Source organism: Candidatus Symbiopectobacterium sp. NZEC135 (assembly GCF_025962695.1).
In genome coordinates, this window is the sequence record NZ_JAGFPF010000010.1 from 1 (window position 1) to 57,671 (window position 57,671).

General features: G+C 54.7%; 47 protein-coding genes and 4 tRNA genes (1 of these 51 running past the window's edge). 38 read left to right on the forward strand and 13 right to left on the reverse strand.

Annotated features, from left to right (window positions below; genetic code table 11):
- On the reverse strand, positions 1-272 hold a 272-nt coding region (locus J5224_RS07870; RefSeq protein ID WP_319802422.1), incomplete at its 3' end, for a magnesium chelatase domain-containing protein.
- 263 nt (positions 273-535) lie between these two features.
- Here J5224_RS07870 and J5224_RS07875 point away from each other — a divergent pair.
- The 8 genes from J5224_RS07875 to J5224_RS07910 all read left to right on the forward strand — a co-directional run bounded on the left by J5224_RS07875 (position 536) and on the right by J5224_RS07910 (position 9,141).
- Positions 536-1,510, forward strand: coding sequence for a pentapeptide repeat-containing protein (locus tag J5224_RS07875; RefSeq protein ID WP_264624841.1), 975 nt, complete (start codon positions 536-538; stop codon positions 1,508-1,510).
- Between the two features lie 167 nt (positions 1,511-1,677).
- Positions 1,678-1,776: an IlvGEDA operon leader peptide gene (locus J5224_RS07880; RefSeq protein WP_195314403.1), complete on the forward strand. Its 99-nt coding sequence runs from the start codon at positions 1,678-1,680 to the stop codon at positions 1,774-1,776.
- Positions 1,777-1,916: 140 nt separating this feature from the next.
- Positions 1,917-3,566 carry an acetolactate synthase 2 catalytic subunit gene (gene ilvG / locus J5224_RS07885; RefSeq protein WP_264624842.1) on the forward strand — a complete coding sequence of 550 codons (1,650 nt, stop codon included), beginning with the start codon at positions 1,917-1,919 and terminating at the stop codon, positions 3,564-3,566.
- 17 nt (positions 3,567-3,583) lie between these two features.
- On the forward strand, positions 3,584-3,841 hold the full coding sequence (ilvM, locus tag J5224_RS07890; protein WP_264624843.1) for an acetolactate synthase 2 small subunit: 258 nt from the start codon (positions 3,584-3,586) through the stop codon (positions 3,839-3,841).
- Between the two features lie 23 nt (positions 3,842-3,864).
- Positions 3,865-4,791 carry a branched-chain amino acid transaminase gene (locus J5224_RS07895; protein ID WP_195314406.1) on the forward strand — a complete coding sequence of 309 codons (927 nt, stop codon included), beginning with the start codon at positions 3,865-3,867 and terminating at the stop codon, positions 4,789-4,791.
- 113 nt (positions 4,792-4,904) lie between these two features.
- Positions 4,905-6,755, forward strand: coding sequence for a dihydroxy-acid dehydratase (gene ilvD / locus J5224_RS07900; protein ID WP_264624844.1), 1,851 nt, complete (start codon positions 4,905-4,907; stop codon positions 6,753-6,755).
- 5 nt (positions 6,756-6,760) lie between these two features.
- Positions 6,761-8,314, forward strand: coding sequence for a threonine ammonia-lyase, biosynthetic (gene ilvA / locus J5224_RS07905; protein ID WP_264624845.1), 1,554 nt, complete (start codon positions 6,761-6,763; stop codon positions 8,312-8,314).
- 80 nt (positions 8,315-8,394) lie between these two features.
- Positions 8,395-9,141 (forward strand): DUF2461 domain-containing protein, encoded by a 747-nt coding sequence (locus tag J5224_RS07910; RefSeq protein ID WP_264624913.1) that lies wholly within the window; start codon positions 8,395-8,397, stop codon positions 9,139-9,141.
- Here J5224_RS07910 and J5224_RS07915 read toward each other — a convergent pair.
- Positions 9,138-9,908 carry a lysozyme inhibitor LprI family protein gene (locus tag J5224_RS07915; protein WP_264624846.1) on the reverse strand — a complete coding sequence of 257 codons (771 nt, stop codon included), beginning with the start codon at positions 9,906-9,908 and terminating at the stop codon, positions 9,138-9,140. The two genes, J5224_RS07910 and J5224_RS07915, sit on opposite strands and share 4 nt — an antisense overlap.
- 624 nt (positions 9,909-10,532) lie before the next feature.
- On the opposite strand from J5224_RS07915, the gene J5224_RS07920 reads away from it, so the two are divergent.
- On the forward strand, positions 10,533-12,656 hold the full coding sequence (locus J5224_RS07920) for a TonB-dependent siderophore receptor (protein WP_264624914.1): 2,124 nt from the start codon (positions 10,533-10,535) through the stop codon (positions 12,654-12,656).
- A gap of 4 nt (positions 12,657-12,660) precedes the next feature.
- On the opposite strand, the gene ilvY is transcribed toward J5224_RS07920, so the two are convergent.
- Positions 12,661-13,551 (reverse strand): HTH-type transcriptional activator IlvY, encoded by an 891-nt coding sequence (gene ilvY, locus J5224_RS07925; protein ID WP_264624847.1) that lies wholly within the window; start codon positions 13,549-13,551, stop codon positions 12,661-12,663.
- A gap of 162 nt (positions 13,552-13,713) precedes the next feature.
- Here ilvY and ilvC point away from each other — a divergent pair, with 162 nt between their 5' ends.
- Complete coding sequence (ilvC, locus tag J5224_RS07930) at positions 13,714-15,192, forward strand: ketol-acid reductoisomerase (RefSeq protein ID WP_264624848.1); 1,479 nt, start codon at positions 13,714-13,716, stop codon at positions 15,190-15,192.
- Between the two features lie 78 nt (positions 15,193-15,270).
- On the opposite strand, the gene putP is transcribed toward ilvC, so the two are convergent.
- Positions 15,271-16,755, reverse strand: coding sequence for a sodium/proline symporter PutP (putP, locus tag J5224_RS07935; protein WP_264624849.1), 1,485 nt, complete (start codon positions 16,753-16,755; stop codon positions 15,271-15,273).
- A gap of 344 nt (positions 16,756-17,099) precedes the next feature.
- On the opposite strand from putP, the gene putA reads away from it, so the two are divergent.
- A complete protein-coding gene (gene putA / locus J5224_RS07940) occupies positions 17,100-21,065 on the forward strand; it encodes a trifunctional transcriptional regulator/proline dehydrogenase/L-glutamate gamma-semialdehyde dehydrogenase (RefSeq protein ID WP_264624850.1) in 3,966 nt (1,321 codons plus the stop codon).
- 62 nt (positions 21,066-21,127) lie between these two features.
- On the opposite strand, the gene ppiC is transcribed toward putA, so the two are convergent.
- Positions 21,128-21,409, reverse strand: a complete 282-nt coding sequence (gene ppiC, locus J5224_RS07945; RefSeq protein WP_252320717.1) for a peptidylprolyl isomerase PpiC — start codon at positions 21,407-21,409, stop codon at positions 21,128-21,130.
- 178 nt (positions 21,410-21,587) lie between these two features.
- Between ppiC and rep the strand changes: the two genes are divergently transcribed.
- Complete coding sequence (rep, locus tag J5224_RS07950) at positions 21,588-23,612, forward strand: DNA helicase Rep (RefSeq protein WP_264624851.1); 2,025 nt, start codon at positions 21,588-21,590, stop codon at positions 23,610-23,612.
- Between the two features lie 8 nt (positions 23,613-23,620).
- Here rep and gppA read toward each other — a convergent pair whose 3' ends face one another.
- Both gppA and rhlB read right to left on the reverse strand, forming a co-directional pair.
- A complete protein-coding gene (gene gppA, locus J5224_RS07955) occupies positions 23,621-25,117 on the reverse strand; it encodes a guanosine-5'-triphosphate,3'-diphosphate diphosphatase (RefSeq protein ID WP_264624852.1) in 1,497 nt (498 codons plus the stop codon).
- Positions 25,118-25,123: 6 nt separating this feature from the next.
- Positions 25,124-26,410 carry an ATP-dependent RNA helicase RhlB gene (gene rhlB / locus J5224_RS07960; protein WP_264624853.1) on the reverse strand — a complete coding sequence of 429 codons (1,287 nt, stop codon included), beginning with the start codon at positions 26,408-26,410 and terminating at the stop codon, positions 25,124-25,126.
- A gap of 117 nt (positions 26,411-26,527) precedes the next feature.
- On the opposite strand from rhlB, the gene trxA reads away from it, so the two are divergent.
- From trxA to J5224_RS08050, 18 genes are all read left to right on the forward strand, one after another.
- Positions 26,528-26,854 (forward strand): thioredoxin TrxA, encoded by a 327-nt coding sequence (gene trxA / locus J5224_RS07965; RefSeq protein WP_196908155.1) that lies wholly within the window; start codon positions 26,528-26,530, stop codon positions 26,852-26,854.
- A gap of 470 nt (positions 26,855-27,324) precedes the next feature.
- Positions 27,325-28,584 carry a transcription termination factor Rho gene (rho, locus tag J5224_RS07970; RefSeq protein WP_039345274.1) on the forward strand — a complete coding sequence of 420 codons (1,260 nt, stop codon included), beginning with the start codon at positions 27,325-27,327 and terminating at the stop codon, positions 28,582-28,584.
- A gap of 306 nt (positions 28,585-28,890) precedes the next feature.
- A complete protein-coding gene (wecA, locus tag J5224_RS07975; RefSeq protein WP_264624854.1) occupies positions 28,891-29,973 on the forward strand; it encodes a UDP-N-acetylglucosamine--undecaprenyl-phosphate N-acetylglucosaminephosphotransferase in 1,083 nt (360 codons plus the stop codon).
- Between the two features lie 23 nt (positions 29,974-29,996).
- On the forward strand, positions 29,997-31,094 hold the full coding sequence (gene wzzE, locus J5224_RS07980) for an ECA polysaccharide chain length modulation protein (RefSeq protein WP_264624855.1): 1,098 nt from the start codon (positions 29,997-29,999) through the stop codon (positions 31,092-31,094).
- Positions 31,095-31,146: 52 nt separating this feature from the next.
- Complete coding sequence (gene wecB, locus J5224_RS07985) at positions 31,147-32,280, forward strand: non-hydrolyzing UDP-N-acetylglucosamine 2-epimerase (protein ID WP_264624856.1); 1,134 nt, start codon at positions 31,147-31,149, stop codon at positions 32,278-32,280.
- A 23-nt stretch (positions 32,281-32,303) separates the two neighbouring features.
- Positions 32,304-33,566, forward strand: a complete 1,263-nt coding sequence (wecC, locus tag J5224_RS07990; protein WP_264624915.1) for a UDP-N-acetyl-D-mannosamine dehydrogenase — start codon at positions 32,304-32,306, stop codon at positions 33,564-33,566.
- Positions 33,557-34,630, forward strand: a complete 1,074-nt coding sequence (gene rffG, locus J5224_RS07995) for a dTDP-glucose 4,6-dehydratase (protein ID WP_264624857.1) — start codon at positions 33,557-33,559, stop codon at positions 34,628-34,630. Before wecC ends, rffG begins: the two co-directional genes overlap by 10 nt.
- A 63-nt stretch (positions 34,631-34,693) precedes the next feature.
- Positions 34,694-35,413 (forward strand): dTDP-4-amino-4,6-dideoxy-D-galactose acyltransferase, encoded by a 720-nt coding sequence (rffC, locus tag J5224_RS08000; protein ID WP_264624858.1) that lies wholly within the window; start codon positions 34,694-34,696, stop codon positions 35,411-35,413.
- Positions 35,400-36,530 (forward strand): dTDP-4-amino-4,6-dideoxygalactose transaminase, encoded by a 1,131-nt coding sequence (rffA, locus tag J5224_RS08005; RefSeq protein WP_264624859.1) that lies wholly within the window; start codon positions 35,400-35,402, stop codon positions 36,528-36,530. Before rffC ends, rffA begins: the two co-directional genes overlap by 14 nt.
- Before the next feature lies 1 nt (position 36,531).
- The gene (gene wzxE, locus J5224_RS08010; RefSeq protein WP_264624860.1) at positions 36,532-37,782 is read left to right on the forward strand and encodes a lipid III flippase WzxE; all 1,251 of its coding nucleotides are present in this window, start codon (positions 36,532-36,534) and stop codon (positions 37,780-37,782) included.
- Positions 37,779-38,864, forward strand: a complete 1,086-nt coding sequence (locus tag J5224_RS08015) for a TDP-N-acetylfucosamine:lipid II N-acetylfucosaminyltransferase (RefSeq protein WP_264624861.1) — start codon at positions 37,779-37,781, stop codon at positions 38,862-38,864. Before wzxE ends, J5224_RS08015 begins: the two co-directional genes overlap by 4 nt.
- Positions 38,861-40,234 (forward strand): ECA oligosaccharide polymerase, encoded by a 1,374-nt coding sequence (wzyE, locus tag J5224_RS08020; RefSeq protein WP_264624862.1) that lies wholly within the window; start codon positions 38,861-38,863, stop codon positions 40,232-40,234. Before J5224_RS08015 ends, wzyE begins: the two co-directional genes overlap by 4 nt.
- Before the next feature lie 9 nt (positions 40,235-40,243).
- The gene (gene wecG / locus J5224_RS08025; protein ID WP_264624863.1) at positions 40,244-40,984 is read left to right on the forward strand and encodes a lipopolysaccharide N-acetylmannosaminouronosyltransferase; all 741 of its coding nucleotides are present in this window, start codon (positions 40,244-40,246) and stop codon (positions 40,982-40,984) included.
- 222 nt (positions 40,985-41,206) lie between these two features.
- On the forward strand, positions 41,207-42,598 hold the full coding sequence (gene thrP, locus J5224_RS08030; RefSeq protein ID WP_264624864.1) for a bifunctional threonine/serine APC transporter ThrP: 1,392 nt from the start codon (positions 41,207-41,209) through the stop codon (positions 42,596-42,598).
- A gap of 139 nt (positions 42,599-42,737) precedes the next feature.
- Positions 42,738-42,814: transfer RNA gene (locus J5224_RS08035), tRNA-Arg, on the forward strand.
- Positions 42,815-42,910: 96 nt separating this feature from the next.
- A tRNA-His gene (locus tag J5224_RS08040) sits at positions 42,911-42,986 on the forward strand.
- A 23-nt stretch (positions 42,987-43,009) separates the two neighbouring features.
- Positions 43,010-43,095: transfer RNA gene (locus J5224_RS08045), tRNA-Leu, on the forward strand.
- Between the two features lie 53 nt (positions 43,096-43,148).
- Positions 43,149-43,225: transfer RNA gene (locus tag J5224_RS08050), tRNA-Pro, on the forward strand.
- Positions 43,226-43,334: 109 nt separating this feature from the next.
- Here the strand turns inward: J5224_RS08050 and J5224_RS08055 are convergent.
- A complete protein-coding gene (locus J5224_RS08055) occupies positions 43,335-44,144 on the reverse strand; it encodes a transporter substrate-binding domain-containing protein (RefSeq protein ID WP_264624916.1) in 810 nt (269 codons plus the stop codon).
- A 496-nt stretch (positions 44,145-44,640) separates the two neighbouring features.
- Between J5224_RS08055 and J5224_RS08060 the strand changes: the two genes are divergently transcribed.
- The 8 genes from J5224_RS08060 to J5224_RS08095 all read left to right on the forward strand — a co-directional run bounded on the left by J5224_RS08060 (position 44,641) and on the right by J5224_RS08095 (position 52,063).
- Complete coding sequence (locus tag J5224_RS08060) at positions 44,641-45,714, forward strand: iron-containing alcohol dehydrogenase family protein (RefSeq protein WP_264624865.1); 1,074 nt, start codon at positions 44,641-44,643, stop codon at positions 45,712-45,714.
- A gap of 193 nt (positions 45,715-45,907) precedes the next feature.
- Positions 45,908-47,272, forward strand: a complete 1,365-nt coding sequence (gene purB, locus J5224_RS08065; RefSeq protein WP_222158877.1) for an adenylosuccinate lyase — start codon at positions 45,908-45,910, stop codon at positions 47,270-47,272.
- Between the two features lie 13 nt (positions 47,273-47,285).
- Positions 47,286-47,813, forward strand: a complete 528-nt coding sequence (locus J5224_RS08070; protein WP_264624866.1) for a GNAT family N-acetyltransferase — start codon at positions 47,286-47,288, stop codon at positions 47,811-47,813.
- Between the two features lie 11 nt (positions 47,814-47,824).
- Complete coding sequence (locus J5224_RS08075) at positions 47,825-48,634, forward strand: amino acid ABC transporter substrate-binding protein (protein ID WP_264624867.1); 810 nt, start codon at positions 47,825-47,827, stop codon at positions 48,632-48,634.
- A 68-nt stretch (positions 48,635-48,702) separates the two neighbouring features.
- Entirely contained in the window at positions 48,703-49,374 is a 672-nt protein-coding gene (locus J5224_RS08080) for an amino acid ABC transporter permease (RefSeq protein WP_222161225.1), read from the forward strand.
- 12 nt (positions 49,375-49,386) lie between these two features.
- Positions 49,387-50,148, forward strand: coding sequence for an amino acid ABC transporter ATP-binding protein (locus J5224_RS08085; protein WP_264624868.1), 762 nt, complete (start codon positions 49,387-49,389; stop codon positions 50,146-50,148).
- Positions 50,149-50,241: 93 nt separating this feature from the next.
- Entirely contained in the window at positions 50,242-51,399 is a 1,158-nt protein-coding gene (locus J5224_RS08090) for a M20 peptidase aminoacylase family protein (RefSeq protein ID WP_264624869.1), read from the forward strand.
- A 310-nt stretch (positions 51,400-51,709) separates the two neighbouring features.
- On the forward strand, positions 51,710-52,063 hold the full coding sequence (locus tag J5224_RS08095) for a hypothetical protein (RefSeq protein ID WP_264624870.1): 354 nt from the start codon (positions 51,710-51,712) through the stop codon (positions 52,061-52,063).
- Between the two features lie 740 nt (positions 52,064-52,803).
- Here J5224_RS08095 and J5224_RS08100 read toward each other — a convergent pair.
- From J5224_RS08100 to hemC, 5 genes are all read right to left on the reverse strand, one after another.
- Positions 52,804-54,243 carry a glycoside hydrolase family 1 protein gene (locus tag J5224_RS08100; RefSeq protein WP_264624871.1) on the reverse strand — a complete coding sequence of 480 codons (1,440 nt, stop codon included), beginning with the start codon at positions 54,241-54,243 and terminating at the stop codon, positions 52,804-52,806.
- Between the two features lie 257 nt (positions 54,244-54,500).
- Positions 54,501-55,691, reverse strand: coding sequence for a protoheme IX biogenesis protein HemY (hemY, locus tag J5224_RS08105; protein ID WP_264624872.1), 1,191 nt, complete (start codon positions 55,689-55,691; stop codon positions 54,501-54,503).
- Between the two features lie 2 nt (positions 55,692-55,693).
- On the reverse strand, positions 55,694-56,839 hold the full coding sequence (hemX, locus tag J5224_RS08110) for a uroporphyrinogen-III C-methyltransferase (protein WP_264624873.1): 1,146 nt from the start codon (positions 56,837-56,839) through the stop codon (positions 55,694-55,696).
- Between the two features lie 46 nt (positions 56,840-56,885).
- Complete coding sequence (gene hemD, locus J5224_RS08115; protein ID WP_264624874.1) at positions 56,886-57,626, reverse strand: uroporphyrinogen-III synthase; 741 nt, start codon at positions 57,624-57,626, stop codon at positions 56,886-56,888.
- Positions 57,623-57,671 carry the end of a hydroxymethylbilane synthase gene (hemC, locus tag J5224_RS08120; protein ID WP_264624875.1) on the reverse strand. It continues 893 nt past the right edge of the window, so only the last 49 of its 942 coding nucleotides appear in the window; the start codon falls outside the window, past its right edge; its stop codon occupies positions 57,623-57,625. Before hemC ends, hemD begins: the two co-directional genes overlap by 4 nt.

Consider the following 57,671-nt stretch of genomic DNA (forward strand, 5'->3'; position numbering starts at 1 on the left):
GCCAGAATCGATAGTGCGATGGGCAGATCGTAGCGCCCGCCCTCCTTGGGCAGATCCGCCGGGGCGAGATTGACGGTGATCCGCTTGGCGGGAAAGGTAAACCCGGCATTGAGCAGAGCGCTGCGCACCCGGTCCCGTGCTTCCTTAACCGTGGTTTCCGGCAGGCCAACCAGCGTCAGCGCGGGTAAACCATTGCTGATATGGGCTTCAATTGTCACGCAGGGGGCCTGAATACCAATCATTGCGCGCGTATAGGTAATGGCTAACGTCATCGCTTTCTCCTGATTTTCTTGAAAGCGTGCGTTATCGAGCGGAAAAGTGGCAGAGAGGGATTGAATGAATGCGCAGCGCCCAGCAGAGAAATTACCGCCATACAGATGGTTGCATTTGCAATGGAAGACCCTGACGTTTTTTTTGCAGCATCAATATGCGTTGCGTCTCGGTCATTTATAAAGGGCGTTCACCTGACATACATTACCTGTAAAACAGTAATCATTAGACGAACCCTGTGCCACATTGAGATAAGGAGAAGTCAATGCCAAATATTGATCAAGCATCGCGGATGGCGGTGGCGACGATCGGAGTAGGAACCCGTAGTTACATGGAGGATGTCACTTCTCCCCAGAGTCTATTGGAATATATTTTTGATTTATTTAGCTTTGGTTATTTGCATGAGAGAAAGAAAAAAGAATATGACCAGTTTTTACTTGCCATGGCGGATGCTTTAAAGAAAGCAGATGAAAGCACTGAAACATTAGTTGTTGATGTCGAGAGGTATTCGGTCATTTTCAATATGGCCGGCAGGAATAATCCTGCGGGAGATGTGTCTGTGGTGGTAAAAGACAGAAAAAGCTGCGTTTCCGCCAAGATTTCTTCGCTGACATACCATAACGTTTGCAGGGCTATCCGCTTTCGCACTGAACATCAGCTTCCACTCTCCACGTTCTTATTAACCGAAAAGGGGGCCATGAATTTGCGTGGAGAAGAGCTGTCAGGCGCGAGGCTTGCCGGCGTTGATCTCTACAATGCCGATTTGCAGGGGGCAAATCTCTCTGGTGCCGATTTATCGGGTGCCGACCTCCGATTAGCCCAATTGCAGCATGCAATGTTGCCGGGTGCTAATTTGGCGGGAGCCAGGCTTTCAAATACCCATATGGAAAAAGCAAACTTGTCCGGCGCTACGCTTGAAGGAGCAATAATGCCAGGGGTATTCATGCAAGGTGCCATTTTATCTGGCGTAAAATTACAGCATGCAACACTACCGTATGCCGATCTCCGAGATAGCGTTTTGCCGGGGGCAGACCTTCGCAATGCGAGCATCACTGCCGCTGATTTTTCGGGTAGCGATCTCGCGGGTGCTGATTTGTCTGGCGTGAGGATGCATAAAAACCTGTTCAGTGGCAGTAATCTTTCAATGGCACGCTTAAACATGGCAGAAACAAATGTCATTGCTGATATTTCCGAGGAGGTTCAGGAATGGGAGAGCGCGACAATGCGACCGTATCAATAAAAAGCACAATATGAAAAAATAAATATATCAATATGATTAATAAGAATTTATTAATTATATTTCGATGGTTTCCTGCCTTGTTGTAGAAAAAAAACATTGTCATTGTCGCTAAGTCTGTGGTAACTCTGTAGGTATTCGTTCGACAGTGATGACAGAACAAACCATTTATGAAAGCGTTCTCCCTCGTGATTAGCCTAGTCATTATTAGCGTGGTGGTGATTATTAACCCACCGTGCGGGGCGTCGCTGAGACGAAGAATGGCTTAAAAATCAAGCCGTAATTCAAAAAACCCCCGCACCGTAAGGTCGGGGGTTTTTTGTTGGGCGGTAAAAACTACAGAAGGGAGTGGAGTATGTCTTACAGCATAAAATCCTGTTTCTCCCCGGCAGCGTCGGGGAAATAAACTATGAATGGGGCTCAATGGGTGGTGCAAGCGTTGCGGGCGCAAGGTGTCGATACCGTGTTTGGTTATCCGGGTGGCGCGATCATGCCAGTTTACGATGCACTCTACGACGGCGGCGTTGAGCACCTGTTGTGCCGCCATGAACAAGGCGCTGCCATGGCGGCGCTCGGTTATGCCCGCGCGACCGGCAAGGTGGGCGTGTGTATTGCCACCTCTGGCCCCGGTGCCACTAACCTGATCACCGGGTTGGCGGATGCGCTGCTGGATTCAGTACCCGTTGTGGCGATCACCGGTCAGGTAGCTTCACCGCTGATCGGTACTGATGCCTTTCAGGAAATCGATGTGCTGGGTCTGTCGCTGGCCTGTACCAAACACAGCTTCCTGGTCGATTCGCTGGAGTCGCTGCCGGAGATCATGGCGGAAGCCTTCGCTATCGCCAGCAGCGGCCGTCCCGGCCCGGTGCTGGTGGATATCCCAAAAGACATTCAGTTGGCCACCAGTGAGGTAGCCCCGCAGTTTACGCCCGTCGATGACAGCCAGCCGAATTTCCCCGAGCAGGCCATCGAGCAAGCGCGTGCTATGCTGGCGGCGGCGAAAAAACCGATGTTATACGCTGGCGGCGGTGTGGGCATGGCACAGGCGGTGCCTGCTCTGCGTGCGTTCATTGCCGAGACGGGCATTCCCTCCGTTGTGACGCTGAAAGGATTGGGTGCCGTTGATGCCGAGCATCCGCACTACCTTGGCATGCTGGGCATGCATGGCACTAAAGCGGCCAACCTGTCGGTGCAGGCGTGTGATTTGCTGATTGCCGTCGGTGCGCGTTTTGACGATCGCGTGACGGGTAAACTGAATGCGTTTGCACCGCATGCAGCGGTTATCCATCTGGATATCGATCCGGCTGAGCTGAGTAAATTGCGTCAGGCCAACGTGGCGCTGCCGGGGGATTTGAACACGCTGTTGCCTGCATTGGCTCAGCCGCTGGCGATTGACGCCTGGCGTCAAGAGGTGGTTGCGCTGAAAGCCGAATACCCGTGGCGCTACGATCATCCGGGTGAAGCCATCTATGCGCCCGCGCTGTTAAAAACCCTGTCTGAACGCAAACCGGCGGAAACCGTGATCACCACCGATGTCGGTCAGCACCAGATGTGGGCCGCACAGCACATGCGTTTTTCCCGCCCGGAAAATTTCATCACCTCCAGCGGGTTAGGTACCATGGGCTTTGGTTTGCCCGCGGCGGTAGGCGCGCAGGTAGCCCGCCCTGAAGATACCGTGGTGTGTATTTCCGGTGACGGCTCTTTCATGATGAACGTGCAAGAGTTGGGCACCATCAAACGAAAACAGTTGCCGATAAAAATCGTGCTGCTGGATAACCAACGGTTAGGCATGGTGCGACAGTGGCAGCAGTTGTTCTTCAATGAACGTTATAGCGAAACCAACCTCTCCGATAACCCCGATTTTCTGACCCTGGCAAGCGCATTTGGTATTCCAGGGCAACGCATAACCCGAAAAGATCAGATCGATGCCGCGCTGGATGCCCTGTTGAGCAGTGATGGGCCGTATTTGCTGCATGTCTCTATCGATGAACTGGAAAACGTCTGGCCGCTGGTTCCACCGGGCGCCGGGAATGAAACCATGCTGGAACGTACCGAATAATGGCAGGAGAACAGAGAATGACGCACCATCAACTTTCCATACAGGCTCGCTTTCGTCCCGAAATGCTGGAGCGCGTGCTGCGTGTGGTACGCCACCGCGGTTTCCGGGTGTGTGCCATGAACATGATGACGGCCGCCAACCCGGACCACATCAATATCGAATTGACCGTTGCCAGCCAACGGCCGGTGGATTTATTGTCAACACAGTTAAGCAAGCTGCTTGATATCGCTTGTGTTGAAATACAACCCCACGCATCACAACAAATACGTGCCTGAAGGCCCTAGAAAGGATAAAGAGAATGACGAGCAAAGCAGATTATATTTGGTTCAATGGTGAGATGGTGCCGTGGGCGGAAGCCAAAGTACACGTGATGTCCCATGCACTGCATTACGGTACGTCGGTGTTTGAAGGGGTGCGCTGTTACGATTCTCACAAAGGCCCGGTGGTATTCCGTCACCGTGAACATATGCGTCGCCTGCACGACTCCGCTAAAATTTATCGTATGCCGGTGCAGTACAGCGTGGATGATCTCATGGAAGCCTGCCGCGCAACGCTACGTAAAAATGACCTGAAAAGCGCCTATATTCGTCCGCTGGTGTTCGTTGGCGACGTTGGCATGGGCGTGAATCCGCCGGAAGGTTACGTCACGGATGTCATCATTGCGGCATTTCCCTGGGGCGCGTATCTGGGCGAAGACGCACTGGATCAGGGGATTGATGCCATGGTGTCCTCCTGGAATCGTGTGGCAGCCAACACCATTCCGACGGCCGCAAAAGCGGGCGGTAACTACCTTTCCTCTCTGCTGGTGGGCAGCGAAGCGCGCCGCCACGGTTATCAGGAAGGGATTGCACTGGACGTCAACGGCTATGTGTCTGAAGGTGCAGGCGAAAACCTGTTTGAAGTGAAAGATGGCGTGTTGTTCACTCCGCCGTTCACCTCATCAGCGCTGCCGGGTATCACCCGCGACGCCATCATCAAACTGGCGCAGAGCCTGGGGCTGGAAGTGCGTGAGCAGGTGCTGTCGCGTGAATCGCTCTATCTGGCGGATGAAGTCTTTATGTCCGGCACTGCCGCGGAAATCACGCCGGTGCGCAGCGTGGACGGTATTCAGGTCGGCATTGGCCGTTGTGGCCCGGTCACCAAACAACTACAAAAAGCGTTCTTCGGCCTGTTTACCGGCGAAACCGAAGACAAATGGGGCTGGTTAGATCAGGTTAACCCGTAATCGTAACAAGAAAGATTAATACACCCCTTTCCCTTGCTTCACGAACCCAAGACGCCAGTCGCCGCTGAACGGGAGCAGGAAAGGGGATGAAACACACACTGGAGTAACAGAGTATGCCTAAGTACCGTTCAGCCACAACCACGCATGGCCGTAACATGGCAGGTGCGCGCGCCCTGTGGCGTGCCACCGGAATGACCGATGCCGATTTCGGCAAGCCGATCATCGCCGTGGTCAACTCGTTCACACAATTCGTTCCGGGTCACGTGCACTTGCGCGATCTGGGCAAACTGGTGGCGGAGCAAATCGAAGCCGCTGGCGGCGTGGCCAAAGAGTTCAACACCATTGCGGTGGATGATGGCATCGCGATGGGGCACGGTGGCATGCTCTACTCCTTGCCATCACGTGAGCTGATTGCCGATTCGGTCGAATACATGGTCAATGCCCACTGCGCCGATGCGATGGTGTGCATTTCCAACTGCGATAAGATCACCCCCGGAATGCTGATGGCGTCGTTGCGCCTGAATATCCCGGTGATCTTTGTTTCCGGCGGTCCGATGGAAGCCGGGAAAACCAAGCTCTCTAACCAACTGATCAAACTGGACTTGGTGGATGCCATGATCCAGGGCGCTAACCCGAACGTCAGCGATGCCGATAGCGATCAGATCGAACGTTCCGCTTGCCCGACCTGCGGTTCCTGTTCCGGCATGTTTACCGCAAACTCGATGAACTGCCTGACGGAAGCGCTGGGCCTGTCGCAGCCGGGCAATGGCTCGCTGCTGGCTACCCATGCCGATCGTAAGCAATTGTTTTTGAATGCGGGTACGCGTATCGTTGAACTGACCAAACGCTACTACGAGCAGGATGATGCCAGCGCACTGCCGCGTAATATCGCCACCAAGGCGGCATTTGAAAACGCCATGACGCTGGATATCGCCATGGGCGGCTCGACCAACACTGTTCTGCACTTGCTGGCCTCCGCGCAGGAAGCCGAAGTGGATTTCACCATGGACGACATCGATCGTCTGTCACGCCGTGTGCCGCAGTTGTGCAAAGTGGCACCGAGCACACAGAAATACCACATGGAAGACGTACACCGTGCGGGTGGGGTGATCGGTATTCTGGGCGAGTTGGATCGCGCCGGATTGCTGAACCGCGATGTGTGTAACGTGCTGGGCAAGAGCCTGACGGAAACGCTGAATGCCTACGACGTGATGCTGACCAAGGATGACGCGGTGAAAAGCATGTTCTCCGCAGGGCCGGCGGGTATTCGCACCACGCAGGCGTTCTCACAGGATTGCCGTTGGGAATCATTGGACACCGATCGTGAGCACGGCTGTATCCGTGCACGTGAGCACGCCTACAGCCAGGAAGGCGGTTTGGCGGTGCTGTACGGTAACATCGCGGAAAAAGGCTGTATCGTAAAAACGGCGGGTGTGGATGACGGCAGTCTGGTGTTCCGCGGTCCGGCCAAAGTGTACGAATCTCAGGATGATGCGGTAGAAGCCATTCTGGGTAGCAAGGTGGTCGCGGGTGATGTTGTGGTTATCCGTTACGAAGGGCCGAAAGGCGGGCCGGGCATGCAAGAGATGCTCTACCCGACCAGCTTCCTGAAATCTATGGGATTGGGTAAAGCCTGTGCGTTGATCACTGATGGTCGTTTCTCCGGCGGCACCTCCGGGCTTTCCATTGGCCATGCTTCGCCTGAAGCGGCCAGTGGTGGCACCATCGGGCTGGTGGAAGAGGGTGACATCATTGCCATCGATATTCCTAACCGCACCATTGAACTGGTGGTGGCGGAAGATGAACTGGCACGCCGTCACGATGCGCAGCTGGCACGCGGCGATGCGGCCTTTACGCCGAAAAATCGTCAGCGTCAGGTGTCCTTTGCCTTGCGTGCTTACGCCAGTCTGGCAACCAGCGCGGACCAAGGTGCGGTACGCGATAAGAGCAAGCTGGGAGGCTAAGGACAATGGCGGTATCACTCCCTCTCCCTGACGCTCCGTGCGGCGCGGAGTATTTGCGTGCGGTGTTGCGTGCGCCGGTCTATGAAGTAGCGCAGGTAACGCCGCTTCAGCCGATGGATAAACTCTCGGCGCGTCTCGGCAACACCATTGTGGTGAAGCGAGAAGATCGCCAGCCAGTACACAGTTTTAAACTGCGTGGTGCCTATGCCATGCTGGCAACCCTGACCGAGGCGCAGAAAGCGCACGGTGTGATAACGGCTTCCGCCGGTAACCACGCACAGGGTGTGGCGCTTTCGGCCAGCAAGCTCGGCATCAAGGCGTTGATCGTCATGCCGGTCGCCACTGCGGATATCAAAGTGGATGCGGTACGCGGTTTTGGCGGTGAAGTGTTGCTGCACGGTGCCAATTTTGATGAAGCCAAGGCCCGTGCGATTGCGCTGTCGCAAGAGCAGCACATGACCTTCATTCCGCCGTTCGATCACCCGGCTGTGATTGCTGGGCAGGGAACGCTGGCGATGGAGCTGTTGCAGCAGGATGCGCATCTCGATCGCGTGTTTGTGCCGGTTGGTGGCGGTGGTTTGGCAGCCGGCGTGGCGGTGTTGATCAAACAACTGATGCCGCAGATCAAAGTGATCGGCGTTGAGGCGGAAGATTCGGCGTGCCTGCGTGCGGCATTGGATGCTGGACACCCGGTAGATTTGCCGCGCGTTGGACTGTTCGCCGAAGGCGTGGCGGTCAAGCGTATTGGCGATGAAACCTTCCGCCTGTGCCGGGAATATCTGGACGATGTCATCACCGTGGACAGCGATGCGATTTGTGCCGCGCTGAAGGATATCTTTGAAGATGTGCGCGCGATAGCAGAGCCGTCTGGTGCACTGGCACTGGCGGGGATGAAGAAATATATCCAACAGCACGGCATTCGGGGGGAACGGCTGGCGCATATTCTGTCGGGTGCCAACGTCAACTTCCACGGCCTGCGCTACGTTTCCGAACGCTGTGAACTGGGTGAACAGCGTGAGGCATTGCTGGCGGTAACCATCCCTGAACGCAAGGGCAGCTTTTTGACCTTTTGCCAACTGCTGGGTGGTCGCTCGGTGACCGAGTTCAACTATCGCTACGCTGATGACAAGGACGCCTGCATTTTCGTAGGGGTGCGTTTGACGCGTGGTCATGCGGAGCGGGATGAGATTATTGCAGAGCTCTCCGCAGGCGGTTACCAGGTGGTCGATCTCTCCGATGATGAAATGGCGAAGCTCCATGTGCGTTACATGGTCGGCGGACGTCCTTCCAAGCCATTGCGGGAACAGCTTTACAGCTTCGAGTTTCCGGAATCTCCCGGCGCGCTGCTGAAGTTCCTGCACACGCTCGGCACGCACTGGAACATCTCGCTGTTCCACTATCGTAGCCACGGCACCGATTTTGGTCGCGTGCTGGCGGCGTTCGAAGTGACCGAGCGCGATCCGGAGTTTGAGCAACGCTTGCAGGCGCTGGGCTACGAGTGCCACGACGAAACCCAAAATCCGGCGTTTCGTTTCTTCCTGGCCGGTAACGCGGCGTAATGTCAGTGTGCCCGACGGTGGAATTTCACCGCCGGGCGCGCTATCGTGGTTGCCATTCAAGGGATTAGCAATGGCAGACCATCATGACAACGTTCACCGGTTTCTCGCAGCAGAGCCTGACTTTTCTTCAACAGGTTCGGCAGGAAAATAGCAAAGAGTGGTTTGACGACAACCGCGCAATATACGATGAGACGCTGGTTGCCCCGTTTCGCGCGTTGGTCGATGATTTGAGCCTGACGATGCTACCGATCGACGATCAGTTTGAAATTCGTCCCGCTATTGGTAAAACCCTGTCGCGTATTCATCGCGATACCCGCTTTTCTCACGATAAATCCCGCTACCGCAGCCAGATGTGGCTGACGTTTAAACGCCCGCGTAAAGACTGGACGGACGCGCCGGTGTACTTTTTTGAAATTGGCCCGGATTTCTGGCGCTATGGCTTGGGGTATTACAGCGCCACGCGCGATACCATGGAGCTGTTTCGCCAGACGCTGCGCGACAGCCCGCAGGCCTTTTTGGCAATGGCGACGTGTCTGGCGCCTACGTTTACCTTGGAAGGCGAAAGTTATAAACGCCCGCTTCTCAAGGATCAGCCAGCCGAATTGGCGACCTGGTACAACCGTAAATCTTTCGCTGCCATGACCACGCGGCAAGATATGGACGCGTTGTTTTCTGCTGATTTGGTCACTACGCTGGCACAGGGTTTTCGCCAACTGGAGCCGCTGTATCGCTATCTGATGGGCATTGAGAGCATGAAGCGGCTGACGCCTGAACAAGAGGAGGGAAGCTGGTCGAGCTTCCCGGCGTCAGCGCGTTTTGAACGTTAGGGTTTTTGCCGCGTCATCACCATGTTGAACAGGTAGCTTTCGCCCTGCGTATCGAACGTCGAGATGCGAATTTCGTCATCGCTCACGCAGGTAAACAGGATCTTGGTGGTGCCGCCAAAGCTGCTTTCCCGGCGGCCAATAGCCTGCGTATCGCTCATCTGGCGGGCGGTAAACTCGCCGTCATCCAACCGGTTAGCGTAGCGAAACGCAACGGAAATGTTGCCGCTGATTTTCCCTTTTTCCTGCGTCATGTCCAAACCGACCGCATTGTAGGGGGCTTTCTGGTCGTACATTTCCTGAAAATAGCTGCCGAGGTTGTCGTACTCTTCCTTAGTGAGATCCTGCAAGTAATCCTCGTAGCTGAACGCCCCATGGAAGCACCCGATGGTTTTGATTGGGGTAATAGGCGTCGGTAACGCGTGCTGGGCCACCTGATTGAGGTAGCGCAGTCGGTTAAGCTGCTGCTGATAGCGCTGGCGCAGGCAATCCTCATCCTGGCATTGGTTACGCGTGGTGAGCCAACTGCGCTGAAACAGGTTTAATGCCTGTTCAAAGGGCTGACTCTGCGTATAGGTGGTCAGCGCCGATCGTGCGGTCTTCCACTCCTGCGCCATTTCATCATCCAACTGACCGAGCAGAGGGCTTTGGCAAATCTGCTTTTCCTGCGCGCTGGTGGCATTGGCACAATCGAACGAGACCGCCTGTGCATGAGGCACAAACGCGCAAGCCGCCAATGCCGCCACGGCAGAGAACACAGAGAGCTTCATAGGGGATCCTGTTTCATTCCTTGAGCAATTAGTGTTTGTTATACAGCCATCTGCGCTGCTCCGCCAGTCCAGAGCACCAACGTAGCGTGCCGTGACCGTTCAACGCAATCTCTTCCTGTTGGCCTATGTGTTAACAACCTAGCGGCCTGTCCAGAATTGAAAACTGATATTCGCAGCGCGGGAGTAACGTTAAGCTACCCACTCATTATATCGGGTGTTGGCCCGAGTGATTCTGTCTCATCAAGTGCGTCCCGTGGCATTTTTCGCGAATGTGACATGTCTCGCGGTTCACGTTCACCGGGAATCGGGAGCAGATTCGTGACGGCAAGGCTGTAACGATGGAACATCTCCACGGTGAATCCCTTTCTTTTTTACAACGCAATGTTAAATGCAAAGTGAGAAAAATTAATGCAATTGCATAAATGCGATTGAGACGAGTTTGCATTTGAAATAGTCTTTTTTTTTTGCATTATCAGCCACGGAGACCTTGGCTGATGGGTAATGCATAAAAAGAGTGTTGCTGTGAAGGATGGTTTTGTGTCTGAAAATAAAAGGAAATCTTACCTTATTGGGTGGTTGTTTTTCGGTTATGTCACGGCACTGAGTGTTGCATTATCACTCTTGATGGCGGCGCCAGGGCTGGCCGCTGAAACGGTAACCCGCAGCGCCGACGTGATGGTGGTCATTGCGCAGGATGAGCAAAATACCGCGCTCCCTGCCGGTAGAATACTAGCGAAACAGAGTACCGCCGGTACGAAAACACAAACGCCGCTGGTAAAGACGCCACAGTCGATTTCGGTGGTTACACGTGCACAAATGGACACGCAGCGGGTGAGTTCCGTCGCCGATGCGTTTAATTACTCTGCCGGCGTGCTTCCAAATTACCGAGGCTCCTCTAACCGCAATGATGAAACCATCGTGCGTGGTTTTCGCTATGCGCCCAAATTTCTGGATGGGTTGAGTTTTGGTCTAATTGGGCAAGGTGCAGGTATTGGAAAGATCGATCCCTGGTTATTGGAACGCGTAGAATTGATTCGTGGCCCGGCGTCTGTCATGTATGGTCAGGTCGAACCTGGCGGTACGGTCATTATGACCAGCAAACGCCCCACGGCAGAAAAGATTCGACACGTGCAGCTTAGCGCGGGTAACCAACGCTTTGGTGAGGCCGCGTTTGATGTTGGCGGCGTGCTGAGCGATGACAGCGCACTGTTATACCGCTTGAACGGAATAGCCAATATCCGTCAGCAAGTTGTTAAAGATGCCAGACAACAACGCATGGCGATTGCCCCGGCGTTGACGTGGTTGCCCAATGCCGATACCAGTCTGACCTTACTGACCCGTTACCAATACGATCCTGAGGCGGGTTTTCGTAACTTCCTGCCCGCTCACGGCACGGTGTTTGCCACCGACGCTGGGTATATTCCTTACTCGCTGAATGTCAGCGATCCGAATTACCATCACTCAACGCGTGAGCAGATAGCGTTTGGTTATATTTTTGAGCACGCCTTTAACCGGGATATTTCTGTTCAACAGAATCTGCGCTACTCACAACTGCTGGATAACTATAAATCTCTGGTTTATAGCACCGGTGGCGGCGCCACGGATACGACGCTAACGCGTAACCAGCAGCGCGAAAAAATAGATGCTGATGAATTGGGGATCGACACCCAATTGAAAGCACGTTTCATCACTAGCGCGGTGAACCATACCTTGCTGACCGGGTTGGATTACATCTGGCAAAAGCGTGACGCGCATTTGTGGCTCAATAGCGGAAGTCAGTACGATTTTGATTGGGCTCACCCTCACTATGGTGGGACTTATCTGGAAAACGACAGCGACTTGCCCTTGGTACGCGGCGCGTTGAAAACGCTCGATCAGGTAGGGCTCTATGTGCAGGATCAGGCGGTATGGCAGCAGTGGAACCTGCTGCTCTCTGGGCGTCACGATTGGACAGAAATTCGCACCTACGAGAGTACGCTCAACAATGCCAAAAGGCAGTCGAACGATGATGATTTTACCGGTCGTGCGGCGCTGCTGTATGCGTTTGAGAATGGTTTTTCACCCTATATCAGCTACAGCACCTCGTTTGAACCCAACCTGGACAGCGGTATTCCGGGCTCGGCCCCCTTCAAACCCACAACCGGTGAGCAAACAGAAGTGGGGATAAAGTTTCAGCCAGTGGGGCGTGACACCTTGTTAACACTAGCGTTGTTTGACATTACGCAGAAAAACATCACGTCGTGGAACAGCAAACTCAAGTTCAACGAGCAAATTGGCAAAGTCGAATCACGGGGGGCTGAAGCGGAACTCCATACCCAACTCACACCCGCACTGAGCCTGATGTCGGCGTACAGTTATACGGAGGCGGAGACCAAAGAGAGCATCAATGCGAGCTCGCCAGCAGGGAACAGGCCAGCGGCGACACCACGCCATATGGCCTCCGCCTGGGGCAATTACGTCGTTCACCACGGCCCGCTGGCCGGGCTGACGGTGGGAACCGGTGTGCGTTACATCGGCAGCAGCTATGGCGATAACAAGGGGAGTTTCAGCGTGCCGCACTACATCCTGTATGACGCGATGGTGAGTTATGATTTGGGCGCAGCCTCGTCGCAGTGGAAAGGTGCGGTGTTGCAGGTCAATGTTAACAACCTGACCGATAAGCACTATGTGGCCTCGTGCAGTAATCACGAAGCCTGCTTCTATGGCGTTGGACGCTCGATTATCGCGACGGTTAACTACCGCTGGTAACCCCTCAAACATTGTCCTGCAAGATATGCCAAAACGCGGCAATCAGTGGCTCACTGAGCCGCTTTTTCTGTACGCATACGCCGAGTTCAAACGGTTCCATCGCTTGTTCCAACAATACCGAAACGCGGTTGCGCACTGGCTCCGGGCTGTTTTCCAGCACTACGTCCGGGATCAGCGAGATACCGCAGCCGAGTGCCACCATCGACACCATCGCTTCATGTCCGGACACGGTGGCGTAAATCAGCGGATTGGCGATGTGGTGACGACGGAACCAGACATCAATACGTTTTCGCACCGGGCCGTGCTCGGGCAAAATAAACGGAATCTGTGCCCAGTCTGGATTGGGTTGCCGCACCATCGACTGCACCGGTGATGCCAGCGCCGGGGCAATCAGTACCAGAGGGATCTTCCCGATGGGCATAAAATCGATGGTGGTGGGCAAGGTTTCAGGATGGCCCGCAATGCCGAGATCGGCTTCATTGGACTGCACTTTTTCCACCGCATCGGCGGCATCGCCGGTTGTCAGCTTGATTTCCACCAGCGGATGCTGGGCGCGAAAACGATCGAGGATCGGCGGTAGATGGCTATAGGCGGCGGTCACGGAACAGAAAATGCGTAGCTCACCGCTCAATGACGGCCCGCGTTGCCCAATGGCGTGGCGCAATTGTTCATAGTGCAGCAGCGTTTGCTGAGCAAACTGTTTCAATTGCTCACCGGCATCGGTCAGTTGCACCGTGCGGTTATCACGCAAAAACAGGGTTTGCCCGACATCCTCTTCCAGTCGTTGGATTTGGCGTGACAAGGTTGACGGACTCAGGTGCATGGCTTTGGCGGTGCGCCCGAAATGGCGGCTGTCACACAGATGCAGAAACAGTTTTAAATCTCGTAAATCCATGTGCGCACGGCCTCATTTTCGTCTTGCAGTTATTGCAATGTCATCTTGTTAATATATCAATTTAAGCAATACTTTTCCTGTCATATCATGAGGGCATTCAGGCTTCCCTGACAGGAAACCTCTTCTGAACACTCGCAATTAACAGATTAAACGGAGTTGTGCATGGCTAACTATTTCAACACTTTGAACCTGCGTCAGCAGTTGGCGCAATTGGGTGTATGTCGTTTCATGGGACGTGAAGAATTCGCAGACGAAGCGAACTACCTGAAAGGCAAAAAAGTGGTGATCGTCGGTTGCGGCGCGCAAGGGCTGAACCAGGGTTTGAATATGCGTGATTCCGGGCTGGATATCGCCTATGCGCTGCGTGCAGAAGCTATCGCGGAAAAACGTGCGTCATGGCGTAAAGCGACAGAAAACGGCTTTAAGGTCGGCACCTATGAAGACCTGATCCCGCAGGCGGATCTGGTGGTGAACCTGACGCCAGACAAACAGCACTCTGCTGTGGTTCAGGCTGTTCAACCGCTGATGAAGCAGGGCGCATCGCTGGGTTACTCTCACGGCTTCAACATCGTTGAAGTGGGTGAGCAGATCCGTAAAGACATCACCGTGGTGATGGTGGCGCCGAAATGTCCGGGCACCGAAGTGCGTGAAGAGTACAAACGCGGCTTTGGCGTTCCGACGCTGATCGCGGTTCACCCGGAAAACGATCCGAAAGGTGAAGGTATGGCGATCGCCAAAGCCTGGGCAGCCGCCACCGGTGGTCACCGTGCGGGCGTGTTGCAATCTTCTTTCGTTGCCGAAGTGAAATCAGACCTGATGGGCGAGCAGACTATCCTGTGCGGTATGTTGCAGGCCGGTTCTTTGCTGAGCTTTGACAAACTGGTTGCTGAAGGCACCGATCCTGCCTATGCGGAAAAACTGATTCAGTTCGGCTGGGAAACCATTACCGAAGCGCTGAAGCAAGGCGGCATTACGCTGATGATGGATCGTCTGTCTAACCCAGCAAAACTGCGTGCTTACGCGCTGTCTGAGCAGTTGAAAACCATCATGGCTCCGCTGTTCCAGAAACACATGGACGATATCATCTCCGGTGCGTTCTCCGGCGGCATGATGGAAGACTGGGCCAATGACGACATTAAACTGCTGACCTGGCGTGAAGAAACCGGTAAATCCGCGTTTGAAAATGCCCCGCAGTTCGACGGTAAAATCGCAGAGCAAGAATATTTTGACCACGGCGTGCTGATGATTGCTATGGTTAAAGCCGGTGTAGAACTGGCGTTTGAAACCATGGTAAGCGCGGGCATCATCGAAGAATCCGCGTACTACGAATCGCTGCACGAACTGCCGCTGATTGCGAACACCATTGCACGTAAGCGTCTGTATGAAATGAACGTGGTTATCTCTGATACCGCTGAATACGGTAACTACCTGTTCGCGAATGCCGCTGTGCCGTTGCTGAAACAGGCATTTATGGCATCCCTGCAAGCGGGCGATATCGGTAAGCCAGTGGCAGCCACCAGCGTGGACAATGCGCAACTGCGCGACGTCAATGACGCGATCCGCAATCACCCGATCGAAGCGGTGGGTCAGAAACTGCGTGGCTACATGAAAGACATGAAACGCATTGCGGTTGCAGGCTAAGAATAAACGCATTACACCGTTAATGAAAAAAGGCGCAACCTAGGTTGCGCCTTTTTTATGCGTGAAACACCTCGTTCCTTAACGGCTCTGGAACTGGGCTTCTGCGGCGTGGAAGCGTTTAATCACCGCATCGGACGGTACGCGTCCTTTTAGGCTGACAATAAAGATCGCTAAACTCGCAAAGATGAAGCCGGGGATGATTTCATACAGATTAAACCAGGCATACTGTTTCCAAATAATGACTGTCGCTGCCCCCACCAGCATGCCTACCAACGCGCCATTGCGCGTCATGCGCGGCCACAGCAGGGAAATCAAGATCACCGGACCAAACGCGGCCCCAAAACCAGCCCACGCGTAGCTGACCAGCCCCAACACGCGGTTTGCCGGGTTGGCGGCCAACACGATTGCAATGATGGCAATCAGTAGTACCATCACGCGGCCGACCCAAACCAGCTCGCGCTGCGTAGCGCCAGGGCGGAAGAAGGGGCGGTACAAGTCTTCGGTAATGGCGCTGGAGCAGACCAGCAACTGGCAACTCAGGGTGCTCATTACCGCTGCCAGAATAGCGGAAAGCAACACGCCGGCGATCCACGGGTTAAACAGCAGCATGGAAAGCTCAATAAATACCCGCTCGGCATTGTTGGTGACATTGCCCGCTTGCTCTGGATGATTACTGAAGTAAGCGATACCGAAGAAGCCCACGCTCACCGCACCCGCGAGACACAGGATCATCCAAGTCATGCTGATGCGACGTGCGCTGCGAATGGTGTGGTGAGAATCCGCCGCCATAAAGCGCGCCAGAATGTGCGGCTGTCCAAAATATCCCAGGCCCCAGCCCATCAGAGAGATGATGGCGACGACATCCAATCCCCGAAACATATCCAGATTAGCCGGGTTTTTCGCTGCGATAACCAACAGAGAGGTATCGATGCCATCCAGTGCCAGAATCACCATCACCGGTGTCAGGATCAGCGCGAAAATCATCAGCGTAGCCTGTATCGTATCCGTCCAACTGACCGCCAGATAACCACCGATAAAGGTATAGGCGATGGTGGCGGCCGCTCCGGCCCACAATGAGGTGGCGTAGCTCATGCCAAAGGTGCTTTCGAATAAGCGGGCACCGGCAACGATGCCAGAAGCGCAGTAAATGGTAAAAAACACCAGAATAATCAAGGCAGAAATGACTCTCAGGATTTTTCTGGTGTCTTCGAAACGGTGTGTGAAATAGTCTGGCAAGGTCAGCGCGTTGTGGTTCACTTCGGTGTGAACGCGCAGACGACCGGCAACCCAGCGCCAGTTGAGGTAAGCGCCAATAGTCAGCCCGATAGCGATCCAGCTTTCAGAAATGCCGGAAATAAATATCGCGCCCGGCAGCCCCATTAGCAGCCAGCCGCTCATGTCAGAAGCCCCCGCTGAAAGTGCAGTGACCACGCTGCCCATCCGGCGTCCACCGAGGATATAGTCGCCAAGGGTGGTGGTTGAGCGATAGGCGACTAAGCCGATCAAGACCATTCCGAAGATATACACCAGAAAGGTCACCAGCATGGGTGTACTCATTGTCATTAGAATCTCCAAGTTAAAGCGCCATCATGCTAAGGCATAAAGGCAAATCATATTGTAGGTATAACCTGACGGGAACGACGTCAGGTAAAGCGCAGTCTGCCCGATTGCACATCCCTCGTGCAGCCTGTTTTTTCTTATAATGCAAAGTGTTAACGATTTGTTGTATTTCCCTGTCGCGTCAATGTTATACACTTGTTAACCGCATTGCATCTTATGGCAACTCGCGAAAACCAGGTTGCATAATCCGATAACGACGACCAAGATTCGAAGGTATACCTTCTACAAATCAACGTTATCCGATCCCTCACTATCGATGATTATCTTGGCTTCACTGGAGTGAAACGATGGGATTCTCCACTATAGCGGTAAAGCTTGACGATGCGACCCGCAATCGTATCGAACGTACAGCGCAGCGCCTTGATCGCACATCGCATTGGTTGATTGAGCACGCCATTTTTTGTTATCTCGACGCCGTCGAGCGTGATGGTAAGGCTCCTGATATCACACCAGAGCAGGGCAAGGCATTTCAACGCGCGCCGGAGATTATGCCGCAATCTCGTCAGGAAGGAAGCTATCAACCGTTTTTAGCGTTCACGCAAACGCTGTTACCCCGTTCACCTCTGCGTGATGCTATCACGGCGGCATACCGCCGTTCCGAGGGTGAGATGGTGCCGTTACTGCTCGAACGGGTAGAACCGATGGCATCAATGGCCCCGGCAGTGCAGGCGCTGGCCTATCGACTGGCGCAGACGCTGCGGCGCGAACAGCAGACTCACGGGCGAGCGGGACGGGTGCAAAGTTTGCTACAGGCTTTCTCCTTATCGTCCTCAGAGGGGATTGCGCTGATGTGTCTGGCCGAAGCGTTACTGCGCATTCCCGATGCCTCAACGCGCAATGCGCTGATCCGTGACAAGATCAGCAGCGGAGACTGGCATTCCCACTTGGGGAAAGGGCAATCGCTGTTCGTCAATGCGGCAACCTGGGGACTGCTGCTGACCGGAAAGCTGGTTGCGACGCACAGTGAAACGCGTCTGGCGCACACCCTGAAGCAACTGATTAATAAGGGGGGAGAGCCGGTCATTCGATTGGGGATGGATCGTGTGATGCGTCTGATGGGGGAGCAGTTTGTTACTGGCGAAACCATCGATGAGGCGCTGTCTAACGCAGAACATCTGGAACAACAGGGATTTCGCTATTCCTATGACATGTTGGGCGAAGCGGCCCTCACCGAGCAGGATGCGGAGGCTTACCTCAACGCTTATCAGCAAGCGATTCATGCTATTGGCAGGGCGTCGCAGGGGCGCGGGGTGTATGAGGGGCCGGGTATTTCCATCAAGCTGTCGGCGCTGCATCCACGTTATAGTCGCGCGCAGTACGATCGCGTCATGGAGGTGCTCTATCCCCGTTTACTGGCGTTGACGTTGCTGGCGATGCAGTATGACATCGGCATTAATATTGATGCGGAAGAAGCGGAGCGGCTGGAAATTTCCCTCGATCTGCTGGAGCGGTTGTGCCATGAGCCTGCGTTGGCGGGGTGGAAAGGGATCGGTTTTGTGGTGCAGGCCTACCAGAAACGCTGCCCGTTTGTGATTGATTTCCTGATCGATCTGGCACAGCGTACTCAACGACGTCTGATGGTGCGACTGGTGAAAGGCGCTTACTGGGACAGTGAAATCAAACGCACGCAAATAGACGGTCTGGAGGATTACCCCGTCTATACTCGCAAAGTGTATACCGATGTTGCCTACCTGGCCTGCGCCCGCCAACTGCTGGCAGCACCGGATGCCATTTACCCGCAGTTCGCCACCCACAATGCCCATACCCTGAGCGCGGTGTATACGCTGGCCGGTGACAGTTATTACCCTGGACAATATGAATTTCAGTGCCTGCACGGCATGGGGGAGGCGCTGTATTCGCAGGTCGTTGGTCCGGAAGAACAGGGCAAACTGGCGCGCCCCTGTCGGATTTATGCCCCCGTCGGCACCCATGAAACCCTGCTGGCTTATCTGGTACGGCGTTTATTGGAAAACGGTGCCAACACCTCGTTTGTTAACCGCATTGCCGATGCAGAGGTCCCGCTGGAGCAACTGATTGCCAGCCCGATAACGGAAGTGCAGGCGCTGGCATACAAAGAGGGGGCTCCCGGCTGCCCGCATCCGAGAATTCCTCTGCCCGCGCAACTCTACGGCGCAGAGCGCTGCAATGCGCAAGGTGTAGATCTGACCGATGAATACCGTCTGCAAATGCTCGCTGCGGCCTTAAGCGCCGACGCCGCTCAGGTGCGGCATGCGGCACCGATTATGGTCGATGTCTCCTCACCGCTGGCGGCTCGGCCAGTGATTAATCCGGCTCAACAGCACGATATCGTGGGGTACGTGCGTGATGCCAGTGAGGAGGATGTGCGCCTTGCGATGGGCCGTGCGGTGCAAGCCGCAGAGCGGTTCTCGACAGCATCGCTCCCGCAGCGGGTTGCCAGCCTGCAACGTGCAGCCAGCCTGCTGGAAGCGGCGTATCCGCAGTTCATCGGGTTATTGGTGCGGGAGGCGGGAAAAACCGTGCCAAATGCCATTGCTGAAATACGCGAAGCGGTGGACTTTTTGCGCTATTACGCACAACAGTCTGCGGCGGCGTCATTGGAACAGATTTACCCGCTGGGTGTGGTGGTTTGCATTAGTCCGTGGAACTTCCCGTTGGCCATTTTTACCGGCCAGATTGCTGCCGCACTGGCGGCGGGGAATGCGGTACTGGCAAAACCAGCGGAGCAAACGCCGCTGGTAGCCGCGTTGGCGGTGCAACTGTTACATCAGGCGGGCATTGCGCCAGATGTGTTGCAACTGCTGCCCGGCGCTGGGGAAAGTGTCGGTGCGGCGCTGGTGCGCGATGCGCGCGTCAATGGCGTGTTGTTTACCGGATCTACCGCGGTTGCCAAAAGCTTACAGCGCACGTTGGCAGACCGGCTGGATGCGCACGGGCAGCCTGCGGTGCTGATCGCTGAAACCGGCGGGATGAATGCCATGATTGTCGATTCATCAGCGCTGACGGAGCAGGTGGTCAGCGATGTCATGGCCTCCGCCTTTGACAGCGCAGGGCAGCGTTGTTCAGCGCTGCGTCTGCTCTGTCTTCAGGATGACATTGCGGAGGTGACCCTGAGCATGCTGCGTGGTGCCATGGCACAGTTCCGCGTAGGTAATCCCGATAGGCTGGCAACGGACTGTGGCCCAGTGATTGACGATGAAGCCCGCGAACGGATCGAGCAACATATTCACCTGATGCAAGCGCAAGGGCATTCAGTGTATCAGGCGGCTTTCGGCGCACAGGCGTGCGTGGCCTCGCGGCGACAGGGCACCTTTGTCTTACCGACATTGATTGAGCTGGACCAGATAGCCAGCTTACAACAAGAGATCTTTGGCCCGGTGCTGCACGTGGTGCGCTATGCCCGCGAGGGGCTGGATACGTTGATTGAGGAGATCAACGCCCTGGGGTATGGGCTCACGCTGGGCATCCATTCACGGATTGATGAAACCATTTCGCGTATCACGCAGCGGGCGCATGTGGGTAACCAATACGTCAACCGCAATATGGTGGGCGCTGTGGTCGGGGTTCAGCCATTCGGGGGCGAAGGGCTGTCCGGTACGGGGCCGAAAGCGGGCGGGCCGCTCTATCTACCACGCTTGCAGAGAACACCGCCTGGTCTACCCAGTACCGCGAGCAACGCATTGGGCGTGAATGCCACACTGGCGACAACACCGGAACGTACGGGGTTTGCGCTACTGGTTGACTGGGCGCAACAACAGGGACGGCAGGCGGTGTTTGAGGCGGCACAGTGCTACCGCGCCTGGGGGGCCGTCAGCGGTGTGATACATCCGTTGCCGGGACCCACTGGCGAACGCAATACCTATATGCTGACACCGCGCGATAACGTGCTGTGTCTGGCGCAGGAGAGTGACGATATTCTGCGTCAGTTGGCGGCGTTACTGGCCGTGGGCAGTAACGCGTTATGGCCTGACAGCGCTGCGTTACGCGAACTGGCGCACAGCTTGCCGCAGGAAGTGCAGCGCCGCATCCGTTTCACGCCGGAATGGCAACAAGAAGGTGAGCATATTGGCGCGGTTATCTGTCACGGTGATAGTGACATGCTGCGTGAGGTTAACCAGCAGCTTACGCAACGGGCGGGGGCGATTATTCCTTTGCTCGGCTGTGAACCCGGCAGTGACACGATCCCGCTGGAACGGTTATGGCATGAACGTGTGCTCAGCGTGAATACGGCGGCAGCAGGAGGAAATGCCAGCTTGCTGATGATGACGGAGTAATCACACCCTACGCGCCGCGCGGTGTGCGCGGCGCAACAACACAGAATGCCCTGCCAGAACGCTTAGTTGCGGTACAAAACCTTGATGATGTGGTAGCCGAACTGGGTTTTTACCGGTCCAAAGGGTTTGAGCAACTCGCAGGAAAATACCGCTTTGTCGAAAGCGGGCACCATATCGCCCTGACGGAACTCACCCAGATTGCCCCCATCCCGTTTGGAGGGACAGGTAGAGTGCTTTTTGGCTAACTGCTGAAAGTCTGCCCCTTGCGCCAATTGGTCCAGTAGATCATTCGCCTGTTGTTCCGTATCAACCAGAATATGCAGTGCAGATGCCGTTTTCGCCATGGGAATACCTTTCATGTGATTAAGAAGCGTGAATTGAACAGGCCTCACGCCGACGCCGATGGCTGGCAATGTAGCACGATGCATGCCTGATGTGGATCGGTAAAGGCGAATCCGGCCATCAAGATCTGTGTGGCTTTCTGCTACAATCGGCTTCCGTTTTTATTGCGAGTTGAACGTCATGCGCCTGAATCCCAGCCAACAACATGCTGTCGAATTTGTCACCGGCCCTTGTCTGGTGCTGGCTGGTGCGGGATCAGGTAAAACGCGCGTTATCACCAACAAGATTGCGCATCTGATCCGTCAGTGTGGCTATCAGGCGCGTCATATCGCCGCAGTGACCTTTACCAACAAGGCCGCGCGGGAAATGAAAGCGCGCGTGGCGCAAACCTTAGGGCGCAAGGAGACGCGTGGCTTGCTGATCGCCACCTTCCACACACTGGGGCTGGAGGTCATCAAACGGGAATATGCCGCGTTGGGCATGAAGGCAAACTTCTCGCTGTTTGACGATCAGGATCAGGCCGCACTGCTCAATGAACTGACGGAAACCTGGTTGGAAGGGGATAAAACCCAGCTACAGCAGTTAACCTCCACCATTTCCAACTGGAAAAACGACCTGATGGACCCGGCACAGGCGGCGGCATCGGCGCAGTCGGAGCGCGATAAGCTGTTTGCACACTGCTATGGTTTGTATCACGACCACTTGCGCGCCTGTAACGTGCTGGATTTTGACGATCTGATCCTGTTGCCGACGTTGCTGTTCAAGCGCAATGAAGAGGTGCGTGAGCGCTGGCAAAACCGCTTGCGCTACCTGCTGGTGGATGAGTATCAGGATACTAACACCAGTCAGTACGAACTGATCAAACTGCTGGTGGGCGCGCGCGCGCGCTTTACCGTGGTCGGTGATGACGATCAATCCATCTACTCCTGGCGTGGGGCTCGTCCGCAAAACCTGGTGCTGCTTGCACAGGATTTCCCCCAGCTTGAAGTGATTAAGCTGGAGCAAAACTACCGCTCCTCGGGCCGTATTCTCAAAGCAGCCAATATTCTGATCGCCAATAACCCACACGTATTTGAAAAGAAGCTCTTTTCGGAATTGGGTTACGGCAATGAACTGAAGGTCATCACCGCCAACAACGAAGATCACGAGGCGGAACGGGTGGTGGGCGAACTGATTGCCCATCACTTTATCAACAAGACGCAGTACAGCGACTATGCCATCCTCTATCGTGGCAACCATCAGTCGCGGCTGTTTGAAAAGATGCTGATGCAAAACCGCATTCCCTATCGCATCTCCGGCGGGACCTCCTTCTTTTCTCGTCCGGAAATCAAGGATCTGTTGGCCTATCTGCGCGTTTTGACCAACGCAGACGACGACAGCGCCTTTCTGCGCATCGTCAACACCCCTAAGCGAGAAATCGGCCCTGCGACGCTACAGAAACTGGGGGAGTGGGCCAATGTGCGCAACAAAAGCCTGTTTACCGCCAGTTTTGATTTAGGGCTGGAGGCGCATCTCTCGGGCCGTGGGTTGACCTCACTGCAACGCTTCACCCACTGGATGCGGGACATTGCCCAGCAGGCAGAGCGGGAACCGGTGGCGGCGGTGCGTGACCTCATTCACGGGCTAGATTATGAAAGCTGGCTGTATGAAACCTCAACCAGCCCGAAAGCGGCGGAAATGCGTATGAAAAACGTCAATCAGCTGTTTAGCTGGATGACGGAAATGCTGGCAGGTTCGGATCTCGATGAACCGATGACGCTGACGCAGGTGGTGACGCGGTTCACCCTGCGCGACATGATGGAGCGCGGCGAAAGCGAAGAAGAGGTGGATCAGGTGCAACTGATGACCTTGCACGCCTCCAAAGGGCTGGAATTCCCCTATGTGTATTTGGTGGGGATGGAAGAGGGGCTACTGCCGCACCAGAGCAGCATTGACGAAGACAATGTCGATGAAGAGCGTCGCCTGGCGTATGTCGGCATCACGCGGGCGCAACGTGAGCTGATTTTTACTCTGTGCAAAGAGCGTCGCCAGTATGGTGAACTGATGCGGCCAGAACCCAGCCGTTTCTTGCTGGAACTGCCGCAGGACGATCTGCAATGGGAAACGGCGCGCAAAGTGGTCAGCGCGCAAGAGCGGATGCAAAAGGGGCAAAGCCATCTGGCGAACCTGCGCGCGCAGCTGGCGCAGGCGCGCGACAAGGAGTAGGGCCGCTGTTACTGTGCGGCTTCCTCAATCACCAGCGGCCAGTGGGCATAGCCTTGCCAACGGCTTTCCTGCTCCAGCGCTTCCGCGCGCAGGGGATGGGCCGCCAGCCAGCCAGCAGGTAGCTGGATATGCAGGGTATCGCCGTCCGCCCGCAAGATGCTGTCAGGCAAGGTGTCATCGCGGCGACGGCTGGCGAAAATAATCGCCAGTCGCAACAAACGGCAGAGGCGCTGTGCTGGCAGCACGGGCACGGCGTTTTGCTGATTCAATGACTGAAGATCGAGCGCACCACTCTGATTTAACACCAGAATAGCCAGCAGTTTTTTCTGTGCCGGTGTAAAACCGGGAAGATCGCTGTTGCGAATGAGATAGGCGGCGTGTTGCGGAGCATTGCGAAAATCGATGGCCAGGCCAATTTCATGCAGGAAACTGGCGCTGTGCAGCAGCTCGCGACATCGGTGATCCAACGGCCAATCTTGCGCCAACTGATGCAGGAAATTATCGGCTAATGCGCTGACGCGATGGCCCTGTTCACCGTCTAACAGGTAGCGACGTTGCAGATTGAGCAGCGTGCGCTGGCGAATATCCTGCTCTACGGGCAGGTGTAGCATCCCGTATACCAGGCCTTCACGCAGTGCGCCACCGGCCAATGTCATACTCTGAATACCCAGTTCCTGGAAAATCGCCAACAGAATGGAGAGTCCGCTGGGAAACACCAGCGCCCGTTCCAGCGTTAGGCCGTCAATTTCCAGCTCTTCCAGCTTATGGCACGCGATGGCATGCTCTTTCAGGGCGCGCAGCTTGTCGAGCGTGATGTGCTCATCCATGCCTGCGGCCACCATAATCTCTTGCAACGCTTGTACGGTGCCGGATGCGCCCACGCACACTTGCCATCCCTGCGCACGCAGTTGCGCTGCCACAGGGCGTATCATGTCACTGGCTGCCTGCTCCGCGCGGGCAAAATTGTCTGCCGTCAGGGTACGATCGCTGAAATAGCGCTCCAGCCAGGTCACGCATCCCATGGGTAAACTGAGTAACTGCGTGGCCTGTGCGGCGGTTCCGGTCGCCAGTTCGGTACTGCCACCGCCGATATCCACCACCAGACGCTGTTCCGGGCCACCCGTGGTGTGGGCCACGCCCTGATAAATCAGGCGCGCTTCCTCTTCACCGCTGATGACTTGAATCGGCAAGCCCAGAATCTGCTGCGCCTGTGCCAGAAATTCATCGGCGTTGGTGGCAAGCCGCAGGGTCGCCGTGGCGACAACGCGGGTTTGCGTCTGCGGGATATCCTGCAAGCGTTCGGAAAACAGGCGTAAGCACTGCCAGCCGCGCTGCATGGCTTCCTGTGACAAGCGATTATCACGATCCAGTCCTGCGGCCAAACGCACTTTACGTTTAATGCGCGCCAGCGTCTGAATGCTGCCCGCGCTTTCGCGCACCACCAGCATATGGAAGCTGTTTGAGCCCAGATCGATCGCCGCATACAGCGAGGAAGCATTTAGCATGGATGCTTAACTCGGTCTTTTACGGTTGCCGCGCGGTGCGCCGCTACGACGTGGCGGACCGCTGCGACGCGGACCACTGCTGGTACGTGTGCGGGGTAAGCGCTTCGGTGCAGGCAGATCGGTCATCAGCGCATCGCTATCGTATTTGCTCACCGGGATGGAATGGCCCGTGTATTGCTCAATGGCGGGCAAGTTCAGCGCGTACTCTTCACAAGCCAGGCTGATGGAGAAACCGCTGGCACCGGCACGACCGGTACGGCCGATGCGATGCACATAGTCTTCGCAATCGTCCGGCAAGTCATAGTTGAATACGTGAGTGACAGACGGAATATGCAGACCGCGCGCCGCAACATCGGTGGCGACCAGAATATCCAGGTTGCCCTGTGTGAAGTCATCCAGAATACGCAGGCGTTTTTTCTGCGCCACGTCGCCGGTCAGCAGACCAACGCGATGGCCGTCAGCAGCCAGATGGCCCCAGATGTCTTCGCAGCGGTGTTTGGTGTTAGCGAAGATGATGCAGCGGTCCGGCCACTCTTCTTCCAGCAACGTTTGCAGCAGACGCATCTTCTCTTCGTTTGACGGATAGAACAGCTCTTCCTTGATGCGGTGCCCAGTTTTCTGCTCCGGCTCCACTTCAACGTACTCGGCGTTGTTCATTTGTTCAAACGCCAACTCACGCACGCGGTAAGATAGCGTGGCGGAGAACAGCATGTTCAGGCGCTGTGTTACCGGCGGCATGCGGCGGAACAGCCAGCGAATATCTTTGATAAAGCCCAGATCGTACATTCTGTCGGCTTCATCGAGCACCACAACCTGAATGGCACCAAGGTTAATATGATTCTGCTTGGCGTAGTCGATCAAACGGCCCGTGGTACCGATCAGGATATCAACACCCTGCTCCAGTACTTTAAGCTGCTTATCGTAGCCGTCTCCGCCGTAAGCCAGACCCAGTTTCAAGCCTGTCGATTCTGCCAGTGCCTGTGCATCCGCGTGGATTTGCACGGCCAACTCGCGAGTCGGAGCCATGATCAGCGCGCGCGGCTGGTTGGTTTGACGCTCTGCCGAAGCAGGATGCGACAAGAGATAGTGGAAAGTAGACGCCAGAAATGCCAGCGTCTTGCCAGTTCCAGTTTGCGCCTGACCCGCGACGTCCCGACCATCAAGGGCGAGAGGTAGTGCGAGTGCCTGAATGGGCGTGCAGTTATAAAACCCTTTGCTTTCAAGGGCTTTGATTACCTGCGGGTGCAGCGCGAAGTCGGAAAACTTCTGTTCGGTCAAGTGTGTTTTGCTCATAGTGTGGTAGAATATCAGCTAACTATTGCTTTACGAAAGCGTATACAGTGAAATAAAGTCAAGCTTTGTTGGTTAATGCTACACCAACTCGCTAAAGATAATCCTGCGGAGTAAAAAATGAGCGATAAAATTATTCACCTGACAGACGACAGCTTCGAAACGGACGTGTTGCAGGCCGAAGGGGCAACACTGGTTGATTTTTGGGCCGAATGGTGTGGTCCCTGCAAAATGATCGCTCCCATTCTCGATGAAATCGCTGATGAATTCGAAGGCCGTATCACCGTTGCCAAGCTTAACATTGATGAAAATCCGGCGACTGCACCGAAATACGGCATTCGCGGTATCCCGACCCTGCTGCTGTTCAAGAACGGTGAAGTGGCGGCAACGAAAGTCGGTGCGCTGTCTAAAGGCCAACTGAAAGAGTTTTTGAACACCAATCTGTAACGCCTGATAGATTTATCAACGCTATTTCATCGCACAAAGCGGTCAGTGTGGATTTCTCGTATTGACCGCTTGCCGCACGTCATGAAGCGTGCTAGATTCATCAGTACTGCATATCGTACTTGCCTATGTTTAAGCCTCACAGGCTTAAGCCTGAAAGTTTGAATCTATAGTATTACTCGCTGTCTATACCTTAACGCTGCCCGTTCGTGACAACAAATTGCACAAACACGGCATAAGAATCCGTAGCGTGGTCAGGCAATCAAAAGCATTGCATTAATTGGTTTCAGGTGTCTTCGATCTCTTGCCGTCGTTTTGTATCGGGCTTGCGTGGTCAACGTGTAACACGTTCACGTATCAAGCCAAACGGAATGGTGTGATTGAGGGCGGTATATGATAGTGGCACGGTGACCCTTGCCATCCCATTCACGTTAATTGTTCGAGATTTACCCCGAGTTTAAGAACCCACCACTATGAATCTTACCGAATTAAAGAATACGCCAGTTTCTGAGTTAATTACTCTTGGCGAAAACATGGGGCTGGAAAACCAGGCTCGTATGCGCAAGCAGGATATTATTTTCGCCATTTTGAAGCAGCACGCAAAAAGTGGCGAAGATATTTTCGGCGATGGCGTGCTGGAAATCTTGCAGGATGGTTTCGGTTTCCTCCGCTCCGCAGACAGTTCCTATCTCGCCGGCCCTGATGATATCTACGTTTCTCCCAGCCAAATCCGCCGTTTTAACCTTCGTACTGGTGACACCATTTCAGGCAAGATTCGTCCTCCCAAAGAAGGGGAACGCTATTTTGCCTTGTTGAAAGTCAACGAAGTCAATTACGACAAACCAGAAAACTCCCGCAACAAGATCCTGTTTGAAAACCTCACCCCGCTGCATGCTAACTCACGTTTGCGTATGGAACGCGGTAATGGTTCAACAGAAGACCTGACAGCACGCGTATTGGATTTGGCATCGCCGATTGGCCGCGGTCAACGTGGTTTGATCGTGGCACCGCCGAAAGCCGGTAAAACCATGCTGCTGCAAAATATTGCGCAGAGCATCGCGTATAATCACCCTGATTGCGTGCTGATGGTGCTGCTTATCGACGAACGTCCGGAAGAAGTGACCGAGATGCAACGTCTGGTGAAAGGGGAAGTGGTGGCGTCTACCTTTGACGAGCCGGCCTCTCGCCACGTTCAGGTTGCGGAAATGGTGATTGAAAAGGCCAAGCGCCTGGTCGAACACAAAAAAGACGTTATTATCCTGCTGGACTCCATCACCCGTCTGGCGCGTGCCTACAACACCGTGGTACCGGCGTCTGGTAAAGTGCTGACCGGTGGTGTGGATGCCAACGCCCTGCACCGCCCGAAACGCTTCTTTGGTGCTGCGCGTAACGTGGAAGAGGGCGGTAGCCTGACCATTATCGCCACCGCGCTGGTAGATACCGGCTCGAAGATGGACGAAGTGATTTACGAAGAGTTTAAAGGTACAGGTAACATGGAACTGCATCTGGCGCGTAAAATCGCTGAGAAGCGTGTGTTCCCGGCTATCGACTACAACCGTTCCGGTACGCGTAAAGAAGAGCTGCTTACCACCTCTGAAGAACTGCAAAAAATGTGGATCCTGCGCAAAATCATCCACCCGATGGGTGAGATTGATGCGATGGAGTTCCTGATCAACAAGTTGGCGATGACCAAAACCAACGATGAATTCTTCGACATGATGAAGCGTTCATAAGCACGCTGTGTTCTCGGGGAAAACGCCACGCGGGTCGTGGCGTTTTTTTTTAGGAACTTACCGACCTTTACACTACAGGGTGTTTTCCAGAGTATTCTAGGATATCCCGGCGTCATGCTTTCCGTTATGGTACGCACTGATTTGATGGCGTCATCATAACCCTGTCGCGATCGCTTGCCCTGTGCATGCTCGCGCGATACCGTCGGCCGCATAATGATGTTGTGTGAACGGTCCTGTTATGGCGAAACCTGCTTCGCCGTGGCAGCCTGCGGCGGTTTGTAGCCATAAACGGTAAACTTACTCGCTATGCGTCTAGAGTTATTATTGATTTTCTTGTTTTCTCTGGCTTTTCTATTCCTGGCCCGTCGCGTGGCGGGGCCGTTGGGCCTTGTCGATCGTCCCAATCAGCGTAAACGTCACCACGGTCTGATCCCGTTGGTGGGGGGCATTTCCGTTTATGCTGGCCTGTGCTTTACCTTCCTGGTTACCGACTACTATATTCCCCATTTCCGCTTTTACCTGCTGTGCGCCGGTATTTTGGTGTTTGTCGGGGCATTGGACGATCGCTTTGATATCAGTGTCAAAATCCGTGCGCTGGTTCAGGCGCTGGTGGCCATTGCCATGATGGTGTTCGCGCATCTCTCATTGCGCAATCTGGGAGAGCTGTTTGGCCCGTGGGATATGGTGCTGGGGCCATTGGGTTATCTGGTGACACTGTTTGCCGTGTGGGCGGCCATTAACGCGTTTAACATGGTTGATGGCATCGACGGTCTGCTCGGTGGCCTTTCGGTGGTGTCGTTCGGCGCGATGGGTATCCTGCTCTACGGTTACGGACACCACAATTTGGCGCTGTGGTGCTTTGCTATGATTGCGGCCACGCTGCCGTACATCTTGCTCAATCTCGGTTTTTTTGGCCGCCGCTATAAAGTGTTTATGGGCGATGCAGGCAGCACCATGATAGGGTTCACCGCCATCTGGATCCTGATGCAATCGACGCAGGGCAAATACCATCCGATTAACCCGGTAACGGCACTGTGGCTGATTGCCATCCCGCTGATGGACATGGTTGCCATCATGTACCGTCGCTTGCGCCGAGGGATGAGCCCCTTCGCGCCGGATCGTCAGCATATCCATCACTTACTGATGCGCGCTGGGTTTACCCCGCATCAGGCTTTCGTGTTGATCACCCTGGCTGCGGTGCTGTTGGCGGGTATTGGCATGGCCGGAGAGTATTTCTCTTTCATTCCCGAATGGGCCATGTTGGTGCTGTTTTTACTGGCTTTTGGGCTTTACGACTATTGCTTGAAACGGGCATGGCGTGTGGCGCGCTTTCTGAAACGCATCAAGCGTCGAACGCCGCGTAACGACAATCATCGACACTCAACTTGAAACCACATCACTTTGGGGAAGTAATGAAACACGAAAACCCTGCTAACGGGACCTCTGGCGAAGCCCACTACCGCGTGACGACTGCGGACGTCGGTATCGAGAATGAACTGGACATTCGTGGCCTGTGCGGTGCGTTATGGCGAGGAAAATTCTGGATTGCCGGTGTAGCGCTGGCTTTCGCGCTGGTGGCGCTAGGGTATTCCTATCTTGCCCGCCAGGAGTGGAGCGCCACGGCAATAACGGACCGGCCTGGTGTTACGGGGCTGGGCGGTTATTATCCGCAACAGCAGTTCTTACGCAATCTGGATGCTAAAGCCTTTGCATCGCTGCCGCCCGAGGCGCTGTCGGTGTCAGCCAAGGTTTACGACGAGTTTGTCATGCAGGTTGCCGCGTATGATACCCGGCGCGATTTCTGGCTACAGAGCGACTACTATAAATCCCATCAGGAAGGTGATGTCAAAGCGGATGCGGCCTTGCTGGACGAACTGATCGCCGACATCCAGTTTACCCCGCGCGACGACGGCAAAAAGACCTTCGACAGCGTGCGCCTGACGGCGGACAACGCGCCAGCCGCCAATCGCCTGTTGCGCGAGTATATCGAGTTTGCCAGCCAGCGCGCCGCACAGCACCTTAACGGTGAACTGAAAGGTGCCTGGGCGGCACGCAAGGTCTTTTTGCAGTCGCAGATTCAGCGTCAGGAAGCGGTCGCGCGGTCCATTTTCGATCGCGATCTGAATAGCGTGAAGATGGCGCTGAAAATTGCGCAACAGCAGGGAATCAGCCGCAGCCAGACCGACACCCCCGCAGAAGAGTTGCCGCCATCAGAACTTTTCCTGTTGGGGCGTCCGATGTTGCAGGCGCAATTGGAGTCCTTGCAGGCCAGTGGGCCGCGCTACGACATCGATTATGACCAAAACCGCGCCATGTTGGCGACGTTAAACGTTGAGCCAACGCTCGACGCGGCATTGCAGACCTACCGCTATCTGCGCACGCCAGAGGAGCCGGTAAAGCGAGACAGTCCGCGTCGCCTGTTCTTGATGGTGATGTGGGGCGCTATCGGTGCATTAACCGGGGCGGGCATTGCATTGGTTCGCTGTAAACCGCAGCGGCGGGTGGATTGACCGTTTATGCCGCCTGAAAGGGCAGCCCCTAACCTGATGAAAGAGATTCATAGTGAAAGTGTTGACTATTTTCGGCACCCGTCCAGAAGCCATCAAGATGGCCCCTCTGGTTTATGCCCTGGCTCAAGATGAAGCCTTTGAATCGAAAATATGCGTAACAGCCCAGCACCGGGAGATGCTGGATCAGGTGCTGCGTTTATTTGCTATTACGCCGGATTATGATTTGAACATTATGCAGCCGGGCCAAGGGTTGAGTGAGGTCACGTGCCGCATTTTGGAAGGATTGGAACCGGTATTGACAGCGTTCAAACCCGATCTGGTGCTGGTGCACGGTGATACCACCACCACGTTGGCCGCCAGCCTGGCGGCGCTGTATCAGCGTATTCCTGTCGCTCATGTGGAAGCCGGGTTGCGCACGGGCAATCTCTATTCGCCCTGGCCTGAAGAGGCCAACCGTAAGCTGACCGGCCATTTGGCGACGTACCACTTTGCGCCAACCGAGCGGGCGCGTGATAACCTGCTGCGGGAAAACCTCGGCGACCGGCAGATCCTGGTGACAGGAAATACGGTTATCGATGCGCTGTTCTGGGTGCGCGATCGTATTCTTGGCGATGAAACATTGCGCCACTCTCTGGATACCCACTACGGTTTTCTGGATGCGAATAAAAAACTGATTCTGGTCACCGGGCATCGCCGTGAAAACTTTGGCGGCGGTTTTGAGCGTATTTGTACTGCACTGGCGGGCATTGCCCGTCGCCACCCGGAAGCGCAGATTCTGTATCCCGTGCACCTGAACCCGAATGTGCGTGAGCCGGTAAATCGTATTTTAAGCGGCATTGATAACGTGTTTCTGATCGCACCGCAGGAGTACTTGCTGTTTGTTTACCTGATGAACCGGTCGTACCTGATTTTGACCGATTCAGGCGGCATTCAGGAAGAAGCGCCCTCGTTGGGGGTGCCCGTACTGGTGATGCGCGAAACGACAGAGCGGCCAGAAGCCGTGGAAGCCGGAACGGTACGGCTGGTTGGCACAGAAGTGGCGACGATTCTGGACGCGGTATCGCAACTGCTGACCGATAATGTGGCGTATCAGGCCATGAGCCGGGCGCATAATCCGTTCGGTGACGGTACCGCTTGTCAGCGTATTATTGCCGCACTGAAGACCCCTTTGGTTACACGACAATGAGCAACACCATGACAACTAACGCAATGACAATCAATAAAATAGTGGTGATTGGATTGGGCTATATCGGTCTGCCGACCGCTGCCGCGTTTGCCTCACGGAAAAAACAGGTGATTGGCGTAGACGTTAATCGCCACGCGGTGGAAACCATCAATCGCGGTGAGATTCATATTGTCGAACCCGATCTGGGATCCATGGTCAAGTCTGCAGTAGAAAACGGCTATTTGACGGCAACGCACAAACCCGAGGCGGCTGATGCCTTCCTGATCGCAGTGCCGACGCCGTTTAAAGAAGGGCACGAACCGGATTTGAGCTATGTACAGGCAGCGGCAGCGTCGATTGCACCGGTGCTGCAACCCGGCGCGCTGGTGGTGCTTGAATCCACCTGTCCCGTTGGCGCGACGGAACAGATGGCGGCGTGGCTGGCGGAAGCCCGGCCCGATCTGACCTTCCCGCAGCATGCCGGGGACGATGCCGATATTCACATCGCGTACTGCCCAGAGCGGGTATTGCCTGGGCAGGTTGTGGTGGAGCTTGTGAAAAATGACCGGGTGATTGGTGGCATGACGCCAGCCTGTGCCGCGCACGCCAGCGTGTTGTACAAGATTTTTCTGGAAGGTGAGTGCGTTGAAACCGACGCGCGCACGGCCGAGATGTGTAAACTGACGGAAAACAGCTTCCGTGACGTGAATATCGCCTTTGCCAACGAGCTGTCGCTGATTTGTGCCGAGCAGGGTATTAACGTATGGGAGTTGATTCGTCTGGCGAATCGTCACCCGCGTGTGAATATCCTTCAACCCGGCCCCGGCGTTGGCGGTCATTGCATCGCGGTAGATCCGTGGTTTATCGTGGCGCAAAATCCGCAGCAGGCACGTTTGATACACACGGCGCGGTTGGTGAACGACGGTAAGCCGCTGTGGGTGGTTGATCGCGTCAAAATGGCGGTAGCGGATTGTCTGGTGCAAAGCGGCAAACGCGCCAGCGACGTGACCATCGCCTGTTTTGGGCTGGCGTTTAAGCCGGATATTGACGATTTGCGCGAAAGCCCGGCGGTCGGGATTACCGAAATGATTGCGCAGTGGCACAGCGGCACGACGCTTGCCGTCGAGCCCAATGTGGCTGCTTTGCCGCCACGTTTAACCGGGTTGGTTACGTTGACGGCATTGCCAACGGCGTTACGTGAGGCGGATGTGGTGGTGATGCTGGTCGATCACCGTGCATTCCGCGCGATAGAACCTGAAAAGATAAAACAACAGTGGATTGTAGACATGAAAGGAGTATGGCGTTGAAACGTATTTTGGTGACAGGTGGAGCAGGGTTTATTGGGTCAGCGTTAGTGCGCTATCTGGTAACGGACACGCAAGACAGCGTTGTAGTGGTCGATAAGCTGACCTATGCCGGTAATCTGGCGTCATTGGCCCCGGTGGCGGCCAGCGATCGTTTCGCGTTCGAGCAGGTTGATATCTGCGATCGTCCTGCGTTGGATCGGGTTTTTGCTGCTTATCAGCCGGATATGGTGATGCATCTGGCGGCAGAAAGTCACGTTGACCGCTCGATTGATGGTCCGGCGGCGTTTATTGAAACCAACATCGTCGGCACCTATCAGATGCTGGAAGCGGCGCGCCACTACTGGAACGCGCTGGATGATGAGAAAAAAGCCGCCTTCCGTTTCCACCATATTTCTACCGACGAAGTGTTTGGCGATCTGCACGGTACGGACGATCTGTTCACCGAAACCACGCCGTATGCGCCCAGCAGCCCGTATTCCGCATCCAAAGCCTCCAGCGACCATCTGGTGCGTGCCTGGATGCGCACCTATGGGTTGCCGACCATCATCACCAACTGCTCCAATAACTACGGTCCTTACCACTTCCCGGAAAAATTGATTCCGCTGATGATCCTCAACGCCTTATCCGGTAAGCCGCTGCCCGTGTATGGCAACGGTGCGCAGATCCGTGACTGGCTGTTTGTTGAAGATCATGCGCGTGCGCTTTACCGCGTGGTGACGGCGGGTGAAATCGGGGAAACCTACAATATCGGCGGTCATAACGAGCGTAAAAACCTCGACGTGGTGCACACCCTGTGCGATCTGCTGGAAGAACTGGCACCGCAAAAACCGGTGGGTGTAACCCATTATCGCGATCTGATTACCTACGTGACTGACCGACCCGGCCATGACATGCGTTATGCCATCGATGCCAGCAAAATGGCCCGTGAATTGGGCTGGAAACCGCAGGAGACGTTTGAAACCGGTATGCGTAAAACGGTGCTGTGGTATCTGAATAATGAAACCTGGTGGCGCAGTGTGCAGGATGGCTCCTATACCGGAGAACGGTTGGGGCTGGACGCGTAATCGACGCGTTTTCTGCGCCCGTGTGTCAGTAACCGCCGTGTGCGAGCGATGACAGGAGAGGCGATGACAGCCACGATCCGTGCGCATCTGATGCTGTTAGCGTGGGAAAGCGATTTTTTCGCCCTCCCCAGCGCGCGCCTGTCGTTCAGTGATGATGCACCAGCGCTAACGCGCGCGGCGCTGAACGCGTATGCGGTGGTGCAGGCCAAGATCGCTGCCAGCGATCTGACGACGATTGATGCACTCTCTGCCGGAGGTTTCCAACTGGCAGAGAGCGAAGTGGATTTTTGCCTGCCAATTAGCGCTGATGAGGCGCCGCTTCCGGCCTGGCGCGTGGCGGACACCGCGGATATTGCCCTGCTGCGTGACGCTGCCGCGCGGGTTTTTTCGCTCAGTCGGTTTCGCGCACCCTGGTATCGCGCTACGGACAGCGGGCGTTTTTATGCGCAATGGGTGGAAAACGCGGTGCGTGGCACCTTTGACGATGTTTGCCTGATAGCACACGACGCGCAGGGCGTACCGCTCGGTTGGGTGACACTGCGCCAAACGCAGGCGGACCAGGCGCGCATCGGCCTCCTGGCTGCATGGCCGGGTGCCTCCGGCGGTGTGGGCACGCAACTGATGGCGTTGGCAAGGCACTGGTGCCAACAGCGGCACGTGGCGCACCTGTGGGTGGCTACGCAGTTGGGTAATACGCGCGCGCTGCGCCTTTATCAACGCGCTGGCGCGCAGATTCATGACACGGCGCATTGGTTTTACAGGAGACCGCATGATTCCCTTTAACGCTCCCCCGGTTGTGGGTACCGAACTGGACTATATGCAGGCCGCCATGAGCAGCGGTAAGCTGTGTGGTGACGGCGGTTTCACTCGCCGTTGCCAGCAATGGCTGGAGCACTATTCTGGCAGCAAGAAGGTGTTGTTGACCCCCTCCTGTACTGCATCGCTGGAAATGGCGGCCATCCTGCTGGATATTCAGCCGGGGGATGAGGTTATCATGCCCAGCTACACCTTCGTTTCCACCGCCAATGCCTTTGTGCTGCGTGGGGCAACCATCGTTTATGTCGATGTGCGCCCGGATACGCTGAACATCGATGAAAGCAAGATTGAAGCGGCGATTACCGACAAGACCCGAGCCATCGTGCCGGTACATTATGCCGGTGTCGCGTGCGAAATGGACGCCATCATGGCGCTGGCGGAACAGTACGGTCTCTGGGTGGTGGAGGATGCCGCGCAAGGGGTGATGGCACGCTATAAAAGCCGTCCGTTGGGCGCGATTGGTCATATTGGCTGTTTCAGCTTTCATGAAACCAAAAACTACACGTCCGGCGGTGAAGGCGGTGCCACGCTGATTAACGATCCTGCGTTGGTTGAGCGGGCAGAAATCATCCGTGAAAAAGGTACCAACCGTAGCCAGTTCTTTCGCGGTCAGGCTGATAAATATACCTGGCGCGATATCGGCTCCAGCTACCTGATGGCAGATATTCAAGCCGCCTATCTGTGGGGGCAGTTGGAAGCCGCCGGGCGCATCAACGAACGACGTTTACGCCTGTGGCATAACTATTATGATGCCTTCCGCCCGCTGGCGGAGGCCGGGCGCGTCACGCTGCCCACCCTGCCTGCACACTGCCAGCACAATGCACACCTGTTTTACCTCAAGCTGCGCGACATTGACGATCGCGCCGCGTTTATTCACGACATGAAGGATGCGGAAATCCTGACGGTGTTTCACTATATCCCGCTGCATACTTCACCGGCGGGGCTGCGCTTCGGGCGTTTTTCCGGGGAAGATCGTTATACCACGCGGGAAAGCGAGCGACTGGTTCGGTTGCCGCTGTTTTTTAATCTGTCTGATGTGAATCAGCGCACGGTGATCAACACCATCCTGAGCTTCTTTTCCTGATATGTCATTGGCAAAAGCGTCTTTATGGACGGCGGGTTCGACGCTGGTCAAAATCGCCATTGGCCTGGTGGTTATCAAATTGCTGGCAGTGGCCTTCGGCCCGAGCGGCGTGGGGCAGGCGGGGAATTACCGGCAACTGATCACGGTATTGGGCGTGCTGTCAGGCGCAGGAATATTTAATGGCGTGATCATGCTGGTGGCGCGCCATCAGCAGCAGCCGGAGTCGCTGCAACAGGTTTTGGGGACGTCAGCGACGCTGATTGCACTCTTTTCATCGGCGCTGGCACTCCTGTTTATGCTGGCGGCCGGGCCGATAGCCACGGCGCTGTTTGGCGACGATCGCTATCGTGACGTGATCCGCCTGTTGGCGTTACTGCAAATGGGCATTGCCTGCGCTAACTTCTTTTTGGCTATCCTGAAAGGGTATCGGGACGCACAGGGCAATGCGCTGGCGATTGTCGCGGGCAGCCTGATTGGGTTGGTGGCGTTTGTTGCCTGCTTTTTGCTGGGGGGCTATTCAGGGGCGTTGGTTGGGTTAGCGCTGGTACCGGCGTTGATTGCTCTACCCGCCGGTGTGTTGCTGTGGCGGCACACCCCTTTGCGCTGGCAGCACTTGCGTCCGGTATGGGACCGCGCGTTCGCCACGCAGTTAGGTAAGTTTACGTTGATGGCGGTGATGACGGCGGTAACGGTGCCCGTTGCCTATATCATGATGCGTAACGTGCTTGCGGCGCATGCCGGGTGGGACGCCGTCGGCTTGTGGCAGGGTGTGAGCGCGATATCCGATGCCTATCTGCAATTTATCACGGCGGCGTTTTCGGTTTATTTATTGCCGACGCTAGCGCGGTTGCAGGAAAAACCGGCGATTGCGCGCGAGATTGGCCGCGCGTTGCGGTTTGTTATACCAGCGGTAGCTGCTGTCAGCCTTGCTATTTGGTTACTGCGCGATGTGGCTATCTGGCTGCTGTTTTCCCCGCAGTTTGTGCCGATGCGCGATCTCTTTGCCTGGCAACTGGTGGGCGATGTGATGAAAGTGGGAGCCTATGTCTTTGGTTATCTGGTGATTGCCAAAGCGGCGCTGCGCTTTTATCTGCTGGCGGAACTGAGCCAGTTTCTGTTGCTGAGTGGCTTCTCCCAGTGGCTGATTCCGCGCCACGGCGCGTTGGGGGCCACGCAAGCCTATATGTTGACCTATGTGGTTTACTTTTTCCTGTGCTGTTGTGTTTTTCTTATTTACCGTAGGCGACCATGACGACACTGATTCACGTGCTGGGATCGGATATCCCGCATCATAACCAGACAGTGCTGCGCTTCTTCCATGACGTGCTGGCAACGCAACTCCCTGCGCCGGTGGTCACGCATTTTATGGTGGTATCCCGTGATGAGGGCTTGCAGCAGGCCTTTCCTGGGTTGACGTTAACCTGCTATGCCGATAAGCGCGCGTTAGCGCAGGCAGTGGTGACGCAAGCACGGGACTGTCGACAGACGCGGTTCTTTTTCCACGGGCAGTTCAACCCGTGGATTTGGCTGGCGCTGCTGGGAAGGCGAATCAAACCGGCCCAGGCCTATTGGCATGTGTGGGGCGCGGATCTGTATGAAGAGGCCACGCAGTGGAAGCATCGCCTGTTTTACCTGCTACGTCGCATGGCGCAGGGGCGTATCGGTCATGTCTTTGCCACGCGTGGCGATCTGGATTTCTATCGGCAGCGGTATACTGACGTGCCGGCCTCGCTGCTTTATTTCCCCACCAAAATGAACCCGGCGCTGACGGCAGAGACCGTGACCAAACCGTTGGCCGGGCCGATGACCGTGCTGGTGGGGAATTCCGGCGATAAGAGCAATCGGCATATCGAAGCGCTGTGGGCCATTCATCAGCAATTGGGGTCGCGGGTGCGGGTGATTGTCCCTATGGGATATCCCGCGAACAATGAAGACTACATCAATCAGGTGGCACAGGAAGGTGAAACGCTGTTTGGCACGAAACAGTTTCAGTTGCTGCGTGAACAGTTGGCGTTTGACGATTATCTGAATATGTTGCGCAGTTGCGATCTCGGGGTATTTATCTTCCCGCGTCAGCAAGGCATAGGTACGCTTTGCCTGCTGATTCAGTGCGGGGTGCCCTTTGTCATCAGCCGGAAGAATCCCTTCTGGCAGGATCTGGCCGAGCAGCATTTACCGGTGCTGTTTTACGGCGATACGTTGACGGAAGCGGTAGTGCGTGAAGCGCAACGTCAGATAGCGAGCGTGGATCAGCGCCGCATTGCGTTCTTCCAGCCTAACTATCAGCGAGGATGGCTCGATGCCTTGACGTTGGCGGCGGGGACCAAACCATGACACAGGGCGAATTCGGCGGCTTGGTTGTGGTGTATCTGTTTGCGCTCAGCTTTATTCTCTTTTTGACCTGGCAGGAGTTTCGTCGTGTACGTTTTAACTTTAACGTACTGTTCTCGATACTGTTTCTGCTGACGTTCTATTTCGGTTTTCCCTTTACCTGCCTGCTGGCATTCAAATTCAATGTGGCGGTGGTGCCTGCGACCTATTTGCTTCAGGCAATGCTGTCGGCAACCGCGTTTTACGCCATCTATTACGTGACGTATAAAACCCGTCTGCGGGCGCAGCGTCGACCGCCCGGCGAATCCTGGCTCGTGATGAATCGCGTTGAAACGCACCTGACGTGGCTATTGCTGGCGCTGGTGGCCGTGGTAACAGTGGCTATCTTCTTTATCAACAACGGTTTTTTACTGTTCAAACTGCGTTCTTACAGCCAGATCTTTTCCAGCGAGGTCTCGGGCGTTGCCCTGAAGCGCTTCTTCTATTTTTTTATTCCCGCCATGCTGGTGGTCTATTTCCTGCACCAGACACGCCGTGCCTGGCTGCTGTTTCTGGTGGGCACCGTCGGATTCGGGATACTGACCTACCTGATTGTCGGCGGTACGCGGGCGAATATCATTATTGCTTTTGCCTTGTTCTTGTTCATCGGCATCCAGCGCGGTTGGATCACGCTGTGGATGCTGGCCGCGGCGGGGGCGGTGGGCGTGACCGCCATGTTCTGGTTGGCATTAAAGCGCTACAGTCTGGATGTAAGTGGAGCAGAAGCGTTTTACACCTTTCTTTATCTGACGCGCGATACCTTCTCGCCTTGGGAAAATTTGGCGCTGCTGTGGCAACACTACGGTGACATCGAATTTCAGGGGCTCGCCCCCATCGTGCGTGATTTTTACGTGTTTATTCCGTCCTGGCTGTGGCCCGCACGCCCTAATCTGGTGCTCAACAGCGCTAATTACTTCACCTGGGAAGTGCTCAATAACCACTCTGGGTTGGCGATTTCGCCGACCTTGCTGGGATCGCTGGTGGTGATGGGCGGCGTGTGGTTTATTCCGCTCGGTGCCATCGTGGTGGGCCTTATCGTCAAGTGGTTTGATGCCCTGTATGAATCGGGCCGTCGCAGCCAGAATCGCTACAGCGCAGCGGTACTGCAAAGTTTCTGCTTTGGTGCCATCTTTAACCTGATGGTGCTGGTGCGAGAAGGCGGCGATGCTTTTGTGTCGCGCGTGGTGTTTTTTATCTTGGTGTTTGGGCTGTGCGTGCTGGTGGCGAAGTTGCTTTACTGGCTGTTTGAACGTGCGGGCCTGATTCGTCAGCGTTGGGCGCGTTCGCCTGCGGCACCTTCCGCCTTGCCCCCTCACACTCCGGATACACCCTAAGGAGCCTTCATGGAACATCCCGCTTCTGTCCCGCTTTATCGCATTCGCAATATCCCGCTGCACGGGTTTGCGGACCAGTCAGCCTGTCTGGCGTACCTTTTCGCTGATGGTGAAGTCAAAACCGGTACGTTAGTGGCAATCAACGCCGAGAAGGTGCTGGCGGCCGAGCAGGATAAGCCGCTGTGGGATTTGATTGCCGAGGCTGAATACAAGTATGCCGACGGCATCAGTATTGTGCGCGCCATTAGGCGTAAATATCCGCAGGCGGAGGTGACGCGTGTCGCCGGGGCTGATTTGTGGGAAGCGCTGATGCAAAAAGCGGGTGCTGAAGGCACTCCGGTTTTTTTGCTGGGTGGAAAACCGGCGATACTGCGCCAGACCGAAGAGAAACTGCGGACGCAGTGGCAGGTGAATATCGTTGGCAGCCAGGATGGCTATTTCCCACCGGAACAGCGCGATGCACTGTTTGAACGCGTGCGTGCCAGCGGGGCGCGTATCGTTACGGTGGCGATGGGCTCTCCGTGTCAGGAGATACTGATGCGTGATTGCCGTCGTTACCACCCGCAGGCGCTGTATATGGGCGTGGGTGGCACTTACGACGTTTTCACCGGGCATGTGAAACGCGCGCCTTTGGCGTGGCAGCGTATGGGATTGGAGTGGCTTTACCGGCTGCTGAGCCAACCCAGCCGCATTACACGTCAGATTAAGCTATTAAAATTCCTCGCCTACTACTTCAGCGGACGCCTGTAACGGCGTTCCCCCCTCTTCTAAGCCATCGCGATTGGTTATGACCATTGGCACTTAAAACCGAATCTTTATGCTCATTTGATTTTAAATGACTATTTGCTGATCAGCGAAAAATGCAGAAGGATATGCTGCCTAAAATGCACTAACCCGTTCAAAAGCGGGATAGACAGCATAAAACCCGGTATGAAACTGGGAGGGAAACACAACATTTAAGACTGAGGAACTATGGCAAACGAGGAAACGCAAGGCAAGCTCCACCGTGGGCTTGAGGCGCGACATATTGAGCTGATCGCGCTGGGTGGAACGATTGGCGTTGGGTTGTTTATGGGCGCGGCGAGCGCATTGAAGTGGGCTGGCCCCTCTGTGCTGCTGGCCTATATCGTCGCCGGGATATTCGTTTTCTTTATCATGCGCTCAATGGGCGAAATGCTCTATATGGAACCGGTCACCGGCTCCTTTGCGGTGTATGCACATAAATACATGAGCCCGTTCTTTGGCTATCTCACCGCGTGGGGCTACTGGTTTATGTGGATGGCGGTCGGGATTTCCGAAATCACCGCCATTGGCGTTTACGTGCAGTACTGGTTCCCGGAGCTGCCGCAGTGGATCCCCGCTATCGTGTGCGTGGCGCTGGTCGCGCTGGCCAACCTGGCCGCTGTGCGTCTGTACGGTGAGATCGAGTTCTGGTTTGCCATGATTAAAATCACCACCATCATTGTGATGATTGTCGTCGGCGTCGGTATTATCTTTTTTGGCATTGGTAACCACGGTCAGGCGACGGGCTTTGCCAATTTGACTGAGCACGGTGGTTTCCTGGCGGGTGGCTGGAAAGGGCTGCTGTTTGCGCTGTGTCTGGTGGTGGCCTCTTATCAGGGCGTGGAGCTGGTTGGGATCACCGCTGGTGAAGCCAAGAACCCTAAAATTACCCTGCGGCGCGCGATTAACAATATTCTGTGGCGTATTCTGATTTTCTACGTGGGTGCCATCTTTATCATCATCACCATTTTCCCGTGGAATGAAATTGGCACCGCTGGCAGTCCGTTTGTACTGACCTTTGCCAAAATCGGGATTACCGCCGCAGCCGGTATTATCAACTTTGTGGTGCTGACCGCCGCGCTGTCGGGCTGTAACAGTGGGATGTACAGCTGTGGTCGTATGCTTTATTCACTGGCAAACAACCGTCAGCTACCGGCCTGGGTAGGCAAAGTCACGGCCAGCGGTGTGCCTGCGGCGGGTGTGACCGTCTCTATTTTTTGTCTGCTGCTGGGTTCGGCGCTAAACTACGTTATTCCCAACCCAGAAAAAGTGTTCGTCTATGTCTACAGCGCCAGCGTGCTGCCGGGCATGGTGCCGTGGTTTGTGGTGCTGATAAGCCAAATTCGTTTTCGTCAGCAGCATCAAGCGCAATTGGCGGGCCATCCGTTTAAGTCCGTGCTGTTTCCGTGGGTTAACTACCTGACCATGGCCTTTTTGCTGTGTGTACTGGTGGGAATGTATATCAATGAAGACACGCGGATGTCCTTGTTGGTAGGGATGGGGTTTCTTGCCGTGGTTAGCCTGATTTACGCCGTGCTGGAAGGGCGTAAAAAACAGGCGTTAACGGCACCCGAAGCCTGATTCATGGGTGGGGATTGTCGCTGGCTGTGTGTTTTCGGTACGAAATGCGCAAAGCATAAGCAAACGCATCATTTCGATAAAAAAAGCACTAGACAGGCAGAGATTAAATCCGTACTATCCCCACCCGCAACGGCGCTATGCGCCCGTAGCTCAGCTGGATAGAGCGCTGCCCTCCGGAGGCAGAGGTCTCAGGTTCGAATCCTGTCGGGCGCACCAATAACTTCTTTATAAGAGTTGTGTGCAAGCGCTGCGGTGGTACGATTCACCGTAAAGGAAGTACCGGTTCTATCGTTAGTTGTAAGCAGTACATTGGTGGCTATAGCTCAGTTGGTAGAGCCCTGGATTGTGATTCCAGTTGTCGTGGGTTCGAGTCCCATTAGCCACCCCAGATTCAGATGTTCGTGAATGTATGCGAAGGTGGCGGAATTGGTAGACGCGCTAGCTTCAGGTGTTAGTGTCCTTCGGACGTGAGGGTTCAAGTCCCTCTCTTCGCACCAACGAACGTCATCAACAGTCAGTGTGATACACTGATAGCGTTGAAAAAGCATTTCGGCGAGTAGCGCAGCTTGGTAGCGCAACTGGTTTGGGACCAGTGGGTCGGAGGTTCGAATCCTCTCTCGCCGACCACTTTCTGTGAAAAGCGGCTATTCCTCAGGAATAGCCGCTTTTTGCTTTCTGCATCCGTATAGCCTGCTCTATAAAAAAACGCCCCCGCTGTGCGAGGGCGAAAATCGTTTTATTCCGCTTTACCGCCTTCCAGCACTTTATCACTGCCGAAATACTTCTCTGCCAACGTTTTTAACTGGCCGTTCTGACGCAGTTGTTGCAGCTGTTGATTGAATGCGGCCAGCAGCTTATCGCCTTCCGCCGTTTTGGCAAACGGGAACGAGACCTGCTCATTGGAGATGGGTTCACCTACCAGTTTCAGCGGCAGGTGACGTTTATTGATCTCTGCCAGCAGGATAGGGCGGGAGTTGACATAGCCTTGAACGCGATTGTTGATCACATCATTCATCGCCCCGTCGCGGGTTTCATAGGTGCGGATGGTGACGTCATTGTTGGGAAAGGCGTTGCGCAGGTTGGTCACGTGGGTTGAGCCTAAAACGCCGGATACGGTTTTACCCTTAAGATCGTCCAGTGACTGAATGTCTTTGTTCTCAACGCTGGTGACAATTTGCGTGGCATAAGTAAGGTAAGTATCGGTGAAGTTGTATTTTTTCTGACGCTCAGCGGTTTTCACAAAATTATTGGCCACGGTATCCAGCTTTCCGGCCTCCAACTGGCCCATCAGGCCGCTGAAATCAGCCGTGGTCCAAGTAACCTGATAACCCAGTTCGCGAGCGATGGTTTCCACAACCTCGACATCGTAGCCGACCAGCGTGCCGTTCTCTTTATAAGAACCCGGGAAGCTTTGGCCGGTCGTGCCCACGCGTAGCACTTTACTCTGCGATTCCGCACTCTTGTTATTATCGCAGCCAGCCAGTGTTACGGCGGCAAGCAGGGTCAGCAGTGCGGCACTGACGTGGCGGGTCAATTGGATTTTCATCATGGGGTTCCTGTTTCAACATTCCTGGTTAATACCCGTCATACTTCAAGTTGCAGGTGCGTTGGCTGCATTCACTCACCCGAATCACTTACCTGAGTAAGCTCATCGGGATATATGAATCTCATCCCTGAGATTCGCCCCGCGGGCCAGCGCAGGCGCTGTTCAAATCTGTTCCAGACAGATTTGTCCCTCACTTGCCGCCTTCCTGCAACCCGAATTATTTAGGGTTTAAAACGAAATCGGGTTAACGCTTTGCAACGCGCTCATCAGTTCTGAGAGTAATGGCAGGCTAACAACAATGGGATGCACATTGGGGGGACGTGACAGAGCGTTGTTTGTTTGAAAACTATATCATTCAAAACAAAGGGGAATTTATACCTTCACGTTATATCTTATGACCATTTGATCGGTTACAACCTGCTGCCAGGCTTTTACTATTGCGCTTTATAGCCTGTGCGTATGGGTTGGCACAGCGTAGAGAAATCAAGGAATTGCCGTGTTTGCTATCAAATCTCCCGGTGTCTATCACCACCAATCTGGCCTGCTTTCACGTGTGGGTGAACTGATTGCGCCATTTTCTCGTCACATTGCCGTGTTGACCAGCCCACGCGCTTGGGCTGCGGTAGAAAATGCACTTTCTACCAGTTTGATGCAGTCCGACGTGCAGTTTGATGTGTACCTGTTGGAAGAGGAATGCACGCGCGAGGCGATTGCACACCATCAGCGTGAAATAGCTCAACGCGGCGTGCAGGTTGTCCTCGGTGTTGGCGGTGGACGCGTGATGGACTGTGCCAAAGCGGTTGCTGACGGGCTGGAGAATGGTCAGGCAATCACCTTGCCGACCATTGCTGCTACCTGCGCAGCCTGGTCTCCGATCAGTATTCTGTATGATGAGCAGGGCGGGCATCAGGGAACGCAGGTATTGCAACACATGCCGGTGATGGTGCTGGTTGACAGTGACGTGATTGCCCACAGTGATGTGCGCTATCTGAAAGCCGGGATCGTCGATGCGCTGGCTAAATGGTATGAATTTCAGCCTTATCTGGCGAAAAACGGCGATAATCTGGCGCTGAACCTTAAAGTGCAGGTGGCGACACTCGCCCGCGATACCTTTGTACAGTGGGGTGAACAGGCACTGAAAGATAATGCCGAACAGCGCGTGACGGTGGCATTGCAAAAGGTGATCGATGCCAATATCGCACTGGCCGGATTGGCAAACAGCATGCGTGATGACTCCCCTTCACCCGGCGTGGCCCATGCGATTCATAATCGAATGACGCACGTTCCTGAACTGCATGACTGGTTGCACGGAGAGAAAGTGGGCTACGGCTTGCGGGTGCAGTCGCTCGTGGCGCGCGATGACGGTTCGGTTGATCCCGATTTGTTGGCACAGTTGCAGCGCTATGATGCTCCGGAGCGCTTGCCGGTGGCGGAAGCACGCTATGCCGAATTGGCTGACACGCTGTCTCACACCTTTAAATTTCCCGCTGCCAGCGCCGCACTGCTGCCGTTTTCACTGGCACCCGAGGCGATTCAACGGGCTATATTAACAACGCAATACGGCAAGTGATGCGGTTTTACGGGATGTGATGGATATCAATATAGCGTTACGTCTGGATGTGTGGTAAACGATCTATCTTCCAATCTTCTGAATATAAGATAGATCCAGAAGATATATAGGGGCCGATTTGTCGCATGCTATATTCCCAAGATTAGAACGACGACAAAAATCCCGCCTGACACATCCAACGAACGAGTAAGCTATGGCATCACATCTCATTGATTTTCTCCTCATCGGGAACAACTTTGGCACGCCCGAAATGCGTGCTGTCTGGTCAGAACATAACCGTCTGACGAAGCAGGTTGACGTTGAAGTTGCGCTGGCGCTGGCCGAAGGAGAACTGGGCGTTATCCCGGCCGACGCCGCACAGACCATTGCCGCTAAAGCGGATGCAAGCGCACTGAATGTGGAAGAGATCGCGCAGGACGCGGTCCGTATGAAACACTCCCTGATGCCCACCATCACCGCGATTCAAAAGCAGTGTGGCGACGCAGGTGAATACATTCACTATGGTGTGACTACGCAAGATATCGTGGATACCGCCACGGTGCTGCAATTGCAGCAAGCCTTTGCCATTGTTGAACGCGACACGCAATTGATGGCGGTTGAGTTGAAACGGTTGGCGAAAAAGTATCAGCATACGCCGATGACGGGGCGCACCCACGGCATGCAGGCGTTACCGACCACCTTTGGCTTTAAACTGGCGGTATGGCTGGATGAGTTTGTTCGCCATCTGGAGCGTCTGAAAGAGATTAAAGCCCGCGTACTGGTGGGTAATGTGAACGGCGCAATTGGTACCTATGCCTCGTTCGGCGAACTGGGGCCGCAAATTGAGCGCCTGACGCTGGATAAATTGGGGCTGGGTACGCCAAACATCGGCTGGCAGTCCGCGCGCGATCGTTTCTCCGAATATGCTTCTGTAGTGGTACTGATCAGCGGCACGCTCGGCAAGATTGGCAACGAACTGTATAACCTGATGCGCACGGAAATCAACGAAGTTGAAGAGCCGTTCTCAGCAGGCAAAATTGGCTCCACCACCATGCCGCACAAGCGTAACCCGGCGGCATTGGAAGGGCTGGCTAGCCTGACCGCACCCATTTTCAAAAGCGCATCACTGATTCATGAATCCATGAAAGTGGAGCACGAGCGTGACGCCATGAGCTGGCGCGCAGAGTGGATTGCACTGCCGGAAGTGAACATTTACCTCTCTGCGCAATTGCAGAATGCGCTGGGTATCCTGCGCGGTATGTCGGTGAATGAAAAGCAGATGCTGGCGAACCTGGAACTGCAAAACGGCCTGTTGCTCTCTGAGAAAGTGATGTTTGAAATTGGCAAACGTATGGGCAAACAAACCGCACACCATTTGGTGTACGAGTGCTCCATGAAGGCGTTTGAACAGAATCGTCACTTCAAAGAGGTGCTGCTGGAAGATCCGGTGTTGTCGGCGCAGGTTACCGCGCAGGAACTTGACGCCTGGCTGAACCCGGTCAACTATTTGGGCTGTGCACCGCAGAAAGTGGATGAAGTGATTCGTTATGCCGACAACTCTGGTCTGCTGCCAGCGTAAGTGAGCGTTAAACATGAGTACGGTGTTTCGCCAGCTCACGCTGGAAGATGATGAAGCCTTTCTGGCGTTGGCGTTAGCGGCCTATGAACCGATTCGCCAACTGGGCATTCACTTTGCCGCGGCTGAGGCGGATATCGATAGTGTGCGTCGCCATATTACGCGCCACGGTGTTTATGCGCTGGAGAAAGACGGCGTGATGGTGTCGTCGTTTAGCATCCGTTACCCCTGGGGGCCGGAGCCTGGCCCGTATGGTTTGCCGCATTTGGGGTGGTTCGCCACCCACCCGGACTACAAAGGGCAAGGGTTTGGCCGCCAGATGATGCAGTGGCTGGAAGAAACGGTGCTGATAGGGCAACTCAAGGCACCTGCGGTTTCTTTGGGCACGGCACAGAGCCATCCCTGGCTTATCGAGATGTATAAGCATTACGGTTTTAACGAAGTCGGGCAGGCGAATCTGGGTAAAGGCCACCTGACGATTTATATGGAAAAAGTGTTAGACCAGGATGGTTATCACCAGTGGAAGAAGAAAAATTCCCAATGAGAGGCATGAACATGATAATGAAAAAACTGACTTTGTCTGCGTTAGCGCTTACCACTGCCTTTCTGATGGCGGGTTGTGACTCTCAGGACAAAAAAGCAGCAGCGGGCGGAGAAGCCAGCACGGTGTTGCGCGTAGGTTCTACCGGACAAAGCTACCCGAGCGGCTTTAAGCAAGATAACAAGCTGGTGGGGTTTGACGTTGAAGTCACGGAAACCATCGCGAAAGATCTGAATTACAAAATCGAGTGGGTTACCGCCGATTTCAGCGGCCTGATGGGGCAATTGGAAGCGAACAAACTCGATACCGTGGCTAACGTCGTGGCGATCACTCCGGCGCGCAAAGAAAAGTATAACTTTGCCGATGTTTACAGCTACTACGGCAGCCAGATTGTTACGCATAAAGACAACGCCAACATCAACACGCTGGACGACCTGAAAGGCAAAACCGTGGCAGGCGTATTGGGCTCTAACCACGTTAATAACCTGAAGAAAGCGTTTGCTGACGGCAGCGTAACCATCCGCACCTATGAAACCCGCGATGGTGCAATGAACGATGCCTTGTCTAAGCGCGTGGAAGGCTATGTCAATTCCCGCCCGATCCTGTTGGCTGAAATCAACAAGCGTAACCTGCCGTTCAAACTGGTCGGCGATCCGCTGGTGATCGAGGAAGTCAGCTTCCCGTTCCACAAAGATGCAAAAGGCGACAAACTGCGTGAGCAGTTCAATGCCGAACTGGCGAAAATGCGCGCTGATGGCCGTCTGAAAGAGATTTCTGTGAAATATTTCGGTGAGGACATTACCGCCGCACCGCAAGCTCACTAACCGACGCGCTTTTTGTCATCTCTTTTCCACCGGTGCTTGCGCCGGTGGAAGCATTAATGGTACTACTCATGAATATCGATTTTGCTTACCTGCTGAAGGTGTTTCCTCAGGTTTTGCTCTATTTACCGACCACGCTGCTGTTAGCCGTGGTATCCATGATTTTCGCCATGATACTGGGTCTGGTGCTAGCGCTGCTGCGGGAAAGCAAGATCACGGTATTGGTGAAGGTGATTGAGTTTTATATCTCGCTGTTTCGCGGCATTCCGTCGCTGGTTCAGTTGTTTATCATCTATTTCGGTTTGCCGCAGCTGTTCCCGGCGCTGAGCGATCTGACCGCGATGTCGGCGGCAATTATCGGCTTTAGCCTGAAAACCTCGGCCTACATGGCGGAGATTTTCCGCGCCGCGCTGGCCTCGGTCGATTGGGGACAAACGGAAGCCGGGCTGTCGATCGGCATGAACCGTTCGCAGATTTACCGCCGTATTGTACTGCCACAGGCGATGCTCAATGCGCTGCCTGCTACAGGTAACACCTTTATTTCGCTGATCAAAGATACTTCGGTAGCCTTTGCGCTTGGCGTATCTGAACTGTTTGCCGAAGGTAAAATGATCGCCGCTGAATCGCTGCGTTTCTTTGAAACCTTCCTGGTGGTAGGGCTGATTTATTGGCTGGTCATCATCGTTTATTCCAGACTGCAAAACTGGCTGGAAAAGAAACTGAACCACTCATTACAGCGCTAAGGAGACGCCGCCATGATCAGTGTAAAAAACCTCTCAAAACGCTTTGGCGACAAAGTGGTGCTGGACAATATCAGTCTGGATATCGCACAGGGCGAAGTGGTGGCGATTATCGGCCCTTCAGGGTCGGGTAAATCCACCCTGTTGCGCTGCCTCAACCTGTTGGAAAAACCGGAGTCCGGCACGATTGAAATTGGCGATCGCGTACTGGATACGCGCCGTTATAGTACCAAGGAAGCCTACGCGCTGCGTCAGCAGACCGCGATGGTGTTCCAGAACTACAACCTGTTCAAAAATAAAACCGCGCTGGAAAACATCACGGAAGCGTTGATTGTGGTGAAAAAAATGCCGAAGAAGCAGGCGCAGGAGATTGGGCTGCGGCTTATCGAGCAGGTTGGCCTGCTGCCGGAAGCTCACCAGTATCCGGTGACCTTGTCCGGCGGGCAGCAGCAGCGTGTGGGCATCGCGCGCGCGCTGGCCGTGGATCCGAAAGCCATTCTGTTTGATGAACCGACCTCGGCGCTGGATCCGGAACGCGTGCACGAAGTGCTGCAAGTGATTCAAAATCTGGCGAAAAACAGCACCACCATGGTTATCGTGACCCATGAGATGCAGTTTGCCAAAGAAGTTGCTGATCGGGTGATTTTCATGGCCGACGGGCATATCGTCGAGCAGGGACCAGCCGAGCAGGTGATCAGTTTCTCTGACAACCCGCAGACGCAGCGTTTCTTACGCCAGATGACCAAGATGCCGGAACATACCGAATACGACATCTGACGATGCGGTGATAACAAGCTATTTAGATAAAATACCCTGCGTGCCGCGGGCTTATCCTGCGGCGTTAAGCACGGACAGTGTGGAGAAAACATCGTGAAAACAGCAGCTCAACATGCGCCGTTAGCGCAATTTATTCAGGCGTTCCGGCACGATCTGCACCAGAACCCTGAATTATCCAACCAGGAATTTGAAACCACCAAGAAAATCCGCGCCGCGCTGGAGAAAGAAGGCATCCGCATTCTGGATCTGCCGTTGAAAACCGGTCTGGTCGCAGAAGTCGGCGGCGTGCAGGATGGCCCGTTGGTTATCGTTCGTTCAGATATCGACGCACTGCCGATTGAAGAAGAATCCGGCGTGGACTTCACCTCTCAGCGTCAGGGCGTGATGCACGCTTGCGGGCACGATTTTCACTCCTCCGCCGCGCTGGGTGCCGCCATTTTGCTTAAAGGCATCGAGTCTGAGCTAAAGGGCACCGTGCGCATTCTGTTCCAGGCGGCGGAAGAAACCGGGCTGGGCGCGCCAGAAGTGATCGCGACCGGTGCGCTGGATAATGCGGCAGCCATCTTTGGCATTCACAACGACCCAACGCTGCCGGTTGGTGTGGTGGGTGGCAAAGACGGTGCGTTGACGGCGGGTGTCGACCGTTTTGAAATCAAGATCGCAGCCAAAGGTTGCCATGCGGCCAAACCCCATGAAGGCAACGACCCCATTATCATTCTCGGCCAGTTGATTAGCGCAGTGCAGACCATTATCAGTCGCACGGTGCCCGCGGATGATACCGCCGTGGTGTCAATCACGCAGGTACACAGTGGCAGCACTTGGAATGTGATCCCGGATACTGCCTACGTGGAAGGTACGGTACGCACCTTTAGCCAGGCAGCGCGCGATCTGATCGAACAGCGCTTCCGCCAGATTGTGGCAGGTATTGCCAGCACTTTTGGCGCTGAGCTTGAGTTTATCTGGCACGCCGGGCCGCCGTCCGTGGTCAATACGCCGGAATGGGTGGATTTTGCCCTGCGCATTGCCGATGAAGAAGGTTTTGAAGCGCGTCGCGTGGATGCCAGCCCGATTGGCGAGGATTTTGCCTTCTATCAGCAAAAACTGCCAGGCACATTCATGATGGTCGGTTCGGGCGGGCCTTATGCGTTGCACCATCCGAAATTCCGGGTTGATGACAGCGCGCTGTTCCCTACCGCGCACTACCTCCATCAGTTGGCGAAACAGAGCCTGGAACAGCTGGCTTCTCGCTGATGCTTTGCTCCGCGCCGTGTTCACGGCGCGGATAATTCATGTCAATATCCGCTATATCTCAAGCTGCAAGTGCACTGGCTGCATGCGTTAACCCGAATCACTTCCGTGCTGTAAATTATTAAGGTGATATCCCTATTTTTATTTAAATAAAACAGTTAAATACCTTCAGTTTCTTGCTCACTACATCCTTTTTTAATATTCAATACTCGTTAAACGATATGTCATTGATCGTATCAATTGCTATTCAGAGAATGAACCAATAATACAATTTTATGCCGAAGGTAAGAAATCTGTATTAAAGGGAATCGAAATGAATAGTAAATTTACATTATTGTTCGCCACGCTTTTACTCTCTGGTTGTACGACGCAATGGGTGAAAAACAGCGCTAATGCTGAGGATTTCACTATCTCGAAAGGTGCCTGTGAAACGCTGAGTGAAGAAAAATTCCCGGTAAAAAATGAAGTGGCGCAGCGAACGAAATATACGTCCTACTATTTGCCGTGTGGAAAAAAGGACGACTGTAAAAATGAAAAATATATCAGCGGGCAACGACCAGAAATACAAAGTTATGTGATGGATGTTAATAGTGATAGCCGTCAGGCCCTTTTCAATCAGTGCATGAATTTGAGGGGATGGACATCGGAAACGAAATGGTTCCCATAAGGACGATAATTAAAATGAATCTGCGGATGAAAGTGATGGTGCTCGGGGGGATCTACGATCTGGCGACGCCATCACCTCAATCACCTCTCTTTGCCTGAAAAACTGCGCGCTAATCTGCAATTTCATCGGTATGCGTCGGGGCATTTTCCCTATCTTGACGAAAGATCGCTGCAACAGTTACATCAGGATCTGCGTGACTTTATTGCGGGATAGTTCAGCAGACTGTTGGAAAATGGCGACAGAATCCCTGTTTATATGTCTCCATTAGGAGACATATAAACATCTGAAATAAAACATAAAAAAATAATATTCACTATTGTGTCTCTATATGGAGACAGTCAGGGACATTTCTACCTGGTTCTTGCTATCCGTCAGGGGGAGGCATGCCAAATAGATAGATTTAAAAAAATTCATATTTTTCAATTTGTTGTTTGTTTTTCTTTTTTTATTTTTCATTGAACCAATAATTTGGCACGTTTCATGCAAATATAACCCTCGTAGATGCTCATTCCGCTTTCTATGTTTGCTTCGGCTTCATAACCCTGGGAATGACGCAGAGCCGTTTACAGGTGCCTATCGTCCACCTCCAGATGACGTTGTGGTTGGCAGTTTTGCTGCGTTTCACAACACCATCGGACTTTTCGGACATTACGTTGAGTGAGGCACTCTACTGTAGTCTTTTATGACCTGATCTTATTCAACGCTTGCCGTTTATTGGCAAGCGTTTTTTTTCGCCATTTTTAGGGCGTGAGGTCTTCGCCGTGGGTGGCGATGACCTTTTGATACCATGAAAATGATTTTTTCTTGTGGCGATCGCCGCTGCCAGAGAGGGTGTCATCGAGATCGACATAAATAAACCCGTAGCGCTTGGACATTTCGCCGGTCGACATACTGACCAGATCAATACAGCCCCAAGGGGTATAGCCCATCAGCGTCACACCGTCAGCAATGGCCTCTGCCATTGCCTCAATATGTTGGCGCAGATAATTGATGCGGTAATCGTCTGCCACGTAGAGGTTGCTGTCGGGTTTATCGATGGCCCCTAATCCGTTTTCGACCACAAACAGAGGTTTACCGTATCGGTCATAAAGCTGATTCAGCGCGATGCGCAGACCGGTCGGATCGATCTCCCATCCCCATTCGCTGGCCTCAAGAAACGGGTTGCGCGTTCCGCCCAGTAAATTGCCTTCGGTATCTTCGCCCTCTGCGTGGGTTTCATTCACGGTGGTCGACATGTAGTAGCTGAAACCGATGTAATCGACGGTATTATTCGCCAGCAGTTCAAGATCGCCGGGTTCGATCGCCAACGTAACGCCCAGTGAGTCCCACAACCGTTGCGCATAGTAGGGGTATTTGCCGTTGGCTTGCACATCGGCGCAATAAAAATTGAAGGACTGCGTGCGTTGCATGGCCGCCAACTGATTCACCGGGTTGCTGTCGTAGGCGTAGGTGGTGGCATAAATAATCATGCAGCCCATCTGGATATTTGGATTGACCTCGCGGGCAATTTTGGTTGCCAGACTGCTGGCGACAAACTGGTGATGCCATGCCTGAAATTTCGCCTGTGCGTCCCGGGCCCCCGTTTTGACAACGAGTCCTTGGCTCATGATCGGAAAATGCGCCGCACTGTTGATTTCATTGAAGGTCATCCAATAGTTGACCTTGTGTCCGAAACGCTCAAGCACCGTGCGAGAAAAACGCTCGAAAAATCCAACTAGCGCGCGGTTTTTCCAACCGCCATAGACGGTGGCCAGATGCAGCGGCAGTTCGTAGTGCGAAATCGTGATAACCGGTTCAATGCCATGGGCGAGGCAGGTATCAATTACCGCATCGTAGTGTGCCAGACCGGCTTCATTGGGCGTTTGCTCCACGCCATTAGGGTAGATACGGGTCCAGGCAATGGAAAAACGGTAACACTTGAAGCCCATTTCGGCGAACAGCGCGATATCTTCTTTGAAGCGGTGATAATGGTCGATGCCTTTGTGGTTTGGATAAGTATAACGCGCGGTATCCAGCGAAAAATCGAAGGATTCAGACGCGACGATGGCTAAGCGTGCTTTACCGCCTGGGAGGGTGTCCACAATCGACAGTCCCTTGCCTGCTTCATCGTATGCACCTTCCACCTGATTGGCGGCGGTCGCTCCGCCCCACAGAAATTCGGGAGGAAATCGTGTAGTCATGGAATTCTCCTTTTAGTATTTAAAATGAAACCGGTTTCATTTTATACCCGTCATACTTCAAGTTGCATGTGCGTTGGCTGCACTCGCTCACCCGAATCACTTACCTGAGTAAGCTCATCGGGGTTCACTCATTTGCCGCCTTCCTGCAACCCGAATTATTTAGGGTATATTGCGTAACGGTATAAAAGCGTGTCTGTTTCGCTGATTGTACTGATGGGATAGCGCCGCCCCTGACTGCGGGGCAGCGGAGAACGCGATTAAGACGGGGTTTGTAGTGTGAGTAACAGCCCTTCGCGACGCATCTGAGCTGCTTCTTCCGGCAGCCGCAGATGATCAAAAGCATCGGCGCGCCAGGCGTAATCAAAGGCATCCGGGCGCAGCGCCAGTGCGGCGGCAAACGCATCGCTGGCTTGCTGCCATTCCCCTTGTTTCAGCATCAACTGTCCCAGAGTACTGTGCAGCAACGCACTGTTGTCGTGCTGTTTTAGCAACTGGTGCAGGAGTTTTTCCAAAGAGGCCGGTTCGCCTGCGGCCAGACGTGGCATCAGCAGTACCAGACGTTCATCGTAATGACGTTTCAAACCGTCGATCACAATCTGCTGGGCGGTGTGGTGATCGTCACAGGCGATGAGGTGCTCCGCCATGGCCACTTGCAATGGCAAATCTTGCCGCACCTTGCGACTTTGTTCCTTCCACCACAGCTTCAGGCCTTCGCTGCCACCTTCTGCCATCGCTTGTTCCATCAGACCGAGTAGGGCGGATTGGCGCAATGCCTCCAACTCCTCCTCGGTACGGATCTGGGTTTTGCGCATGGCGGGCAGAATATCTAACAGTGCGCCGTAAGCGTGTGTGCGTTGGAACGCCAGTTCCGCTAACCGTAATACTTCGGGATGGCGCGGCGCGTATGCCAGCAAACGATCGACGCCATGGCGTGCGGCGTGATCCTCATTGCGAGCCAGTTGGATGCGCACGCGGGTGATGTCTACCGGCAACTGATCGGTGTCGGCCATTTCGGCCGCTCGCTCCAGATACTGCCGGGTGCGAAATTCATCACCGCGCTGCTGCGCGGCTTCGGCGGCTAGCAGATAGTTCACCACCGGTTGTTCGGCGTGATCCGCGTTACGCGTCAGCAGTTTTTCTACCTGAAGATAATCGCCTTCGGCCAGTTTAAGCAGGGCCGCTTTGGTCTGTTTTCTGGCGCGAGTGCGTTTACGGCCCAGAAACCAGCCGCGGGTGCGCGCGCCGGTGAGAAACATGCGACGCAACAGCCACTCCAACGCAAACAGGACGACCAACAGCAGCACCAGCATGATAACCAACCCGGTAACGCTGGTTTCGATGTTGTAGGTGTCCGTTTGCACCAGTACATAGCCCTGACGCCCTGCGAGCATCGGGCCAAGCACTACGCCAGCAATAAGGATCAGGAACAAGAACAGCACTTTCAGCATGATCAGCCCTCCTGTTGCTGCGCAGGCGATTGCGCCAGCAAATTACGCACTCGCGTTTGCATCAGTTTTTCCAGCAGCGGCTGGCTTTGCAGCGTAGTAGGTACATCCAGAGAGACGGGCTGCTGGCTTAAGCTGTCAACCTGTTCCAGAAAGGCTTTGGTGCCGGGATCGCTGGTATCAAAATAGGCGCGTACCCAGGTGGATACCGCTTCCAGCGACTGTTTGAACGTCTCGTTCTGATGACGCGGCACGGCCTGTGCGGCGGTCAGCAGACGCGCTCGGATATTTTCACGCAGGTAGAAATCCTGATTCGGTGCCAGCAGCGGTTCCGCATTGCTGTCACGCCGGCGAATGGTAATAAAATCGGACATGAAGTTGTGCCAGCTTTTACTCAGATTCTGTCGCCATTCGCTGAGTGTGGCTGAAAGCTCGCCGTCGGTTTCATCCATTGGCGCATCATCGTCCTGGGTGTTATCGGCCAGACGCAGGTTATCGACCTGATCGGTTAACTGATTCACCCGCAAAATAATGCCGTCGAAATCTACCTGACCGACTGACGCCAATGCGCTGATATCATTGGCAATGGCGCGACGCAGTTCAAGCAGGCTCGGATCGTTCATGTCAGCCAGACTGCCATCGGCGCTTTTCAGCAGTGCGCCCGCGGTCAGCACATCCTTATCACTCCACAGCTTGCGCCCGGCCAGTTTGACCAGAAAGTCCGCCTGTGCCAGCAGCCAGGTGCTGGTGTCGTGGTTGGAAAGGGCGGCCAGTTTCTGGCTGAGTTCGGTGGATTCCCGTGTCACCACGTTCAACTGGTTCGCCGTGCTGTCCTGCCACTGTTTTTGCTGCGCCAGCGCGGCCTGCCACGCCGTTTTATCCTGCTGATACTGTTGCTGTAGCGCCGCCAACTCGCCCTTCATTTGTGCCATGGACGCAGCGTTTTGTTTCTCCTGCTGCTGTCCGAGGTAGTACACGCCTGTGCTTAACAGCAGGGCGATAGCAATGGCAACGCCACCCAGCACGCGGCCCTGCCCCGCGCGGTCCCGGCGCGGTTCATCCGCAGGCGCGGCGTCGGGGGACGAAAACGTAGCATCAGGGCGTTCTGTCACCGTTTCCGATGGGGTTGAAGGGGTATGGTGTTCCGTCATAATGGGTCATCCCATGGTCTGGTTTGTTGTACGATTGGCCGCGCAGTCACGATAGCAGACGCACAAGCGCGTCGTTATCGGCATTGTCCGCGATAAGCACGTCACGCCAGCCAAGCTGGCGCGCTTCAAGCGCCAACCGTTCGCTAACAACGATAACCTGGCAGTGCAGCAGCCAGGATTCGCGATAATATTGTGGCACCAGCGCATACAGCTGATGCAGCATATCGCCGCTGGTAATCACCAGACGATCGATACCGAGTTGTTGCCAATGTCGGCTCTGTTCCGGTCCATCATAATAGACCGGACTGCGCTGATAACATTCACAATAACTGACCTGTGCGCCGCGTTCTGCGAGCGTTGTTGCCAGCAGTTCTCTGCCGCCATTACCTCGTAATAATAGCGCGTTTTTGCCACTAATATTTTGTAATTCTGGAAGTTGCAGCAGCATTTCGCTGGTTTCCCGCTCGGGCGGATAGGCAACGGCGTGAGAGGTGGCCTGATGCAGCGCCAGTGCAGTGGTGCGTCCGATGGCGTAATAGACCGGGGTTGCGGGCCAGGACACACCCGCTTGCATGAGTGTGGCAGCGGCATAGTGCACGGCGTGCTGCGACAGCGCGAACAGCATATCGCCCTCGCGCAGCGCCGCCAGTCGTGCTGACAGGGAAGGCAGTTCACTGCCGGGGGAAAAATCAATAAGCGGGCTGTGGCAAGCCGCGTGGCCGAGCTTACACAGCCGTTCCACCAGTGCCTCCCCCGCTGGTGACGGGCGGGTCACCAGAATGGTCATGATGAGCCTGCACTCTGATAAACGGCGTGCAGAATCGTGTCTGCG

Excerpts from the sequence above, each read along its gene's own strand:
- hemY (WP_264624872.1), bottom strand. The coding sequence starts at position 55,691 with ATGCTGAAAGTGCTGTTCTTGTTCCTGATCCTTATTGCTGGCGTAGTG.
- J5224_RS08100 (WP_264624871.1), bottom strand. The coding sequence starts at position 54,243 with ATGACTACACGATTTCCTCCCGAATTTCTGTGGGGCGGAGCGACCGCC.
- gppA (WP_264624852.1), bottom strand. The coding sequence starts at position 25,117 with ATGCTAAATGCTTCCTCGCTGTATGCGGCGATCGATCTGGGCTCAAAC.
- wecG (WP_264624863.1), top strand. The coding sequence starts at position 40,244 with ATGGAACATCCCGCTTCTGTCCCGCTTTATCGCATTCGCAATATCCCG.
- J5224_RS08080 (WP_222161225.1), top strand. The coding sequence starts at position 48,703 with ATGAATATCGATTTTGCTTACCTGCTGAAGGTGTTTCCTCAGGTTTTG.
- ilvA (WP_264624845.1), top strand. The coding sequence starts at position 6,761 with ATGGCGGTATCACTCCCTCTCCCTGACGCTCCGTGCGGCGCGGAGTAT.
- putA (WP_264624850.1), top strand. The coding sequence starts at position 17,100 with ATGGGATTCTCCACTATAGCGGTAAAGCTTGACGATGCGACCCGCAAT.
- J5224_RS08085 (WP_264624868.1), top strand. The coding sequence starts at position 49,387 with ATGATCAGTGTAAAAAACCTCTCAAAACGCTTTGGCGACAAAGTGGTG.
- rffA (WP_264624859.1), top strand. The coding sequence starts at position 35,400 with ATGATTCCCTTTAACGCTCCCCCGGTTGTGGGTACCGAACTGGACTAT.
- J5224_RS07875 (WP_264624841.1), top strand. The coding sequence starts at position 536 with ATGCCAAATATTGATCAAGCATCGCGGATGGCGGTGGCGACGATCGGA.
- rhlB (WP_264624853.1), bottom strand. The coding sequence starts at position 26,410 with ATGAGCAAAACACACTTGACCGAACAGAAGTTTTCCGACTTCGCGCTG.
- J5224_RS07915 (WP_264624846.1), bottom strand. The coding sequence starts at position 9,908 with ATGAAGCTCTCTGTGTTCTCTGCCGTGGCGGCATTGGCGGCTTGCGCG.
- wzxE (WP_264624860.1), top strand. The coding sequence starts at position 36,532 with ATGTCATTGGCAAAAGCGTCTTTATGGACGGCGGGTTCGACGCTGGTC.
- wzzE (WP_264624855.1), top strand. The coding sequence starts at position 29,997 with ATGAAACACGAAAACCCTGCTAACGGGACCTCTGGCGAAGCCCACTAC.
- ilvG (WP_264624842.1), top strand. The coding sequence starts at position 1,917 with ATGAATGGGGCTCAATGGGTGGTGCAAGCGTTGCGGGCGCAAGGTGTC.
- ilvD (WP_264624844.1), top strand. The coding sequence starts at position 4,905 with ATGCCTAAGTACCGTTCAGCCACAACCACGCATGGCCGTAACATGGCA.
- ilvM (WP_264624843.1), top strand. The coding sequence starts at position 3,584 with ATGACGCACCATCAACTTTCCATACAGGCTCGCTTTCGTCCCGAAATG.
- rffG (WP_264624857.1), top strand. The coding sequence starts at position 33,557 with ATGGCGTTGAAACGTATTTTGGTGACAGGTGGAGCAGGGTTTATTGGG.
- rho (WP_039345274.1), top strand. The coding sequence starts at position 27,325 with ATGAATCTTACCGAATTAAAGAATACGCCAGTTTCTGAGTTAATTACT.
- J5224_RS08055 (WP_264624916.1), bottom strand. The coding sequence starts at position 44,144 with ATGAAAATCCAATTGACCCGCCACGTCAGTGCCGCACTGCTGACCCTG.
- J5224_RS08095 (WP_264624870.1), top strand. The coding sequence starts at position 51,710 with ATGAATAGTAAATTTACATTATTGTTCGCCACGCTTTTACTCTCTGGT.
- ppiC (WP_252320717.1), bottom strand. The coding sequence starts at position 21,409 with ATGGCGAAAACGGCATCTGCACTGCATATTCTGGTTGATACGGAACAA.
- ilvY (WP_264624847.1), bottom strand. The coding sequence starts at position 13,551 with ATGGATTTACGAGATTTAAAACTGTTTCTGCATCTGTGTGACAGCCGC.
- J5224_RS08070 (WP_264624866.1), top strand. The coding sequence starts at position 47,286 with ATGAGTACGGTGTTTCGCCAGCTCACGCTGGAAGATGATGAAGCCTTT.
- J5224_RS07895 (WP_195314406.1), top strand. The coding sequence starts at position 3,865 with ATGACGAGCAAAGCAGATTATATTTGGTTCAATGGTGAGATGGTGCCG.
- rffC (WP_264624858.1), top strand. The coding sequence starts at position 34,694 with ATGACAGCCACGATCCGTGCGCATCTGATGCTGTTAGCGTGGGAAAGC.
- trxA (WP_196908155.1), top strand. The coding sequence starts at position 26,528 with ATGAGCGATAAAATTATTCACCTGACAGACGACAGCTTCGAAACGGAC.
- J5224_RS07880 (WP_195314403.1), top strand. The coding sequence starts at position 1,678 with ATGAAAGCGTTCTCCCTCGTGATTAGCCTAGTCATTATTAGCGTGGTG.
- hemX (WP_264624873.1), bottom strand. The coding sequence starts at position 56,839 with ATGACGGAACACCATACCCCTTCAACCCCATCGGAAACGGTGACAGAA.
- wzyE (WP_264624862.1), top strand. The coding sequence starts at position 38,861 with ATGACACAGGGCGAATTCGGCGGCTTGGTTGTGGTGTATCTGTTTGCG.
- putP (WP_264624849.1), bottom strand. The coding sequence starts at position 16,755 with ATGACAATGAGTACACCCATGCTGGTGACCTTTCTGGTGTATATCTTC.
- hemD (WP_264624874.1), bottom strand. The coding sequence starts at position 57,626 with ATGACCATTCTGGTGACCCGCCCGTCACCAGCGGGGGAGGCACTGGTG.
- thrP (WP_264624864.1), top strand. The coding sequence starts at position 41,207 with ATGGCAAACGAGGAAACGCAAGGCAAGCTCCACCGTGGGCTTGAGGCG.
- J5224_RS08075 (WP_264624867.1), top strand. The coding sequence starts at position 47,825 with ATGATAATGAAAAAACTGACTTTGTCTGCGTTAGCGCTTACCACTGCC.
- wecC (WP_264624915.1), top strand. The coding sequence starts at position 32,304 with ATGACAATCAATAAAATAGTGGTGATTGGATTGGGCTATATCGGTCTG.
- J5224_RS08015 (WP_264624861.1), top strand. The coding sequence starts at position 37,779 with ATGACGACACTGATTCACGTGCTGGGATCGGATATCCCGCATCATAAC.
- ilvC (WP_264624848.1), top strand. The coding sequence starts at position 13,714 with ATGGCTAACTATTTCAACACTTTGAACCTGCGTCAGCAGTTGGCGCAA.
- wecA (WP_264624854.1), top strand. The coding sequence starts at position 28,891 with ATGCGTCTAGAGTTATTATTGATTTTCTTGTTTTCTCTGGCTTTTCTA.
- J5224_RS07920 (WP_264624914.1), top strand. The coding sequence starts at position 10,533 with ATGGCGGCGCCAGGGCTGGCCGCTGAAACGGTAACCCGCAGCGCCGAC.
- rep (WP_264624851.1), top strand. The coding sequence starts at position 21,588 with ATGCGCCTGAATCCCAGCCAACAACATGCTGTCGAATTTGTCACCGGC.
- purB (WP_222158877.1), top strand. The coding sequence starts at position 45,908 with ATGGCATCACATCTCATTGATTTTCTCCTCATCGGGAACAACTTTGGC.